Here is a 54,422-nt window from a genome sequence, read left to right on the forward strand (position 1 = left end):
CGAGCCACCAACGATGGGCGTCAGCCTTCATTGATGAGCCAGCGGACCTCACCCCTGCCACACGCCGTAGCCTGCCCGGCGCAACTGGATGCCGAGTTCCACTTCCATCTCGCGCGCGGCGGCGTAGGGCATGGGGTTGAAGCGTTCGTACAGGTCGGGCAGGAGGTGAAGGCCCCACTCCTGCACGTAGCGGTTGGACTGGATGCCGGCCTTGTGCTTGTCGAAGCGGACGTCGGGGTCCAGGCCGGTCATGCCGACATAGACGAAGGGTTTGCCCAGTTGGTAGTCGGGGTTGGCTTTGCGGAAGCGGGCCACGTTCCAGACACGGTCGTCGAGTTGGACGACGTAGACGTGGTAGTGGGGGCGGCGGGGCATCCTTGCCGGATTGTGGCGGTGCTTTCCTGGGCAGCGCGCCTGCGCGGCAGGCGGGATCCAGGGCTTCCGGCAGTCCGCTGAAGGCGGACGCACTGGATTCCCGCCTTCGCGGGAATGACGGAGGGAGGTGTGAGGGACCCCTGCCGCAGGCAACGAACAGCAATGAGCCCCTGCCGAAAAAGCCGCGAAAGCCTCAAGCCACCTGCGGCCACCGATGCCGCAGCGACCTCACCGCCACCGCCAGCGCCCGCTTCATGAACAGCGGATTGCCATGCACGTACCGGTTCCACAAGCGGCGCGGCTCGCGCCCCAGTCGGAACGCCCACTCCAGGCCACTGTTGCGCATCCACCGAGGCGCACGAGGCACCTTCCCGCCGAGGAAATCGACGATGGCCCCACCGCAAATGATCAGGCACGGCGACCCGAGCGCCGCACGCAATGCCATCGCGACCTCTTCCTGCTTGGGCATGCCCATGCCCAGCACGATCACGCGCGGGCGGTGCTGGGCCGCGATGTGGATGTAGTCCTCCAGTTGCAGGAAGCCGTTGGCGACCACGCAGGCGCTGTCGGGCGCGAGCTTCTCGCGCACCACCTGGCGCGCCTGCGAGAGCCAGGGCTCGCGCGTGCCGAACAGGGCCAGCGGCAGGCCGTTGGCCCGCGCCAGCACCTTGGGGATGAGGTCGGTGCCATTGAGGTTCTGCCCGGGCGTCTGGTTGCACAGCTGCATCAGCAGCGACACCCCGACGCCGTCGCGAACCACCACGTCGGCCGACATCAGCGCCTGGTAGAACGGATCGGACTCGGCCACCATGTTCATGGCGTGCGCGTTGACGAAAGCCAGCACGCGCGCCTCTCCCGGCCGCAGGAGCCAGTCCAGCAGCTGTTCCTCGCCGCGTGGGGTGTTGACCCGCGCCATCGCACGAACGAGCTGGTACCAGCGCATCTGCCAGTCCCGGGAGCGGGACGGCACGGAGAACGTCACACTGTTCCCGCCCCGTTGAGGACGGCCCCCACCACCGTGACCCCGAATTCCTTGAGGTCCTCGGACAGCTTGATCACGCGCGGCATCGAGCTGCGGTCGCGGCAGGTCACCATCAGCGCCGCGCCGGAGCGCGCCGCCACGGTGCTGGCGTCGGCCCAGGCGCTGGCCGGGGGCGTGTCCACCAGGATCACCTCGTACATGCCGCGCAGCGACTGGATCAGCCGCTGGAACTGCGGCCGCGACAGCAGCTCCTGCGGGTTGGGCGGCAACACGCCGGCCGGCAGCACGGTCAGGCCGGGCAGCTGCTTGATCTCGCACATCACCTCGGCGCCGGCGCGGCCGGCCAGCAGGGCCGACAGGCCGATCTTGCCGGGCAGGCCGAAGATGCGGTGCTGGCGCGGCTTGCGCAGGTCGGCGTCGATCACCAGCGTGCGCTTGCCCATCTGCGAGAACAGCACGGCCAGGTTGGCCGTGATGTAGCTGCGGCCTTCGCCGGCGCCGGGACTCACGATGGCCAGGGCCGACTGGTGGCCGGTGTCGTTCTCGAACCAGCGCAGCATCAGCTGCGCCCGCAGGCTGCGCAGGTGCTCCACGGCCGGGCTGTCCGGCTCGTAGGCGGCGACCAGGTCCTTGCCCAGGCCGGCATCGGGCGAGATGCTGGCGTGGCCGAACTGCAGGGCGAGCGCGTGGCGCACGTCCTCGTCGGTGAGCAGGCCCATGGAGATGCCGGCTTCGCCGAACGGCAGGCCGACCTTCTTCTGGTAGTCGTGGATGCGCTCGGCCTCTTCCTCGGTGAGGCGGCCGGCGTCGACCAGCAGGGCGCCGATGGGCAGCGCGGGTTCGCGCGAGACGGGACCGACGATGTCGAGATCGCGGTGCAGGGGCAGGATCTGGCTGTTCATGCGAGGCTCCCGCGGTAGGCCAGCGCCGGGCGCGACGGCGCATGCGCCAGCAGGGCCAGCGATTCGCGGCCGTTGTGCGCCGGCACGGTGGCCAGGATCGGCAGGTTGGTGGCCATCGACAGGTCGTCGACGGAACGGACGCGGCGGTTGAGCAGCTCCATCAGCAGCGCACCGGCCAGGGCCAGCAGCAGTCCGCAGAAGGCGGCCAAGCCCAGCGCCACCTTGGTGGTGGGACCCTTGGGCTCCAGCGGTTCGACCGCGGTGGCCAGGCGCTGGATGTTGGTCTGGGTGGTCAGGGCCTGCAGCTTGGACTGCGAGGCGCGCTCGCTGACCTGCTCGTAGGCCTTCTGCGCGGCGTCGAGGTCGCGCCGCAGCACGTTGAGCTCGTCGCGGTGGCGGTTGAACTGCATGACGCGGGCGCGCTGGCCGTTCACCGCGGCCTGCAGCTCGCGTTCGCGGGCGCGGCCGACCTGGTAGGCCGTGTCGATGGCGGTGCCGATGCTGGAGGTCTCGGAGCCCAGGCGCGACTTCATCGCGTTGAGCTCGTCCTGCATGCGGATCATCTGCGGGTGGCGCGAGCCCAGGTTGGCGCTGGCCTCCTGGATCTTGGCTTCCTGCGCCGCGATGCTGGACTTGAGCGTGTTGATCAGCGGGCTGTTCATCGCCTCCGAGATGCTGCCGGCGGACGCGGCGCGCTTGTTGGCGACGTCGGTCAGCTGGCCCTGCACCAGCGTCAGCTGCGAAGAAAGCTCGTTCAGGCGCTGGCTTTCCATGTCCACGCCGTCGGCGCTGATGACGCCGGTGCGCTGCTGGTACGCGGTGAGCGCGCCCTGGGCCTGTTCCAGCCGGGTGCGGGCGAACTTCAGCTGGTCGTCGAACCAGGTCGAGTACTTCTTGGCCGGGTCGGTCTTGATGTCCAGCGCGATGTCCAGGTAGGCCTGGGAGAACGCGTTGGCCACCTTGGCCGCATCGGCCGCGCTGCGCGACGTGTAGGAGATGTTGATGATGTTGCTCTCGCGCGCCGGCTTGACCTCCAGGCCGGACAGCAGGTCGCTGGACAGCCAGGCCTTGAGCGAGCCGCTGCCGCCGGACTTCTGCCAGGCCTCGGTGGACTGCGGGTCCTTCTCGAGCTCGAGCGTCTCGACCACGCGCTCGGCGACGCGGTTGCTGCGCACGATGTCCATCTGCGTGGCCATGTAGGCCTGCGGCACGATGCTCTGGTAGTTGGGCTGCGCCAGCGGGTCGTTGGCGCGCATGTCCACCAGGATCGGCGCGTGGGCGGTGTAGTACTTCGGCCTCAGCATCACCCAGGCCAGGGCCAGGGCGATCGTGGACAGGAAGACGATGAAGACCATCGTGCGTCGTGCACGCAGGACGGAGAGGAATTGGAAAAGATTCATGGCGGGGGCGCTCCGGTTTTTCTTAGAACAGGCTCTCGCGCACGAAGATGACGTCGTTGGGCAGCACCGGGTCACCCAGGCGGGCGTCGGTTTCCACCTGGCGGCCATCGGGGCCGGTGCGCGTCAGGCGCAACCGGTTCAGGCTGCCGCGCGGGGTGGGACCGCCGCCCTGGGCGACGGCCTGCTGCACGGTCATTCCGCGCTCGATGCGATAGGGACCGGGGCGCTGGGCCTCGCCGTAGATGTAGTAGACGGGAGCCTTGTTGACGAAGATGGTGTCTCCGCCGATGACCAGGATGTCCTCCTGGCCGCGCTGGTTGAGGAAGAGGCCCGGGATGTCGATGACCTTGCGGAACGGCTGGCCGCTGCGCGTGCCGGTGACGATCAGCGTGTCGTCGCCCATCGGCGTGACGCCGCCGGCCGCCGCGAGCAGGTCGCTCACTCGGGTGTTGGTGGTCTCCAGCGGGAAGCGGCCGGGCTTTTGCACCTGGCCGAGCACGGCGACCTGGTTGCCGCGCACCTGCAGCAGGACAATGTTGACCTGCGGCTGCTTGAGGAAGTTGCCGTTCTTCAGGGCCGAGGCGATCTTGTTCTCGGCCTGGCCGATGGTGTTGCCACCCAGGCCGATGCTGCCCACCAACGGGTAGTTGATGGTGCCCTGCTCGGACACGCGTGCTTCGATCGACAGGTCCGGGTTCTGGTAGACCTGAACCCGGATCTGGTCCCCGGGGCCTAGGCGGTAGTCGGCGCTGGGCGTGCTGGGCGCGCCCTGTTCCGTCGCCGCAGCCGCTGACGCGGGCCTCGGCGCCACCGTGCTCCGCTGGGCCGGCCCGGCTGCCTGGGCGGCCATGGCCAGACCCAGGAGCAGGGCTCCCATCGATCGAATCACGCGTTTCATGTTTTCTCTCCCTTCAAAAATGCCTGCGGTTGCCCGCGCGGCAACGTCAGATCGTCAACTTCGCAGTCAGGCCGATCACGTTGGCGCGGTAGTCGAAGGCGGGCAGCGTCGACGAGCGTCGCTCGTTGCGGTACTGCGCGCCCAAGGTAACGGTGCGTCGGACGGCCCACTCGACGCCGAGCGTGCCCACGTCGAACTTGTCGCGGCGGCCGGCGTCGGCGCTGCCCACGACGTCCTCGAACTTGCGGTTCTCGTGCTCGTAGCGCAGGCTGACCGAGATCAGGGCGGTCGGGCGCCACACGGGGCCGATGTAGAAGCGGTCGCTTTCCAGGTGGCCGCCGGTGCCGAACAGGTAGCTGCCCAAGTCGCGCGCGTAGCCGGCGGTCAGCGCGGTCTTCGCGGTGATCTCCCAGTTCACGCCGATCGCGCCGACCAGGCCGTCGAAGTCGCGCGAAGTGGCGGCGTCGTGGTCGCGCTTGAGCCAGCCGAGGCGGCCGTCGACCGTGGTCTTGGGCGACACGATCCAGCGGGCCGTGACGTCGATCTCGTCGTCGTCGAAGTCGGAGACCACCGGCGCGTTGTCGTACTCGCCACTGCCGCGGCGGTAGCGCAGGGCCACGGTGGAACCGGTGGCCGGCTCGAAGGCGGCGCCCACGCGCACGCTGGACTGCGACAGGTTGGAGTCCCAGGCCGACGGGTCGGTGCTGCGGGTGGTGTTGTGCAGCACGCCGGCCAGGGCGCGCCAGGAAGCGCCGAAGCGGTAGCCGCCCTCGACCACTTCATTGCGCTCGGTGCGGCGGTTCACGCCGGCCACCAGGCCGTTGGAGGTGACGTCGCGGAACTGGCGGCGGTCGGCACTGGCCACGCCGTCGATGCGCTCGCCGAAGCGGAAGCGCCAGGCGGCCGCGTAGTTCAGCGTGTTGTAGTCGGCATCCAGCTTGTCGTACGAATAGCGGTCGTACTCGGCGTCCAACACGATCTGCTGCTGGCTGAAGCGGCGCTGGAAGCGCAGGCCCAGGCCCAGGCCGGTGATGGTGTCGGTGATCTCGGCACCATTCGTGCGCAGCACGTTGTCGTCACGCTCGACGCCGGCACGGGCGCGGAACTGGAAGCCCTCGCGCTGGTCGGCGGCCGACGACACGGGGGCGTACGGCTGCGAGATGGACTGCGCTGGCGACATGTCGACCAGCATGGGCGCGACCATGGGGGTCGTTGCCGCGGTTGCCGCGGACTGCCCCGCGGGCTGGGCCGCGGATTCGCCCAGCGCGCCGCCGGGGGGCGACTGCAGGGTGGTCTGCGCATGGATGGCCGCGGGCAGCAGGCACGCCGCCGCCACGGTCGTCAGCACGGGCCGGATGGAAGGTTTCTTCATTGGTGTTCTCTCACGAGGAACGCCTGGCGCAAACACGTACCCACTCATCCTCGGGATGGTCACGCACAGGCCGACGGGCGGACAATGGCTCATTGGTGCTAGTGCTCAATAAGCCGCGCCATCCTTGAACACCAGGCGGATGGTCCTCCAGACAATGTAGAGGTCCAGCCGCAGTGACCAGTTTCGCAGATAGTCGAGGTCACAGCGAATTCGCGCTTCCATCTTTTGCAGTGAATCGGTCTCGCCGCGATAACCGTTCACCTGCGCCCAACCCGTGATTCCGGGTTTGACCTTATGGCGGATCATGTAGCTCTTGATCAGCGGTCTATAGAACTCGTTGTGCGCCACGGCGTGCGGCCGCGGCCCGACGATGCTCATTCGGCCCTGCAGGACATTGAGGAACTGCGGAAGCTCATCCATGGAGGTCTTGCGCAGGAAGCGCCCCAGGCGGGTGACGCGCTCGTCGTCCTTGCGCGCCTGGGTGACGACCGCGCCGTCCTCCGTCACCGTCATCGACCGGAACTTGTAGACGATGATCTCCTGCCCCCACAGCCCGTAGCGGCGCTGGCGAAAGATCACCGGCCCCGGCGACGTCATCTTGATGGCCGCCGCGATGCCCAGCATCAGCGGCGACAGCAGTAGCAGGATCGCAACAGACAGCACGATGTCGCTGGCCCGCTTGACCACGGCGTTGGGGCCGCGGAAGGGCGTCTCGCACACGGAGATGATCGGCATGCCGCAGATCGAGTCGGTGCGGCCCTGGATCAGGTCGGTCACGAACATGTCGGGCACGAAGTACACCGAGGCCGTCGTGTCCTTGAGCGCGTCCAGCAGCTGCTTGATGCGCGGCTGCGAAGCCATCGGCAGCGACAGGTAGACCAGCTGCACGTTGTGCTTCTTGACGTACTCGGCGATCTCCTGGATGCGGCCCAGCATCCGGTGGCGCGTGCGGCCGTGGATGCGGTCGGGCGTGCGGTCGTCGAAGAAGCCCAGGAGCTCCACGCCGGTGTAGTGCGCGAGCGTCAGCTTGTCGGCCAGCGAGCCGCCCTGCTCGTTCATGCCCACCACCACCGCGCGCAGCGGCGGTCCGGCCAGGCGGATCAGTTGCGGCGCGGCCTGCCGCAGCGCCCAGTGCGCCGCCAGCTGCGACGCGGGGGCCAGCCACAGCCAGTTCATCACCACTTCGCGCGAGAAGTCGTCCAGGGCGTCGATCGCATAGCCGGTGGCCAGCAGCAGACCGCAGGTCCAGGCCCAGGCCAGCACGGTGTCGGCGATCACGCGGGCCGCCGAGGCGCGCAGCTGCGGCCGCCCCGGGTAGACCAGGGCGAAGGCCACGATCGACAGGCCGACCCAGCGCGGGTTCAGCTCGCCTTCGACCAGCCAGACCAGCAGCCACAGCGACAGCACGGTGGCGATCGGCTCGACGAAGGTCTCGAACGAGCGCAGCAGCCGGCTGTGGCTGAAGACGGCCGGGCCCGGCAGGGCGGGCGGCGGGGGCGGCGCTGCCGTGGCAGAGCCGCCCGGTGCCACCGCGGCGGCTCCGAGGACGCGGTCCGCGTCAGGCATAGGCGGACATCCGGGTGAGTTTGGCCACGGCCTGGGCGCGGTTGGTCACGTCCAGCTTGCTGAAGATGCTCTTCATGTGGTTCTTCACCGTGAACTCGCTGATGTGCAGGATGCAGCCGATCTCGGGGTTGGTCTTGCCCATGGCGACCCACACCATGATCTGGCGCTCGCGCTCGGACAGCTGGCCCAGGCGCACCACCATCTGCTCGACCTGGGTGCGCTCGGCGCCCGGCTGGCGCATCGGCGCCGGCGGCATGCGGCGCAGGGCCGAGTCGATGAAGGGCACCAGCAGCTTGAGCGCCGAGGCGCCGCCGGCCGGGGCCAGGTCGCTGCTGAGGGCCGCGAAGATGCGCTCGCCGCCCATGCGGCCGTCGCCCACGCCGTGGACCAGCGCGGTCTGCATGCCGGGGGTGCCGGGCGCGGGCGCCCAGCCCTGCCCCGCTTCGCCGAGCAGCTGGCCGCAGCCGCTGATGTCCAGCTGGCAGGGCTGCGACAGGGCGGCCACCCAGCAGTCGCGGAAGTAGTTGACCAGGGGCGCGATGCGCGAGGCGGGGCACAGGTGCGTGCGCAGGCCGGGCAGGCTGGAGACGATGTCGTACTGCAGGTCGCCGGCGCGGAAATCGCCCCAGCCGACCAGCAGGATGTCGTGCGGCAGCCAGCGCTGCACGTCGCCCTGGAGCCAGCGCCAGAGGTCGGCATGCGAGCGCAACTGGGCGCCCTGGCCCGCGATCTGGAGGAACTGGACCGGATCCACATCCGGCGTGACGGACGACAAGGTGTTCATTGCGCTTCTCCCAACTTCAGCGACCGACGAGCGGCCGACATAGACCGAAACAGTTTTTTCGTGTGCCGCGGATGAAAGGCGGTATCACCGCACTGCTCCGCGAAACCACATGTGACCGGCGTTGCCGGGCCGCCACGAAAAGCTTGACAGCCCTCGTCCGACATGAATTGCGTGGCGTACATCTCTCTTTTCTCTGTGCGTTTCCTGGCGATGCGTGATGGTGTGAAAAAAGGACATGTGCCGGAGGTAGGTTCCGCACTGTGTTCGCTGTCGGTTCCGGCGCAACCCCGTGTACGCAGATTCCGACACGGCCGTCGTGTAACACCAGTGCGCAGTGCGCTACGAGGTGCGAAACGGATCAAGCAAGTGTTCGCGGCTGATGCTGAGGTGGGACAAGGACGACAAGCTGTGCAGGAAGGACGGACGCTGGCGCGGCCGTGGCGGCTCGCGGCGCCGTGGATGGGTGGCGGGCAAGAGCGTTGCGCGGGCTGCGCACGCGCTGCGAGCCGGGGACCGCGAAGGTCCTGAGAACGGGGGATGGGGTTCGCGTCCGGACCGTGGTCCGGCGCTCAGAAGCGGGGAAGGTCGCCCAGGCTGCGGCCGGGCGCGTCGTCGTCGAGCGCGAGGGTCTCGGTGCCTTCGGGCAGCACGTCGACCTTGATCTCGGGCCCGGGCTGCAGGCCGCCCTCGTCGTCGGGGAACATGCTGATGACGGTGTCGCCTTCGACCAGGCGGTCGACCACCTCGGTGACGCGCGTCGGCGAGGGGCGCAGGTCCCAGCGCGCGCGCCCCGCGTCGATCAGGCCCATCATGGCCTCGACGACCTGCGTTCCCGCGTAGCGAACCGCAGTGATGCCGTATGTGGCTTTCTCGACCATAGGCGCACATTGTGGAAAGCCGCGCCACGCCTCCGATCAGCCAATCGCGACAACAGGCGTGGGAGGGTGCCTACGGAAGTGCGTCGCGCGCACGCTGTGCAGGGGTGGGACAGGGACCACCTCGCCTAAACTGCGCCTCCCATGGCCGCCGAATCCGCCGTCCCCCTCCCCGCGCTCGGCCGTGCGCACGCCCGGCGGCTGCGCGAGGTCTACCGCTCGGCCGGCTGGCCCTGCCAGGACCCGGTGGAGATCGAGCTGCTGGCTGCCGGCCTGCTCGACCGCGTGCTCTCGCCCACCGGCCACGAGACGCTGCGCGTCACGCAGAGCGGGCTGCAAGTGCTGGCGCAGACGCTGGAGGGCAACCGCGCGCGCCTGTCGGCGCACGAGGCGCTGGTCGAACGCGTGGCTCGAGAAATGGGCCGCGCGGGCCGCGTCGCCTGGCGCGGGCTGTCGCTGCGCGCGCAGGTGCCCGGGGAAGGTGCGGCGCAGCCGCCCCAGTGGTGCATGGCCCGGCCCGACGTCTTCTCGATCCGCAACACCTCGGTGGCGCAGTACGTGGAGCCGGTGGTGCACGAAGTGAAGGTGCGCCGCTCGGACCTGCTGGCCGACCTGAGGCAGGAGGCCAAGCGGGCCGCCTACCTCGACCTGGGCGAGTGCTGGTACGTGCTGGGAAGCGATGCGCGGGGACGCTGCATCGCGTCGCCCGACGAGATCCCCGCCACCTGCGGCGTGCTGGTGGCGGAGCCGGCGCGGCTGGTGGTCGCGCGGGCGGCGCCACGTGCACGGCGCAGCGCCCTGCCCTTCGGCGTCTGGATGGCGCTGGCCAAGGCCACGCCGGTCGCCGGCCTGGACGAGGACTGCCAGGGGTTGCTGGCCGCCAACGACGGCTGACGCAGGGCGCGCGGCGTGGGCCTGCGCGCTACTGCTTCGGATGCTCCGAATGCCCCGCGTCCGGCTCGGGCTTGTGGTCCTTCTCCGGGTCCTTGGGCTGCTGGTGCGCCGGCTCGGGATTCACCGGCTTGGGCGGGTCCACCGGCGGCTGGCCGGGGATGGTGCCGCCCGGGGTGTTCATGGCGAGCGGCCGCGGCCTCATGGCTTGCGGGGCGAGATCTCGGTGTTGCGCTCGGCCTCCTCCAGGTCCTCGTTGGACGGCGTGGGGATGTCTTCCTCGGTGGACAGCTCCGGCTCTTCGCGGTCGAGGCGGGGGATGCCGGTGGGGTTTTCGGTGTTCATGGCGGTTCCTCGTGGTGTCAGGGCGTAGGCCGGTGCCCCGCCGGATCCTCCGGCTCGGAAGGCGGCTCCATCGGCCCGAACTCCGGCTCCACCGGGAGGCGAGACGGATTGGGCGGGCCCGGGTGGGTACCGGGCTCCATCGGCTCTTCGGGTTCGACCGGGTGCGTGGCCATGGCAGCCTTCCTTCGGTGTCTCAGAAATCGCTCTTGGCCCACAGCGACGGATCGACCGGCTCGGGCGGGTTCGATCCGGGCACCGGCGTTTTCAGCTCCATGTCGGCCGGCGGCGGCGAGAAGCCGTCGTCGAGCTGCGGCGGAGCGGGCTGCGCCGGGTGAAGGCTGGGGTCGACTTCGTAAGGGATCATGGGCGGCGTCCTCGCATGACGCATGGTCACCGCCTGTCGCGTGGGCGCCGCTCAGCGCAGACGCCGTATCCCTGTCGGCGCGTGCCGATGGGTGCGGGCCGGGAGCCCGGCTAGACGATTTCCTTTTCTTCCTGCTCGCGCTCGGTCTCGCGCCGCACGATCTGGCTGGGGTCGTGCGTGAAGGGCATGCGCGGCAGCCCGATGAGGGTCTGCAGGTGGGCGTGGGCGCGGTCCATGTCGGCGCCGACCATCGCCAGCGCCACCTCGTGGCCGGGCTCGTTCTTGGCAATCTCGACGTAGGCGGCGCGCAGCCGCTCGTAATCTTCTTCGGCCCGCGCCACTTCCTGCTGGGCGGCCAGCATCTTGGCGTAATCGGCACGGCTGTATCGCATGCACTGAATGTAGGCAGCCGCCAGCGCGGCTGTTGTAGGACAACGCAGCGTGCGCCCGCAGGCCAAGGCTGGGGTGCGGCGTGCGGCTCAGTCGGCGAAGGTGTTGGCGGCGACGCCGGGCTTGGTGCTGCCGTCGGGCTGCGGCACGGCGATGGGCGCCACTTCGACGGGCGCGAGGCCCTCCTCGCGGCTGAGCCCGATCTTCTCGGCCGTGGCCGGCGAGAGGTCGACGATGCGGCCGTCCACGTAGGGGCCGCGGTCCTGGATGGTGACCACGGCGCTCTTGCCCGTCTCCAGGTTGGTCACCTTGGCCTTGGTGCCCAGCGGCAGCGTCTTGCTGGCGGCGTTGTCGTCGCGCGGGTCCATCGGCGTGCCATCGGCCATCTTGCGGCCGTTGAACATGCGCGCGTAGTACGAGGCCTTGCCGACCTGGCGCTGGCCGGAGTGGTCGAGCTTGTGGCCCTTGGCGGCGGGATGGTTGGGCCGGGGCGGCGGATCCTTGGGGACCGGAGGCTGCGCGGCGGCCAGTGCGGTGGCGCCGATGGCGAGCGCCGCGACGAGGGTGCGGCATGCGGGGAGCAAGGGGCGTTTCGAAGGGGTCATGGAGGTCGGCCTATGGGAGGTCCGGCCTTTTTCGAACGACGGAGACCGGTACCGCTGGGCATCAGTCTGCGCAGGGCCGCGCAGCGGGCCCGTCGGGCAGGCGCGGCAATCGGCGTAGGAAACGGTGGCTCGGCCGCGGCGCGCCCGGCCGTCGCCGGGCTAGGCGCGGGAGGCCGGAAGCGAGAAGAAGAAACGCGCGCCGGCGCCGGGCTGGGCCTGGCACCAGACGTCGCCGCCGTGCAGCGCGACGATCCGCCGGACCGCGGCCAGGCCTACGCCCGTGCCGGGGAACTCGCTGCTCTTGTGCAGGCGGCTGAAGGGCTGGAAGAGATTGGCGGCCCGGTCGTTGTCGAAGCCCTCGCCGTTGTCCTCGACGGAGAACACGGCCTGCGCCCCGCTGTCCTGTTCGCGGCCGAAAGCGATGCGGGCGAGTGGCCGGCGCGAGCTGAACTTCCAGGCGTTGCCCAGGAGGTTCTCCAGCACCTGGCGCAGGAGCGCACCGTCGCCCTGGGCCGAGAGGCCGGGCTCGATGCGCACGTCGACGTCCCGGTCCGCGCCGGTCTCGCGCAGCCGGGCCACGACATCGTGCGCCAGCGCGGTCAGGTCCACCGGCCGCTGCTGCAGCGGCGCGCGCGACAGGCGGCCCAGCTCCAGCAGCCCGCGCGTGAGCTCGTCCATGTGCGCGGCGTTGGCCTTGATCCGCTTGAGGTAGTGCTGGTGCTTGTCGGTGCCCGCGTCCTCGACGAAGGGCTGCAGGGCTTCCGCGAACCCGGAGATGCCGGCCAGCGGCGCCCGCACGTCGTGCGCGACGGCATAGGAGAACGTCTCCAGGTCGCGGTAGGCCTGCTGCAGCTGCGAGGTGCGCTCCTGCACCTGCTGGTCCAGGCTGATGTTGAGCGCCTGCAGTTCGGCGCGCGCGTTGTTCAGGGCGTTGGCGCGTTCCACGCCCTCGGCATGCATGTGGGCCAGCAGCCAGTACGCGCCGCCCAGGCCCGCCGTCATCAGCGCGCACAGCAGCAGCATGCGCAGGCGCCGGTCGCGGTAGTCCGCCAGCGCATCGCCGGCGGCGCTGGCCACCACGATGTGCAGTTGCATCGACGGCACGGGGTGGGACGTCACGAGGTAGTCGCGCCCCTCGATCGACGCGGTGTCGCCGCGCGCGGCGATCAGCCCCGACAGCAGCTTCAGGCCGGTCGCGTCGGTCACGTGGCCGGTGCGCGAACGCCAGGCGGCGCGCGCCAGGCCATCGGCGCCCAGCAGCAGCACGGCGGTGTCGTCGTGCAGCTGGGCCGACTGCATCACGCCCAGCAGGGTCTCCACGCGGACCAGCGCCACCGCCACGCCGAGGAACTGGCCCGCCGGGTCCCGCAGCTGCAGGGTGACGGGCAGGCGGCGGGCACCGCCTTCGCCGGCCGGGGGCAGCACGCTGATCTCCGCGCCGGTACGGGTCAAGGGCAGCACCTGCGCGCAACTCCCCTCGTCCAGCAGCGAGCCGGCCGCGGGCGGCGGCAGCACCCGGCCATCGGCCAGGCACAGGCCCAGCTCCTCGATGGAGTCGTTGGCGCGGGCGCGGTCGGCCATCATGTGCACCAGCTCCTGCTCGCTGCGGCGCTGGACCACCATGCCCTCCAGCAGCCCGTGCACGGCTCGGGCGGTGCGCAGCACGCGCACCGAGTAGTGCTCGACGGCGGTCGCCAGGTTGGCGTCGCGGTCGGCCACCGCCTCGAGCGTCAGGCGGTGCCCGTGCACCGTCTCCTCGATGAAGGTGAGCCAGACCACGGCCGCCATGACCAGGAACACCGCGCGCACGATGTTGCGCCAGCGCTGCGCCAGCTTGCGCAGCTGCGCTTCCTGGAAGTCCAGGGAGCGCCGGGCCAGGTCCACGCTCCAGTTCTTGAGTGCCAAAACCTAGACTCCGCTGTGGCGTCGGAAAAGAAAAACGGCACCACGCTTTCGCATGGTGCCGCTTTGATTTGCTGGCGGAGTGGACGGGACTCGAACCCGCGACCCCCGGCGTGACAGGCCGGTATTCTAACCAACTGAACTACCACTCCGCGTTGGTGCGGCGTTCACTCTTGCGAGCCAAGTGCCTGCCACTTGTGCCTTGATCGCTTTCGCGAATCCTGGCGACCCTACGGGGATTCGAACCCCGGTACTCACCGTGAAAGGGTGATGTCCTAGGCCTCTAGACGATAGGGTCGAAACCTTGGAACAGCGCGCTACGCGCGCTACCTTCTCTCTACGACACCTTGCTTGGTGGAGGTAAGCGGGATCGAACCGCTGACCTCTTGCATGCCATGCAAGCGCTCTCCCAGCTGAGCTATACCCCCGTCCGGTGTCGAGCCTCGAATTCTACACCGAAACTTTCAGGCGCCCGCCAGACGCTGCACAACAATATCGCGCGGCATCAGCTCCAGCACCGCATCGAGCGACGGCGTCTGCGGCGTGCCCAGCACCAGCACGCGCACCGGCATGGCCAGCTGCGGCATCTTCAGGCCCGTCGCGCGCAGCACTTCCTTCAGGCTCTCGGCGATCGCGGCCTTCTCCCAGTTCACGCCCTCGAGCATCCGGCCCAGCATGCTCAGTGCGGGGCGCACGCCCTCGGTGATGTGCCGGGCCAGGTCGTCGGCGCTGGGCTGCACCGGCAGGTAGAAGCGCGCGGCCCAGTCGGCCAGCACCACGGTGGTGTCGCAGCGGTCCTTGAACAGGCCGCAGATGCGCGGCAGCCGCGCGTCGGGCGTGATGCCGCGCTGCACAAGCCGCTCCCCCGCCAGCGTGGCGAGCTGCTCGTCGGGCGTGGCCTTCATGTGCTGGGCGTTCACCCAGCGCAGCTTGGCCTCGTCGAACTGCGCCGCGCTCTTGCCCAGGTGGTCGAGGTCGAACCACTGCAGGAACTGCTCGCGGCTGAAGATCTCGTCGTCGCCGTGCGACCAGCCCAGGCGCGCCAGGTAGTTCACCACCGCGTCGGCGAGGAAGCCCTCTTCGCGGAACTGCGTGACGGGCTTGGCGCCGTTGCGCTTGCTCATCTTCTCGCCGCGCTCGTTGAGCACCGTGGGCAGGTGCGCGTACACCGGCGGCTCCTGGCCCAGCGCGCGGAAGATGTTGATCTGGCGCGGCGTGTTGTTGACGTGGTCGTCGCCGCGGATGACGTGGGTGATCGCCATGTCGATGTCGTCGACCACCACGCAGAAGTTGTAGGTGGGCGTGCCGTCGGGCCGCGCGATCACCAGGTCGTCCAGCTCCTCGTTGCTGATCTCGATGCGGCCCTTGACCTTGTCTTCCCAGGCCACCACGCCGGTCAGCGGGTTGCGAAAGCGAAGCACCGGCTGCACGCCCTCGGGCACCGGTGGCAGCTGCTTGCCGGGCTCGGGCCGCCAGGTGCCGTCATAGCGCGGCTTTTCCTTGCTGGTCATCTGCCGCTCGCGCAGCGCGTCGAGCTCGGCCACGCTCATGTAGCAGGGGTAGACCAGGTCCTGCTCGCGCATGCGCGCCAGCACTTCCTTGTAGCGGTCCATCCGCTGCATCTGGTAGTGCGGGCCTTCGTCGTGGTCCAGGCCCAGCCACTTCATGCCCTCGAGGATGACGTCCACCGCCGCCTGCGACGAGCGCTCCAGGTCGGTGTCCTCGATGCGCAGGATGAAGTCGCCGCCCTCCGAGCGCGCGAACGCCCACGGGTACAGGGCCGAGCGGATGTTGCCGAGGTGGATGAAGCCGGTCGGCGACGGCGCGAAACGGGTGCGGACTTTCACAGCTTGGAGAGGCCGCGCATGAGGTCGGCCTTGATGTCTTCTACGTGTTCCAGCCCGACGGCCAGGCGAACCAGGCCCTGGCCGATGCCGGCAGCCTGCCGCTGCTCCTCGGTCAGGCGGCCGTGCGACGTCGTGGCGGAATGGCTGATGATGGACTTGGTGTCGCCCAGGTTGGTCGCGATGCTCATCACCTGCGAGCTGTCGATCACCTGGAATGCATTGCGGCGCAGCGACTCGGGATCGCTGCCCTTGACGTCGAAGGCCACGACCGGGCCGCCGAGGCCCGCCTGCTGCCGCATCGCCAGCTCATGCTGCGGATGCGTTTCCAGCCCCGGGTAGTACACCCGCGTCACGGCCGGATGCGATTGCAGGAAGCGGGCGATGGCCATCGCGTTGGCGCAGTGGGCCTGCATCCGCAGCGACAGCGTCTCCAGTCCCTTGAGCACGACCCAGGCGTTGAACGGCGCCAGCGTCATGCCGGCCGTGCGGACCAGGGGCGCGAAGACGTCGTTGACCAGCCGGGCCGGTCCGCAGATGGCACCGGCCATCACGCGGCCCTGCCCGTCCAGGTACTTGGTGCCGGAGTGGATGACCAGGTCCGCCCCCAGCTCGGTGGGACGCTGCAGCGCCGGCGAGCAGAAGCAGTTGTCCACCGTCAGCAGCGCGCCGGCGCCGTGGGCCACGTCGGCCAGCGCGCGGATGTCGCACACGTCCGTCAGCGGGTTGGTGGGCGTCTCGGCGAAAAGCAGCCGGGTGTTGGGGCGCATGGCCGCCTGCCACTCCTTCAGGTCGGTCTGCGAGACGAAGGAGGATTCCACGCCGAACTTGCCGAACTCCTTGGCGAACAGGTTCAGCGTGGAGCCGAACACCGAGCGCGAGCAGACGACGTGGTCGCCGGCCTTGAGCACGCCCATGCCGAGCAGCAGGATCGCCGCCATGCCCGTCGAAGTCCCGATCGCCGCCTCCGTGCCCTCCATGGCCGCCAGGCGCTGCTCGAAGCAGGTCACCGTGGGATTGGAGGTGCGGCCGTAGGTGTAGCCCTCCTGCGGGTTGGCGAAGAGGCGCGCCGACGTCGCGGCGTCGGGCTGCAGGAAGCCGCTGGTGAGGTACAGCGCCTCGGAGTTCTCGCCGTACTGGCTGGGCTCGATCCCGGCGCGGATGGCCAGCGTGTCCCGGTGCAGACCCGCGGGAAGTTGCCTGCCCTTCATGTCACGCCTCCTGCGCGTTGGGCAGGGCCAGCCGCGAGGTGGATTCCTCCAGCGGGTCTTCCTGGCCGATGCGCGCCTCGTTGATGCGGGCGATGTCGTCGGCGTTGATGTCGCCGGTGACGTACACGCCGTCGAAGCAGGAGGCATCGAAGCCGTCGAGCTTCATCGAGCCCGGCGAGCAGGCCGCGGACACGGCGCGCTTCATTCCTTCCACGTCCTGGTAGATCAGGGCGTCGCAGCCGATGATCTCGCGCACCTCCTCGATGGTGCGGCCGTGGGCCACCAGCTCGCTGGGCGTGGGCATGTCGATGCCGTACACGTTGGGAAAGCGCACCGGCGGCGCGGCGCTGGCCAGGTAGACCTTCTTCGCGCCGGCGTCGCGCGCCATCTGAACGATCTCGCGGCTGGTGGTGCCGCGCACGATGGAGTCGTCCACCAGCAGCACGTTGCGGCCGCGGAACTCGCTGCCGATCACGTTGAGCTTCTGGCGCACCGACTTCTTGCGAACCCCCTGTCCCGGCATGATGAAGGTGCGGCCCACGTAGCGGTTCTTCACGAAGCCTTCGCGGTACGGCACGCCCAGCAGGTGGGCCAGCTGCGTGGCGCTGGGCCGGCTCGATTCCGGGATCGGGATGATCACGTCGATCTCGTTGGGCGGCACCGTGGACACCACGCGCTTGGCCAGCGTCTCGCCCAGGTTCAGCCGGGCCTGGTAGACCGAGATGCCGTCCAGCACCGAGTCGGGCCGCGCCAGGTACACGAATTCGAAGATGCAGGGAAAGAGCTGCGGCTTGTCGGCGCACTGCTGCGAGTGAACGCGGCCTTCCAGGTCGATGAACACCGCCTCGCCCGGCGCCACCTGGCGCTCGAAGACATGGCCGGTGCCTTCGAGCGAGACCGACTCGCTGGCCACCATCACCGTGCCGTCCTTGCTGCGCCCCATGGACAGCGGCCGGATGCCGAACGGGTCGCGGAAGGCCAGCACGCCGTGGCCCGCGATGAGGGCGATCACCGCGTAGGAGCCGCGCACGCGCCGGTGCACGTTGGCCACCGCGCGGAACACGTCGTCGGGCTGCAGCGGCACGCCGCGCGTGGCCTTCTCCAGTTCATGGGCGAAGACGTTGAGCAGCACCTCCGAGTCGCTCTCGGTGTTGATGTGGCGGTGGTCGCTGGAGAACAACTCGGCCTTGAGCGCCTGCGCGTTCGTCAGGTTGCCGTTGTGCACCAGCACGATGCCGAACGGCGCGTTGACGTAGAACGGCTGCGCCTCTTCCTCGCTGTAGGCATTGCCGGCGGTCGGGTAGCGCACCTGGCCCAGGCCCGCGTTGCCCGGCAGGGCGCGCATGTTGCGGGTGCGGAAGACGTCGCGCACCATGCCCTTGGCCTTGTGCATGAAGAACTTGCGCTCCTGCTGCGTCACGATGCCGGCCGCATCCTGGCCGCGGTGCTGCAGGAGCAGCAGCGCGTCGTAGATCAGCTGGTTGACGGGTGCGCCGCTGACGACGCCGACGATTCCACACATTGCCAATTACCCCGGTAGGTACTGCGCGAATTCCTCCGGCAGCACCGGCTTCAATCCCCTGAGCGCCGCCGTCGAGACGCCGGCGCCCACCGATTCGGTCCACCACTGCGCGGTGCGCAGCGGCGTCATGTTCACCACCACCGCCACGGCCAGCAGCAGCACCGCGCCGCGCACCAGCCCGAAGCCGGCGCCCAGCGCCCGGTCCGCCGGTCGCAGGCCCACGGCCTCGACCAGCTTGCGGCTGGCCCAGGCCACCAGGCCGCCCGCGAACACCACCGCCACGAACACGATGGCGAAGCCGGCGGCGTAGCGCAGCGGTTCGGCCGCGCGCTCCATCGGCAGCCAGGCGCCCACCGGGGGCGCGAACCACTGGGCCAGCACGAAGGCCGCGATCCAGCTCAGCACGGACATCACTTCGAAGACCAGGCCCCGCAGCACGCCCAGCAGCAGCGAGAACCCCAGCACACCCAGAAAGACCCAGTCGAGCACCGCCATCCGGCTCGCCTGCTCACAAGGTGAGGATGGCCGCGGGCAAATCCAGGTCCTTGAGCCGGCCGGCCGCCTTGTCGGCCTCGGCACGCGTGGCGAAAGGCCCGACGCGCACGCGGATGCGGCGGCCGTCCTTGGTCTCGGCCACGTGGGTGTAGGTCTTCAGGCCGGCCTTCTCGACCTTCTGCCGCGCCTCGCGCGCCTTGCCGACGTCGGAGAAGGCGCCCACCTGCACGACGTAGCGGCCGTCGGCCGCCTTCTCGGCCGCGGCGGCCTGCACCGGCCTGGCCTCGGGCGCGGGGGCCGGCGCCTTGGCTTCGGCCTTCGGCTTGGCCTCGGCCCTGGTTTCCGGCTTCGGCTCGGGCCGTGCTTCGGCCACCGCCGGCGCGACCGGCGTGGCCGGCGTGACGGCGCCGGACGAGACCACTCCCGCCGCCACGGGCGCCGGCGCGGGCTTGCCTGCGACGACCGGCGCCGCGGGCTCGCTGGCCTGCGCCGCCTTGGGCGATGCCACGGGCACCGGCAGCGGCTTGGCCTTGTTGCGGTCCGGGATCTCGATGGGGATGTCCACCGCGATCGGCCGCGGCTGGGTGTCGAACAGGAGGGGGAAGCCGACCACGCCAAGCAGCACCAGCACGGCCGCGCCGATCAGGCGGTGGCGCGCGCGGCGCCGAAGCACTTCGACGCTCTCGGCTTGCGGCGGGGCCGCTTGCGTCTCGTCGCCACCCTTGCGGAACTTGAAGAAGGCCATGAAGCGTGTCGCCGAGGGTTCAGGAGCCCAGGTGTCGGGCCTGGAGGCGGGGGAGGCCGTCCTTCAGAACGCCTCCCACCGTGTAGAACGATCCGAAGACCAGGATTCTATCAGTGGGGTCCGCCTCGCCCATCGCGCTGCGCAGTGCTTCGAGAGGGCCCGCGTGGGTGCTGGAGACCGCGTCCTTGCGCGTCGTCCGGGCCTGCCACAGCGCCTGCAGCGAGGCCGCGCCCGCCGCGCGCGGCGTGTCCAGGTCGCTGAAATACCACGCGTCCACCAGCGGGTCCATCTTGCGCAGCATCGCGTTGAGGTCCTTGTCGCCCATGGCGCCGAACACCGCCCGCGTGGTCGGATAGAAACCCATGGCATCCAGGTTGGCCGCCAGCGCGGCCACCGAATGCGGGTTGTGCGCCACGTCCAGCACCAGCGTCGGCTGGCCGGGCACGATCTGGAAACGGCCCGGCAGGTCGACCAGGGCCAGCCCGGTGCGCACCGCCTGCGCCGTGACCGGCAGCCGGTCGCGCAGCGCCGTGAGCGCGGCCAGCACGCCCGAGGCGTTCACCAGCTGGTTGGCGCCGCGAAGGGCCGGGTAGCCCAGGCCGGCGTAGCGGCGCCCGCGCCCGGCCCACGCCCACTGCTGCTTGTCGCCGGAGAAGTTGTAGTCGCGGCCCAGCAGCCAGAGGTCGGCGCCCAGCGACTCGGCCGCCTGCACCACGCTTTTCGGCGGCACCGGATCGCTCACGATGGCCGGCCGGCCCGCGCGCAGGATGCCGGCCTTCTCGCGCCCGATGGACTCGCGGTCCGGGCCCAGGAACTCCTGGTGGTCCAGGTCGATGCTGGTGATCACCGCGCAGTCGGCGTCGACCACGTTGACCGCGTCCAGCCGGCCGCCCAGGCCCACCTCCAGGATGGCGACGTCCAGTTCGCTGGCGGCCATCAGGCCGAGGATCGCCAGCGTGGTGAACTCGAAGTAGGTCAGCTGCGTGTCCTGGCGCGCCTGCTCCACCCGCTCGAAGTGCGGCACCAGCGCCTCGGCCGAGACGGGCTGGCCGAGCAGGCGGCAGCGCTCCTCGAAGTGCACCAGGTGCGGCGAGGTGTAGACGCCGGTGCGCCAGCCGGCCTGGTGGGCGATCGATTCCAGCATCGCGCAGGTCGAGCCCTTGCCGTTGGTGCCGGCCACGGTGACCACGACGCACGAAAACGACACGCCCATGCGCTCCCACACGCCGCGCACGCGGTCCAGGCCCAGTTCGATGGCCTTGGGGTGCAGGCGCTCGCAGTGCGCCAGCCAGTCTTGCAAGGTCTGCATGCCGCGATTGTCCTTGGGATTAGCATCGCCGCATGAGCGTCACCCTCTACGGCATCGCCAACTGCGACACGGTCAGGAAGGCGCGCGCCTGGCTCGACGGCCAGGGCGTGGCCTACCAGTTCCACGACTTCAAGAAGGCCGGCGTGCCGCAGGAGCGGCTGGCCGGCTGGAGCCGCGCCGTCGGCTGGGAGAGGCTGGTCAACCGCCAGGGCACGACCTGGCGCAAGCTCGATCCTGCGCAGCAGCACGGCGTGCAGGACGAAGCCTCGGCCCGCCAACTGATGCTGGCCCAGCCCAGCGTGATCAGGCGGCCGGTGGTCGAGTGGCCCGGCGGCGCCACCACGGTCGGCTTCGATGCGCAGGCCTGGCAGGCGCTGGCGCAGCAGCGCTGAAGCTCGACTTTTACGTGCCGTTTACCGCCCCGCGCCAGCGCGCGGGCGGCCGCGTGCCTAGAATTTGGGCATCGCCTTCCTGCCCCATGAGGCTGCCATGAAAAAGCTCGTCTTCCTGTCGATCGCCGCTGCCGCCGCGGGCGCCGTGCACGCCCAGGAAGTCGGCCGCGTCCTCTCCAGCACCCCGGTCATCCAGCAGGTGCAGGTGCCGCGCCAGGTCTGCTCGCAGCAGCAGGTGCCGGTGCAGCAGTCCACCACCGGCGCGGGCGGCGTGATGGGCGCCATCGCCGGGGGCGCCATCGGCAGCCAGATCGGCTCGGGCGGCGGCCGCGGCGCGGCCACCGTCTTGGGCGTGCTGGGCGGCGCGCTGTTGGGCGACCGCGTCGAGGGCGGGGGCGCCACGCAGTACCAGAACGTGCAGCACTGCACCACGCAGATGTTCTACGAGAACCGCGCGGTCAGCTACAACGTGATCTACGAATACGCCGGCCGGCAGTACTCGGTGACCCTGCCGCACGACCCGGGCCCGACGGTGCAGCTGCAGGTGACGCCGGTGGTGTCGCCGCCGGCCTTCCAGCAGGCGCCGCAAGCTCCCCAGGCGCCGGCTTACGCTCCCGCCCCGCCGCAGGTTTCGGCCCCCGAGCCCATGGTGCTGGCCGCCGCGCCCACCGTCATCGTGCCGGCCACCAGCGTCTACCCGGCCTACTACCCTTCGCCGTACTACTGGCGGCCGCCGGTCAGCCTGCACCTGGGTTTCGTGCACGGCTTCGGCCATGGGCACCGCCACCACCACCGTCATCGCTGACGGGCGTCATCACACCGGGGTCTGCAGCAGCGGCCCCTTGAACAGCACGGGCCCCGTCGGCCCGCTGCCGACCGGCGCACCGCCCCGCGGCTCCAGGCTGATCGCCAGCGCCGGCACTTCGCGCACCTGGTTCTCGGCGGCCGTGAGCCGCACCACCGGCTCCTCGCCCAGCACACCCAGCGAACGCGGCGCGCCCCCGGGCGGCAGCGCCCACAGCTGAAGCGAGCGGTCCGCGCCCACGTGGACGCTGCCCACGTGCTTGAGGGTCAGCCGGTTGTGCCGCGGATCGAAGGTGACCAGCACCTGCGCCGTCGACTTGTCGTCGGCCAGCACCGCCACGTACTGGATCTGCGGCTGGGCCTGAAGCTGCGCGGCCAGCTGGGTGTTCTCGCGGGCCAGCTGCTGGCCCTGCTGCGTGGCCTGGGCCAGTTCGGCGTCGCGCTCCTGCACCCGGCGGCCGAGGTTCACGCTCACCACGGCGACCGCAGCCGCCGTCGCCAGCCCCGCCAGCGCCGTGCCGCGCCACCAGCCCAGCCGCCGGCGCAGGCGCTCGAGCACCGGGTGCTCCTTCGAGCCCGCGAAGCCGGACAGGGTCGGCAGCAGGTTCTCGATGCGCTTCCACACGTTGGGGCTGGGCGCCTCGTTCGGCTGCAGCTCGGTGAGGGCGGCGAAGCGTTCCTGCCAGGCCAGCGCCGCCACTCGGATGGACGGGTGCTGGCGGGCCAGCGCCTCGAAACGGCGGCGGGCGCCGCCGCGCAGCGTGCCGAGCGCGTAGGCGGCGGCCAGGCGGTCGACCAGGTCGGGGTGGCGCAGCAGGTCCATCGCAACCTCCTCAGGCGAACCGCGCCATGCAGCCGCGCAGCTGCTCCAGGCCGCGGCGGATCCAGGTCTTGACGGTGCCCAGCGGCAGCTTGAGCTGCTGGGCCAGCTCGCTGTGGCTCAGGTCGCGCAGGTAGGCCAGGCTCACCACCTCGCGCTGGCGCGCCTCCAGCTTGCGCAGGCACTCGTGCAGCGCCCAGGCCTGCTCGCTGGCCTGGCTGGTGTCCATGGGGTCGGCCGAGTCGCCGGCCACCGTGTCGGCGATGTAGTCGTCCAGCTCGACGGCCGTGTCGATCCGCTCCGTGTTGCGCCGGCGCAGGAAGTCCAGCGCCCGGCTGCGCACGATCACGCCCATCCAGGCCATCGGCGGGCTGAGCGAGGCGCGGTAGTCCACCGCGATGCGCCAGATGTTGAGGTAGGCGTCCTGCAGCACGTCCTCGGCCCATTCGCGGTTGCCCACCACCCGCAGCGCCACGCCGTAGAGCTTGGACGAGGTGAGGTCGTAGAGCGAGCGCAGGGCGGCCTCGGCGTCGCCGGGGCGGGCGCGGGTCGCGATGCGGTCGAGGAGCTGCACCAGTTCGGTGTCGGCGAGGTCGTGGGCCATGAAGCGGGGATTGTCCTGCCAGGGGTTACGCATGCGCCAGCGGATCGGATTCAGCGGATGAGCGGGCGGGGGTCTTGCGCCTAGAATCCCGGGTTTCCCCGCACCCCCATTCCCCCATGAGCACCGAGACCCTTGCCGGCGTCAGCGTGACCACGCGCGCCAACGTGTATTTCGACGGCCGCTGCGTGAGCCACGGCGTCACGCTGGCCGACGGCACGAAGAAGTCGGTGGGCGTGATCCTGCCCGCCACCCTGACCTTCAACACCGCCGCCGCGGAGATCATGGAATGCGTGGGCGGCGCCTGCGAGTACAAGCTCGCGGGCAGCAACGAATGGGTGCGCTCCTCGGCCGGCCAGAAGTTCGCCGTGCCGGCCAACTCGTCGTTCGAGATCCGGGTGGTGGAGGCTTATCACTACATCTGTCACTTCGGATGAGGGACTAGGGGCTGGGGGCTAGGGGCTAGGGAAACCGGCCCCGCCCCCGCCCCTCGGAATCCCCTAGTCCCTAGCCCCCAGCCCCTAGCCCCTTCCCCCATGACCACCATCCTCGAGCACCTGCCCGCCGGCCAGAAGGTCGGCATCGCGTTTTCCGGCGGCCTGGACACCAGCGCCGCGCTGCACTGGATGCGCCAGAAGGGCGCCGTCCCCTACGCCTACACCGCCAACCTCGGCCAGCCGGACGAACCGGACTACGACGAGATCCCGCGCAAGGCGATGCTGTACGGCGCCGAGAAGGCGCGCCTGATCGACTGCCGCAAGCAGCTCGCGCAGGAAGGCATCGCCGCCCTGCAGGCCGGCGCCTTCCACATCTCCACCGCGGGCGTGACCTACTTCAACACCACGCCGCTGGGCCGCGCCGTCACCGGCACGATGCTGGTTTCGGCGATGAAGGAGGACGACGTCAACATCTGGGGCGACGGCAGCACCTTCAAGGGCAACGACATCGAGCGCTTCTACCGCTACGGCCTGCTCACCAACCCCTCGCTGAAGGTCTACAAGCCCTGGCTGGACCAGGCCTTCATCGACGAACTGGGTGGCCGCGCGGAGATGAGCGCCTTCATGCAGAAGGCCGGCTTCGCCTACAAGATGTCGGCCGAGAAGGCGTACAGCACCGACAGCAACATGCTGGGCGCGACGCACGAGGCCAAGGACCTGGAGCACCTGAACTCCGGCATCCGCATCGTCAACCCGATCATGGGCGTGGCCTTCTGGAAGGACGAAGTGCCGGTCAAGGCCGAGGAAGTGCGCGTGCGCTTCGACGAAGGCCAGCCGGTCGCCCTGAACGGCAAGACCTATGACGACCCGGTCGAGCTGATCCTGGAAGCCAACCGCATCGGCGGCCGCCATGGCCTGGGCATGAGCGACCAGATCGAGAACCGGATCATCGAGGCCAAGAGCCGCGGCATCTACGAGGCCCCGGGCCTGGCGCTGCTGTTCATCGCCTACGAGCGGCTGGTCACCGGCATCCACAACGAAGACACCATCGAGCAGTACCGCGACAACGGCCGCCGCCTGGGCCGCCTGCTGTACCAGGGCCGCTGGTTCGATCCGCAGTCCATCATGCTGCGCGAGACCGCGCAGCGCTGGGTGGCGCGCGCGATCACCGGCGAGGTGGCGCTGGAGCTGCGCCGCGGCAACGACTACTCGCTGCTGAACACCGAGTCGCCGAACCTGACCTACCAGCCGGAGCGGCTGACGATGGAAAAGGGCGAGTCGATGTTCTCGCCGCGGGACCGGATCGGGCAGCTGACGATGCGAAATCTCGACATCGTGGATACGCGGGACAAGCTTGCTGTCTACAGCAAGGCGGGGTTGTTGTCCGTGGGTGGGTCGGCTGCGTTGCCGCAGGTGGGCGGGAAGAAGTAAGGCGCTCGTTGCTGGCGTTGCTGGCGTTGCTGGCGTTGCTGGTGGCTGCTTTGGCGTCAGGGGCGGCGGCAGCGGTGGTTCGCTGGCAGGGCCCACACCGTCACTTCGCTTCTCTCTTCGCCCCGCCGTTCCCGCTCGCCCTGCTTCGTCATTCCCGCGAAGGCGGGAATCCAGAGCGTCCGCCTTCAGCGGACTTCAAGGAAGCACTGGATCCCCGCCTCCGCGGGGATGACGGTGGCGAAGAAAAGCGAATGGCAGTGACGAGGCGAGCAGCGGGGCGTTGAGGGTTTTTGCCCGCCCCCGCACCCTGCTCNGAAGGCGGGAATCCAGAGCGTCCGCCTTCAGCGGACTTCAAGGAAGCACTGGATCCCCGCCTCCGCGGGGATGACGGTGGCGAAGAAAAGCGAATGGCAGTGACGAGGCGAGCAGCGGGGCGTTGAGGGTTTTTGCCCGCCCCCGCACCCTGCTCCCACGCGGCAGGCAGCGCCTGGCCCGGGCGATTTGTGGGACGAGCCGGGCTTTCCGCGGCCCGGCCGTTGCGAGCCGTCAGGCGAGCTTGATGTCAACCTCTGACTCGCGGCCGCTGTCTGAACGGAGCGCTGCGCAGCAGCGCGCAGTGAGTTCGGCCGCGCAGGCCGGGCCGCGGAATGCCCTGCGAGTTNCAACCTCTGACTCGCGGCCGCTGTCTGAACGGAGCGCTGCGCAGCAGCGCGCAGTGAGTTCGGCCGCGCAGGCCGGGCCGCGGAATGCCCTGCGAGTTTGCGAGTGCAGCGAGCAAACCGTCCCACCATGAGCCCGGGCCAGGCACCGCCTGCCGCGCGGGCGCGCTGCCCAACAACGAGGGCGAGAACAGCACCCCTATCTCGATGCCGAGACTCGCCAACGCATTGATTCATAGCGCTGCATCGCCTCGCCGTCCGCACTCCAATCCCCTGCTCCTTCGTCGAGAAACCAATCGACGCCGAGCGCGCAGCCCCGTGACTCTCTGCCTTGTAGGGCCGTGACCTTGGACGGAATATGCGCCGGCTTTCAACGACCCAACAAGCCAAGGAGTCACCATGGGATTTCGTGTCAGTTCGCGCGTACGGCTCTCGGGAGTCGCTTTTCTTATGGCGATGGCCACCGGATGCGGTGGCGGTGGTGCCGGAAGCGAGCCTGCGGCACCACCGATAGCACCTGCGCCGCCTCCTGCATCTCAACTGCTCGATTGGGACGTCCACCCGGCCGCTTCCGCCGTGCTCGGTCAGACGGGGTTCGACAACGTCGGCCAAGGGAATTTGAGATTCGTCGAAGGAAACGTGGCTGCGAGCGCCGACGGTCGGCTATTCGTGGCCGCCAATGGCGACGTGAAGGCATTTGCCAGCTATGCCGAAGGCGCTGCGACATCCCAGTTCGCGATTCCAATCATCGAATCGCGAAATGTTTCTCTGCGCGGGAACAAAATGGTGATTGTGGCAAGGGATCAGGTTCTCATCTACAACACTGCACCGACCAGTCTTGATGGGTTCGACCTGGACCCCGACTTCATATCCAGTGGCATCAGCGGCTGTGCCGCCGATGCGATGAACATGCCGCACGAGGCCCTCCTAACTCCCTTCGGGCACCTGATCGTTGCGGATGGGGGAAACAACAGGGTTCTGATCTGGAATCCTGAACAGCTCTCCAACGGACAGATTTCCGAGGCGAGCATCGTGGTCGGCCAGCCGGACAAGGAGAGTTGTCTGCCGAACAATGGCGGTGGGACCGAAAGCCTAAGCGAGTTCACCTTGAGTCGCCCGCGTGGCGTGTGGTCGGATGGCAGTCGATTGATAGTGGCGGATGAGGGGAACAACCGGGTCCTGATCTGGAACCAGATTCCAACTGAGGATTTCCAGCCGGCGAATCATGTGGTCGGCCAGATCGATTTCGGCTCCAGCGCGCCCAATCGTGACGGATCGCCTTCCGCCCTAACGTTGTCGGCACCCAAGTCTGTGGACGTGAGCGAAGGTGGGCAAATGGCAGTAGCGGACTCAGACAATCACCGGATACTGGTGTGGGATGCCGTTCCCTCTTCGAACGTTCCGGCGAACCACGTGTTGGGGCAAAGGGATTTCATTCGCAATGTCGAGAACGATTCCGATCAGGCGGGCGGCCCGGACGTACCAAGTGCTCGTACCCTCAACGGCCCCACCGGCGCCCGATTCCACGGTAGAAATCTGATCGTGGTCGACAGCAACAACAATCGCGTCCTGGTGTTTCCTGCCTCCAACTAGAAACACCGTGGCGACTGAAAGCGGCCGGCGCTCCCGGCCGCTTTTCATTTCAGAAGGCAGCGTCGAATGCCACTCTCGCGCCTCAGAATCCGACCAGCCCGAACGCCTCCGCCAGCAACTCATACGACCTTCGCTGCGCCGCCGGATCCCAGGTCCACGTCACGACAACGATCTCGTCCAGCGACAGCTCCTCCGCCAGCGCCAACAACCGCCCGCGCACCGTAGAAGCACTCCCAACGATGGCGCGACGCCGAAGCTGCTCCGCCTCGGCCCGCTCGGGCGCCGTGTACTCGCGAGAAGCCTGCTCCGGCGGCAGCAGCGGACCGAACCGTCCGGTGCGCCGGTCCACCCGTGCCCGCTCTCGGCTCTTGAACTGGTGCCAGGCCTCCTCGTCGGTCTCCGCCACCAGGGCGGCCAGGCAGACCGTCGCCTGCGGGCGGTCGATCAGCCCCGGGCGGAAGGCGGACCGGTACAGGTCGAGCGCCGAATCGCAGCCCTCGCCGTCGGTGATGAAGTGCGCGAAGGCGTACGGCATGCCCAGGTGCGCCGCGAGCTGCGCGCCATAGCCCGAGCTGCCCAGCATCCACAGCTGCGGCGCCGTGTCGTGCATGGGCAGCGCCGAGATGCCGTGGCCGGGATGGCCCGGGGGCAGTTCCTCGCCGCGCACCCAGGCCTGGAGCTCCATCACCTGCTGCGGGAAGTTGGCGGACGACTGCAGGTCGGGATTGAGCAGCGCCGCCGTGCGCTGGTCGCTGCCCGGCGCGCGGCCCACGCCCAGGTCGATGCGGCCCGGCGCCAGCGCGTCCAGCACGCGGAACTGCTCCGCCACCTTGAACGGCGAGTAGTGCGGCAGCATCACGCCCGCGCTGCCGATGCGGATGCGCTGCGTGCGCGCCGCCACGGCCGCCATCAGCACCTCGGGCGCGGTGCCCACCAGCGTGGGCAGCGCATGGTGCTCGCTCAGCCAGAAGCGGTGGTAGCCGAGCGACTCGCACAGTTCGGCCAGGGCCACGGTGTGGCGGATCGATTCGTCGTGCGGGCGGCCGGCCCGGGCCACCGACTGGTCGAGCACGGAAAGGCGCAACTTCGAAGTCATGGGGAAAGCTTCGCACACCCGTCGCGGACGTGCCCCGGCCCCGGATAATTCCCGCATGGCTCCTCCGTCCGCTCCTTCCGCGCGACCGCGCGTCGTCATCATCGGCTGCGGCTTCGGCGGCCTGGAGGCGGCCAGGGCCCTCCACGCCGCGCCGGTGGACATCACGCTGGTGGACCGCACCAACCACCACCTGTTCCAGCCCCTGCTCTACCAGGTGGCGACCGCCGGGCTGGCCGCGCCCGCCATTGCCGCGCCGGTGCGGCACCTGTTCCGCAAGCAGGCCAACGTGACGACGCTGCTGGGCGAGGTGGTGCGCATCGACGCCGCCGAACGCATCGTCCGCTTCAAGGACGAGACCGCCCTGCCCTACGACCACCTGATCGTCGCGGCCGGCGCCACCCACAGCTACTTCGGCAACAACCAGTGGTCCGCGCACGCCCCCGGCCTCAAGACCCTGGACGACGCCTTCGAGATCCGCCGCAGGGTGCTGCTCGCCTTCGAGAGCGCCGAGAAGGAGACCGATCCGGCGCGCCGCGACGGCTGGATGAACTTCGTCGTCATCGGCGGCGGGCCCACCGGCGTGGAGATGGCCGGGACGCTGGCCGAGATCGCGCGGCACACCCTGCCCGGGGAGTTCCGCCGCATCGACCCGGCCAGCGCCAAGGTGATCCTGGTGGAAGGCAGCCCGCGCGTGCTGCAGGCCATGCCCGACGACCTGAGCCAGCGCGCCGCCGAGCAGTTGCAGCGCCTGGGCGTGGAAGTGCGCACCGACTCCCGCGTGACCGCCATCGACTCGCACGGCCTGCAGGTCCATCCGGCGCAGGGCGAGCCCTACCGCATCGACAGCCGCTGCATCATCTGGGCCGCCGGCGTGGCGGCCTCGCCGCTGGGGCGCGAGGTGGCCCAGGCCACCGGCGTCGCCCTGGACCGCGCCGGGCGCGTGGTGGTCGAGCCCGACCTGGGCGTGCCCGGCCACCCGGAGATCAGCGTGGTGGGCGACCTCGCGGCGGCCCGCAGCCATGTGCCGGGCCGCGAGCCGCAGCCGGTGCCCGGCGTGTCACCCGCGGCCAAGCAGATGGGCCGCACCGCCGCCGCCAACCTGCTCGCCCGGCTCGAAGGGCGCACGACGCAGGCCTTCCGCTACCGCGACTACGGCAACCTCGCCACCATCGGCCGCAATGCCGGCGTGGTGGACCTCACCACGCCCCTGGGCCGGCTCAAGTTCAGCGGCTACCCGGCCTGGCTGTTCTGGCTGTTCGCCCACATCTATTTCCTGATCGGCTTTCGCAACCGGATCGTGGTGCTGTTCGACTGGGCCTCGGCCTACTGGAGCCACCAGCGGTACGCGCGGGTGGTGACGGACATCGAACCGGCGGCGGTGGACGGTTAGGCGTCGGGGGAAGCCCTCACCCCAGCCCTCTCCCAGAGGGAGAGGGAGCAAGAAGGCTCACGGTTCGCGATAGCTCTCCACCGACACCTCCAGCACCAGCCCCCGCGGATCCTCGTGGAAGAACACCCCGGCCTTGCGGCTGGACCTTGCCGGCACGTGGTCGAACTCCACCTCGGCCTCTTCCACCACGCTGTCCCCACGCCGCAGCCGCGCCTTCACGCGCAGCGCGGCCGCGCCCGCGGCGCCCACGTTCTCCACCTGCAGCGTGACGTGGTGCCGCTCGCCCTGGCGCTCGATCGCGCCCACGTGCACCACCGGATGCACCGTGCCTCCGCGCTCGTCGATCGCCAGCCAGGCCAGGCAGGCCAGCGTGGCCAGCACCACGACCAGGCCGATCGCCGCGGCGATCCACTCGGACAGCGGCGTGGCGTTCTCGCCCTCGCCCTCGTCCTCGCGCCGCTCGTCCTGCGCGCGGGATCTGCCGGTGGCGGGTGCACCCATGTCGGTCCTCAGAGGATCAGGCGGGCGGCCGCCGCCCCGACCGCCGCCGGGAACGCGAGCACCGCCACCGTGGAAAGCGCCACCGGCACCGACGATCCGTCGAGCCGCCCGAAGGTCCAGAGCAGGAAGGCCGAGAGCGCCAGCGCGATGGCGTAGCCCACCACGGTGAAGCGCAGGAAGACGCTCCAGGCCGGCGCCTTGTGGTGGTCCGGGGGCTGGCCGCGGAAGTCCGCGCTGTACACGAAGGCGTGCATCACCACCAGCGTCGCGACCGCGAGCAGCAGCACCTGCGCGCCGCCCAGCCGCAGCGCGATGATCAGGATCTCCTCGGTCGGCGCGACGTTGAAGGCCAGGAACAGCGCGCCCACGGCCATGATGAACAGCTCGCTGAAATAGCCTTCGCGGCCGCCGCGCACCTGCGCCTGCGCCTCGGACTGGCCGAGCTGGCTTTGCGACAGCAGCGCGCCGATGCTGGCGGGCACCGCCTGCAGCGACACCTTGCCGAGGATCTCGCGCAGGCCCTCGCCCGGGCCCAGCGCGCCGAGCAGCAGCAGCACCAGCAGCGACGCGACGAAGCCCACCAGGTACGCCACCAGTGCATCGAGCATGTCGTCCACCAGGCTGAACGTGGGCTCGAAGCCCACGTGCCAGGACAGCGCCACCAGGAAGGGGAAGAACAGCGCGATCAGCAGCGCCAGCCGCACGGCGCTCATGTGGAAGGCCAGCCACCACATTTCCATCGTCATGAGCAGCGGGACGCCGAAGATGACGGCGCCCGCGAACGCGCGCGTCAGGCCCTGGGCGAAGGCCAGGTTGGCTCGGCGGTCGGCGACGATGCGGGACTCCACGGTCGAGCCATGATGCCGCCGCGCGCGTGCGGCCATCGAGGACAAACGCCCGAGTTGGTGTCGGAAAGACGCTGCGGTTTGCGCGCCGTGCGTGCCCTCACCCCAACCCTCTCCCAGAGGGAGAGGGAGCAAAGACCGTCAGGAAACGGGCTTGCTGAAGCGTTCGATGGCCTGGGCCGTCGGCGTGGTGCCCGCGCCCGGCACCTGCGGCAGGCGGAAGTGGCCGTCGACGACCTCGGCCGGATCGGTGAAACAGTCCTTGATCCAGGGGATGTACTCCAGCACGCCAACCGCCGGGTGGGCATAGCTCAGGTGCACGTGGACCTGGCTCATGTCGCCCGCATGCGGCGCCACCGGCAGGCGGTGCGAATGGGCGGTCTCGCACACGCGCAGCACTTCGGTGAGTCCGCCCATGCGCGTGACGTCGGGCTGCACCCAGTGGATCGCGCCCTGGTGGAAGAACTCGCTGAAGGCGTCCTGCGTGTAGAGCTGCTCGCCCAGGGCCACCGGGATGCGGGTGGCGCGCGCCAGTTCGGCGTGGCCGCGCACGTCGTCGTGCCAGAGCGGCTCCTCGAACCAGAAGACGTCGAAGGGCTCGGCGCCGCGGCAAAAGCGCAGGCAGGTGGCCAGGTCCCACTTGCCGTTGCCGTCCACCGCCAGCGTCACGTCCGGTCCGATGGCCTGGCGCACGGCCTCCAGGCGGCGCAGGTCGCGCTCGACGGTGGAGCCCACCTTGATCTTGATGCCGGTGAAGCCCTCCTGCACCGCGCGGCGGGCGCCGGCCACCAGCTTGTCGTCGGCGATGCTCAGCCAGCCGATGTCGGTGTTGTACGCGCGGACCTTGTCGCGCACCTGGCCGCCCAGCAGCTTCCACAGCGGCACCTTGGCCGCCTTGGCCTTGAGGTCCCAGATCGCGACGTCGATGGCCGCCTGCGCCAGCGTGGTGATGCCGGCGCGGCCGATCCACTGCAGCGCCGGATTGCGCGCGAGCTTGAGCCACAGGCGCTGCACGTCGTTCGCGTCCTCGCCCTGCAGCAGCGGTGCATGGCAGGTGGCGATGCAGCGGGCGACCAGCTGGTCGCTGGGCAAGTGGGCGTGGGTGCCGGTGAAGCCGTAGCCCGAGAGCCCGTCGTCGGTGTCGATGCGCGCACCCACCACGCCCCAGTGGGTGATGGTGTGGGTGCTGTCGGCGATCTGCGAGCCGGTGACGGGGACGTGGAGGATGAAGGGCTGGACGGATTCGATCTTCATGGGGGTCTGGTCTCCTGGGTTTGTTCTTCGTGCATCCGTCATTCCCGCGAAGGCGGGAACTTCCCGAAGTCCGCTGAAGGCGGACGCTCTGGATTCCCGCCTCCGCGGGAATGACGGGACAGGGGGCGGGAACGACGAAACTAGAGCGAATTGTGGATCGCCGTCGCCGCGATGGCCGCGTGCCCGTAGGCCACGCTGATCTGGTTCAGCCCCGCGGCCACGTCGCCGGCGGCGTACAGGCCCGGCACCGTGGTCTGCAAGCGCTCGTCCACCCGCAGCTGCCCGTCCTCCTCGGCCTCCGCCCCCAAAGCCAGCGCCAGCTCCGACGCATGCGCCAGCCCGAGCGCGGGATAGAGCACGTCGAACGTGAGCCGGCACCCGTCGGCCATCTCCACCACCACGCCCTGCCCCGGCTCGCAGTGGATGTGCAGAGGCATCTGGTCGGCGATCAGCACGCCGCGCTCGCGCAGGCGCGCGAGTTCTCGGGGCGGCACGTCCTGCTGAGACCCCATGGCCAGCCACGTGACCTGGTTGTCGAAGCCCGCGACGAACAGCGACTCGCGCAGCCCATGCACTTCCTTGCCGAGCACGGCGACGCGCTGGCGCTGCGTCTCGAAGCCGTCGCACACCGGGCAGTAACGCACGTTGCCCGCCGCCAGTCCCGGCTCCAGGCCGGGCAGCTCGGGTTCCACGTCGCGCGCGCCGGTCGCCAGCAGCAGCTTGCGGGCGCGCAGCACGCGGCCCTCCAGCTGGACCTCGAAAGCACCGTCGCGCCCGCCCAATCCTTGCACGCAGCCCTGCACCACCGGCACCTCGTAGCGCGCCGCGTGCGCGCGCAGGCGCTGCAGCAGCTCGGGGCCCTCGATGCCCTCGGGGAACCCGGGCACGTTGCGCGAACGCGGGATCCAGTTCAGGCGGCTGCGGCCCGCGTCCACCACCACCAGCCGGCGCCGGTAGCGCGCCAGGTACACCGCGGCGGTCAGGCCGGCCGCACCGCCGCCCACGATGAGGCAATCGACCCGCTCGGCCGTCATCGGCTCAGTCCGCCCCGGGCAGCCGCTTGGCCACCATCAGCCAGAAGATCACCAGGAAGGCGAGGAAGGCGACCACCCCCAGCCCCGCCCACGCGCCGAACAGCCGCCAGTACGCGATCGACAGCGGCCGGCCCGCGGCCGCGCAGCGCCGCGCCTCGTCGCGCATCAGGTACTGCAGCCACAGCACCGGCAGCCAGCAGACGATGGCCAGGGCGTACAGGCCCACCGACCAGGCCAGCCACGGCAGGTTCCACGCCAGGCCGGCGCTGCGCACCAGCAGCCAGCCGGTGAGCGGCTGCAGCACGGCGGTGGTCGCGGTGAACAGCCAGTCGGCGACCACCACGAAGCCGCTGACGGCGGCGACGGTGCGCGCATCGCGGGCCAGCGTCGCCACCAGCAGGTAGAACGCCGATCCGATGCCCGTGCCGAAAAGCAGGGTGGACGAGAGGATGTGCAGCCATTTGAGGGTGACGTAGTCCATCGCTTCAACGCCGCCGCGGCTCCAGCGCCCACAGCAGCACGATGACCCCCATGATGGGCAGGTTCTTGCTGATCGGCCCGTAGGGATGGAGCCAGAACTCGGGCAGGAAAACCGTCACCAGCAGCGTGTAGCCCGCCACCACCGCCAGCTGCACCGGCCACACCCACCAGCGCCAGCGCGGCGGCGCCCACAGCGTCAGCATGCCCAGCGCCAGGTCCAGCAGGCCGGCCCCATACAGCGCCAGGGTGGCCCAGGCGCCGTGCAGGCCGACGTCCGCCAGCAGCTCGCGGCTCTCCTCCACCGGGTAGAGGCCGAACGAGACCAGCGCCGACCACAGCCACAGGAAAGCCAGCGACAGCCTCAGCAGCGGCAAGGTCCAGCCCAGGGCGGCGCCGGCGCGCAGGGCGGGCGCTAGCCGGGGCGGCACGAAGGCCGAGGGATCGCGCGGCCGGCGCGAGAGCAGCCGGGTGAAGTCTTCGGCCGGCGCCGCGTTGCCCGCCAGCAGCATGGCCGCGGTGTCGGCGTCCAGCGGGCTGCCCGGCACCTGCCCCGCGACCCGGGCCCCGGCGCGAAAGAGGGCCTGCGGCATCGGCAGCATCCACTGCTCGCGACCCAGTCCGAGCTGCTGGCGCAGGCCCGCCAGGTAGACCCGCAGCGTGATCGGCTGCGGGCCGACGAAGGCCAGCGTGGTCACGGTGGGCGGCGGGTCGTCCAGCAGCGCGACCACGCCGTCGACCACGTCCTCCAGGTGGACCGGCTGCACCGGCATCGCGCCGCCGTCCGGCAGCATCAGCAGCGGCGCCGTCGCCATGCCGAGGAACAGCGCGCTGCTGGCCCCCTCGGGCGAGAACACCAGCGAAGGCTGCACGACCGCGCCGCGCAGCGGCAGCGCGCGCAGCACTTCGTCGGCCGCGCGCTTGCTCACGTGGTAGGCCGTGCTGGCGCGGGCGTCGGCGCCCAGTGCCGAGATCTGGACCACGCAGCGCACGCCTTCGGTGGCGCAGGCCAGGAAGAGCTCGGCGGGCGCCCGGTGGTGCAACGCGTCGAACGACTGGCCGGGCGATTCGCGCAGGATGCCCACGGCATTCACCACCGCGTCGATGCCCTCCAGGTGCGGCCGCCACCAGTCGGCGTCGGGCATGGCCGAGAGGTCGGCCTGCAGCGCGCGCGCCTGCGGGCCGAGCTGCAGCCGGGACGGATCGCGCACCGCGCAGACCACCTCGTGGCCCCGCTGGAGCAGCGCGTGGGCGATGGCACCGCCGATCAGGCCGGTGGCGCCGGTGAGGAGGATTCGCATCGCCCGGGATGATGGGGCAACGCGGCACGGCTGTGGGGCGCAAGCGGTTGCATGGGCGCGGTGTGCTGCCTGCGGTCGCGCTGGCGCCGGTCAGTGGGCGCCGGCCGGGCTGTCGTGCCGCGACGACCGCTGGCTGCCGAGCCAGGCCAGCAGGAGCGCCAGCGCGCCGCCCATCAGCGACAACGCCAGCGCCGGGCCGGGCACCCGCGCCTCGGGCTCGCGCAGCAGCCAGCTGGCGGCGAACAGCAGCAGCACCAGCGCATGGCCCAGCCCCAGGCGCGCGGCCAGGCGACGCGCTCGCGTGCCGGGGCGCACGTGGCGCCACGCCAGCCACCCGAGCGGCGCGACCAGCAGCCCCCCGGCCAGGCCGGCGGCGAGCATCCAGTAGGCCGCGACATTGAAGGCGCCCGTGCCGGTGGCCAGGTCGACCAGGTCGAGAAGGGCCGAAGTGCCCAGCAGTCCCAGGGGAAGGAAGGCCGGATGGGGGGCCGCGCTCATGGGCTTGCTCCGTGTGGTGGCCTGCGCGAGGCGGCAAGCCGCATGCCCACGTACCGCCACTTTCCTGCGCTCCTCGACGGGTGTTGCCTACAAAAGAGGCACGGCGCCGGCGCTACGTTGGAAGCCTCCAGAAACTCGGGAGACCGAAATGGCTGACGACAAGAGCAAGTCCAGCGGACAGGACCGCGAGCGCATCAACGTGAACCAGGACTACGAGCTGCGCGACTGGGCCAAGAGCATGAACACCACGCCCGAGCGCGTGAAGGAAGCCGTGCAGGCCGTGGGCGACCGTGCGGAGAAGGTGCGCGAGTACCTGAAGAACAAGTAGCGGCGCCCGCGCCGCTAGCCGCGCCCCTCCGCCTCCTGCAGCGTGCGCCACATCACCTTGCCGCTGCCGCTGCGGGGCAGCGCGTCGGCGAACTGCACGATGCGCGGCACCTTGTAGACGGCCATGTTGGCGCGGCACCAGTCGATGATGTCCTGCTCGCTGACCTGTCCTTTGTGCGAGGCGCGCAGCACGACCACGGCCTTGACCGTCTCGCCGCGGTACTCGTCGCGCGCCGAGATCACGCAGGCCTCCTGGATGGCCGGGTGGCGGAACATCAGCGCCTCCACCTCGGCCGGCCACACCTTGAAGCCGCTGGCGTTGATCATCCGCTTGAGCCGGTCGGTGAGGAAGAAGTAGCCCTCCTCGTCCATGCGCCCCAGGTCGCCGGAGCGGAAGAACCGCTTGCCGTCGATCTCGATGAAGGCCGCGGCCGTGGCGTCGGGCCGCTTCCAGTAGCCGTTGAACACCATGGGCCCATGGATGACGATCTCGCCCTGCTCCCCGGGCGGCAGCTCGCGCAGCGTCTCCGGATCGATCACGCGCGAATCGCAGCTCATGAACGGAATGCCCAGGCACTGCTGCTTGGGCGCGTCGTGCGGGTTGGTGTGCGAAGGCGCCGCCGTCTCGGTGAGGCCGTAGCCCTCGACGTACTGCAGGTTGAACAGCTCCAGCAGCCGCTGCGCCACCGCCTGCGGCATCGCCGCGCCGCCGCCGCCGATGTAGACCAGGCTGGACAGGTCGTACTGCTCGAAATTCGGGCTGCCCAGCAGGTCGATCACCATGGTGGGGATGTTGGTCCAGGTGGTGACCTTCCAGCCGGAGATCAGGCGTCCGGCCAGCTCGCGGTCCCAGCGCGGCATCACGACGAGCGTGGCGCCGACATAGATGGACGAATGCATCACGCTCACCATGCCGGTGATGTGGAACATCGGCACCACCAGCAGCGTGACGTTCTCGGCCGTGGCATTGGCCCAGGCCGCGCTGGCTGCCGCGTTGTGCATCAGGCTGCGGTGCGGGTGCATGCAGCCCTTGGGCAGGCCGGTGGTGCCGCTGGTGTAGGGCAGCACGGCCAGGTCGTCCGGGCCCACCTCCATCGGCGGCAGCGGCAGCGCGTTGTCCAGCGCCTCGTGCCAGTCCATCACGCTGCCGCCGGCCAGCTGCGGCAGCGGGTGGCGCGCGAGCAGCCAGTCGCGCCAGGCGGCCTGCGGCGCGTTGGCGGCATCGAAGGCATCGGTGTACTGGGTGACGACCAGGTGCCGCAGGCGCTGCCCGGGCGGCAGCTGCGCGTCGGCCTGCGCCATGTCGGCGGCGACGTCGCCGGCCACGATCGCCACCTTCGCGTCGGGATCGACGATGTAGTGCCGCAGCTCCTCGGCCCGGTTCATCGGGTTGACCGGCACCACCACCGCGTTGGCGCGCAGGATGGCGAAGTGGGCCACGATCAGCTGCGGGCAGTTCTGCATGTCCAGCACCACGCGGTCGCCCTTGCGCACGCCCATCGCGTGCAGCCGCGCCGCCAGTCGCTCGGCCATCGCCACCAGCTCGGGATAACGCAGGACGCGGTCGAAGAACACCACGGCCGGCTTGGCCGGATAGCGGCGGGCGCTGATGGCCAGGTTGTCCCAGAGCGAGGTCTGCGGCGGCGTGAGCGAATACGGCAGTCGGCGCGGCCACACCTTGTGGTGCGGGCGCTGCGTTTGGTGCGAAGCGGGCATGGCGGACAGACTACGTCGCGCGCCACGCCCGGGCATCGGGGCAAGCCCCGAGCGCGTCGCCTGCGGGACGGCGGCTGCGCGGTCCTATGATCGGCCGCACCTCCTCCTTGGGATCCCCACGATGCGCAAGCCCTTCCGCCTCGCCGCCCTGCTGCTGGCCGCCGCCGCCAGCTTCACCGCGCACGCCGCCTTCCCCGAGAAGCCGATCCGCGTGGTGATCGGCTTCCCCGCCGGCGGTCCGCTCGACCAGCATGCGCGGCTGCTGAGCGAGCGCCTGCAGGCGGTGCTGGGCCAGCCCGTGATCATCGACTACAAGGCCGGGGCCGGCGGCACGGTGGGCGCGCAGGAGCTGATGAAGGCGCCCGCCGACGGCTACACGCTGATGCTGGCCAACACCGGCGTGATGGTGATCAACCCCGCGCTTTACACGAAGCTGCCCTACCAGACCACGCGCGACTTCACGCCGATCGCGCGCACGGCCATGCAGCCGCTCGCGCTGCTGGTCAATCCCAAGCTCCCGGTCAACTCGCTCAAGGAGTTCATGGACTACACGCGGGCCCGGCCCGGCCAGGTGAACTACGGCTCGGCCGGCAACGGCGGCATCAGCCACCTGGTGCCCGAGATGTTCAAGAGCGCCACCGGCCTCTTCATGGTCCACATCCCCTACCGCGGCAGCGCGCCGGCCTTCACCGACCTGATGGCCGGCCAGGTGCAGTTCATGGCCGAGTCCATCCCGCAGGCGGCGGCGTACCACAAGCAGGGCAAGGTGAAGGCGCTGGCCGTCACCAGCCGCGAACGCAATCCCGCCCTGCCCGAGATCCCGACCGTCATGGAGTCCGGGCTGAAGGACTTCGAGGTGGTGGGCTTCTACGGCTTCCTGGCGCCGGCCGGACTGCCCGCCGACGTGAAGGCCAAGCTGAGCGACGCCTTCCGGCAGGTGATGGCCAATCCGGAGATCCGCAACCGCATGGTGGCGCAGGGCGCGGACCCGGCTTTCCTGGGCGCGGACGACTTCGCGAAGTACCTGGCCGCGGAGATGCCGCGCTGGGCCGAGGCGGTGAAGAAGTCCGGTGCCCGGATGGACTGAGGACCGCCCCATGCGAATCCGACACCTGCTGGGGGCCCTGCTCGCCGTCGCCTACGTCCTGCCCTTCGCCGCCCTCGCCTTCGACCTGCAGGGCCATCGCGGCGCGCGCGGCCTGCTCCCGGAGAACACGCTGCCGGCCTTCGAGCGCGCCCTGCGCATCGGCGTGACCACGCTGGAGATGGACGCCGCGATCACCGCCGACGGCGTGGTGGTGGTCTCGCACGACCCGGTGCTCAACCCCGACCTGGTGCGCGGCCCCGACGGCCAGTGGGTCACGCAGCCGCTGGTGATCCGCCAGCTGACCCACGCGCAGCTGCAGGCCTACGACGTCGGCCGCATCCGCCCGGGCAGCAACTACGCGCGCACCTTCGCGCAGCAGCAACCGCTCGACGGCACGCGCATGCCGACGCTGGCCTCGGTGTTCGAACTGGTGAAGAAGCTGGGCGCCGACAAGGTGCAGTTCGACATCGAGACCAAGATGGACCTGCGCAACCCGGACAACACGCTGCCGCCGCAGCCCTTCGTGGAAGCGCTGCTGAAGGTGATCCGCGAGGCCGGCGTGGAGGACCGCGTGATGGTCCAGAGCTTCGACTGGCGCACGCTGCAGGTTCTGCGCACGGCGGCCCCCAAGATGCGGACGGTCTACCTGACGACACAGACCCAGCGGGGCAGCAACCTCGATTCGCCGGTCGCCACCGCCGGCTTCACGCTGGCCGAGCACGGCAGCGTGCCCGGCATGGTCAAGGCCGCCGGCGGCCACGTGTGGTCGCCCAACTTCCCGGCGCTCACGGCCGAAGGCGTGAAGCTGGGGCAGTCGCTGGGCCTGAAGGTGATCCCCTGGACGGTGAACGAGGAAGCCGACATCGAGCGCATGCTCGCGCTGGGCGTGGACGGCATCATCTCCGACTACCCCGACCGCGTGCGCGCCGTGATGCAGCGGCGCGGGATGCCGTTGCCGCCGCCACTGGACGTCAAGTGAGGTGCTTGCGGAACCAGTCCGGAAGGGGCACCGACTTCTGCGCCGGAAAGTCCACCCAGACGGTGGTGGCGCCGCCCGACGCGTAGACCACGCCGCGGTCGTCGGTGCGCTCGATGGTGGCCCAGGTCTCGAAGGAACTGCGGCCCGGGTCGCTGGCGTACATCTTCAGGTGGATGTCGCCGGGAAATTCCAGCTGCTTGTGGAAGTTGCAGAAGGCGTTGACCACCAGCGGCCCGGTGCCGCGCGGGTCGGGCACGCAGTCGAGCGAGCGGAACCAGTCGATGCGCAGCGTCTCCAGGTAGCGGAAGTAGACCGTGTTGTTGACGTGGCCCATCGCGTCCATGTCGCCCCAGCGCAGGGGCATGTCCATCTCGTAGACGAGCTTCTTGTCCTTGGGCAGTTCCAGTTTCATCGGTGCGCCTTGATCGAGGCCAGGATGCCCAGCGTGAACAGCACGCAGGCAGTGAGCTGGGCGGGGCTCGGCCACTGCCCGTCCCAGGCGAAAGAATAGAGCAGCGCGAACAGCGTCTCGCTCACGATGAGCTGGCCGCACAGGCTGGCCGACAGGCGCCGGCTGGCGATGTTCCAGAGGATGGTGGCCAGCCAGGCCGAGCCGAAGCCCGTGGCCACGGCCAGCGCGAGGAACATGCCGCGGTCGGGCTGCGCCAGCAGGGTTGGCGCGGGCGATCCGGCCACCGCCCACAGCGCCAGCGCGCCCAGGCCGGTCGCCACGCCCAGCCAGTTGGCCCATTCGGTGGCCTGCACCTGCGGATGCTTCTTGAGCCAGGCCGAGTTGACCAGCGCGAAGGCGGTCCAGCAGACCAGCGACGCCACGGCGTAGACGACGCCGCGGGCGAAGTCGCTCGACGCGCCGGCGGCGCCCGCGCCATGGGGCGTGCCCACCATCAGGGCCAGGCCCGCCGCAGTGAGCGCCAGCCCGGGCAGCAGCGCGCCCCACTTCAGGTGGCCGGGCTTGCCCAGCAGCATCACCCAGATCGGGATGGTGCCGATCACCAGCGTGGGCACTTCGGTGCCGGCGTCGCGGATCGCCAGCACCAGCAGCAGGTAGTAGCCGGTGAAGCCCAGCAGGCTCATGCCCGCCGCGGCCAGGGCCTGCGGGACGGTGGGGAGCGCGCGGCGGCGCAGGCTCCAGAGCATGAGCAGGGCCGCCACCGCGCCGTAGGCCAGGAAGCGGCCGGCCGTGAGGTCCACCGCCGAGTAGCCGTGCACCATGCGCGGCGCGACGAACACCAGGCCCCAGAGCGCACCCGCGCCCAGGCCGGCGGCGACGCCGGCCAGCGTGCGCCCGCCGCTCAAATGCCGAAGCCGTCGTCGGCGGCGATCACCGCGCCATTGATGAAGTGGCTCTGGCTGCTGGCCAGCAGGACGACCAGCGCGTCCAGGTCCTCGGGGCTGCCCACGCGCTTGCGCGGCAGCATGTTGATCAGCTTCTGGCCCTGCTCGGTGGACCAGTGGTGGTGGTTGATCTCGGTGTCGATGTAGCCCGGGCAGACGGCATTGACGTTGATTTCGAAGCGGCCCCACTCCAGGGCCAGCGCCTTGGTCATCTGGATCACCGCGGCCTTGCTCATGGCGTAGACGCCGATCTGCGGCAGCACGCGCAGCCCCGCCATCGACGCGATGTTGATGATGCGCCCGCCGGTGAAGGTTCCCGGTGCCGCGCCCTTGGCGCGCGCCAGCATGCGCTTGCCCACCTCCTGCGCCACGAAGAAGGAGCCCTTGACGTTGGTGTCGAAGATGAAGTCGAACTCCTCCTCGCCCACCTCCTGGATGCGCTGGGTGGTGCTCACGCCCGAGTTGTTGACCAGGATGTCGATGGAGCCCACCTCGGTCTCGGCATGCGCGACCGCGGCCTTGATGCTGGAAAGGTCGGTGACGTCCAGCGCGACCACGTGGGCATCGCCGCCCTCGCCCTCGATCTGCGCGCGCAGGTCCTTGAGCTTCTCGATGCGGCGCGCGGCCAGCACCACGGCCGCGCCAGCGCGCGACAGCGTGCGTGCGAACTGGGCGCCCAGGCCGCTGGAAGCACCGGTCACGAAGGCGACGCGGCCGGAAAGGTCGATGCTGTAGCTCACGAGGAATCTCCTGCAGGCAAACATGGAAGGCCGGACGCGACGGCCCCGCTGCCGCAGAGGCGCGCAATAGAATTGCTGTCCCGCCGAACGCCGGCCGAAGGCCGCGCGCACGCCCGAAGTTTATCGAGCACTGACCATGACAAGAGAAGAAATCCTGGCCCAGCACGGCCCTCGCGAAGCGATGGAATACGACGTGGTCGTCGTCGGGGCCGGTCCGGCGGGGCTGGCGACCGCCATCCGCCTGAAGCAGCTCGCGGCCGACCACGACCGCGAGGTCTCGGTGGTGGTGCTGGAGAAGGGCTCGGAGCCCGGCGCGCACATCCTCTCGGGCGCCATCATCGATCCGCGTGCGCTCAACGAGCTCATCCCCGACTGGAAGGCCAAGGGCGCGCCGCTCAACGTGCCGGTCACCGAGGACATCTTCCTGTTCCTGTCCGAGCGCGGCGCAACGCGCACGCCCAACTTCCTCCTGCCGGACAACTTCGGCAACCACGGCAACTACATCGCCAGCCTCGCCAACGTCACGCGCTGGCTCGCGCAGCAGGCCGAAGGCCTGGGCGTGGAGATCTTCCCCGGCTTCCCGGCGGCCGAAGTGCTCTACAACGAGGACGGCTCGGTCAAGGGCGTGGCCACCGCCGACATGGGCATCGGCAAGGACGGCCAGCCGACCGAGAACTTCCAGCTCGGCATGGAGCTGCACGCCAAGTACACCGTGTTCGCCGAGGGCTCGCGCGGCCACCTGGGCCGCCAGCTGATCAGCCGCTTCAAGCTGGACGACGGGCGCGATCCGCAGAGCTACAGCATCGGCATCAAGGAGGTGTGGGAGATCGATCCCGCGCGCCATACGCCCGGCCTGGCCTTGCACAGCGCGGGCTGGCCGCTCGACGAGATGACGTACGGGGGCTCCTTCCTGTACCACATGGAGAATCACCAGGTCGCCATCGGTTTCGTGGTCGGCCTGGACTACACCAACCCGTACCTGTCGCCGTACGAGGAGTTCCAGCGCTTCAAGACGCACCCCAACATCCGCTGGTACTTCGAGGGGAAGGGGGCCAAGCGCCTGGCCTATGGCGCGCGCGCGCTCACCGTGGGCGGGCTGCTGTCGCTGCCCAAGACGGTGTTCCCCGGCGGCGCGCTGGTGGGCTGCGACGCGGGCTACCTCAATGCCTCGCGCATCAAGGGCAGCCATGCGGCGATCAAGTCCGGCATGCTGGCCGCCGAAGCGGCCTTCCTGGCCCTGGGCGAAGGCCGGCAGCACGACGAGCTCACCGCCTATCCGAAGGCCTTCGAGAAGTCCTGGCTGCACGCCGAGCTGAACAAGGCGCGCAACTTCAAGCAGTGGTTCAAGAAGGGCCGCACGGTCGCCACCGTGATGACGGGCGTCGAGCAGTTCCTGCTGCGCGGCCGCATGCCCTGGACGCTGCACCGCAAGAAGCCCGACCACCTGTCGCTCAGGCCGGCCAGCGAGTGCAAGCCGATCGCCTATCCCAAGCCGGACGGCAGGCTCACCTTCGACCGGCTCTCCTCGGTGTTCATCTCCAACACCAACCACGAAGAGAACCAGCCGCCGCACCTGACGCTCAAGGACGCGTCGGTGCCGGTGAACGTCAACCTGCACAAGTTCGCCGGCCCCGAGAGCCGCTACTGCCCCGCAGGCGTGTACGAGTTCGTGCAGGACGAGGCCGGCGGCGGCGAGCGCCTGCAGATCAATGCGCAGAACTGCGTGCACTGCAAGACCTGCGACATCAAGGACCCGACCCAGAACATCGTGTGGGTCGTGCCCGAGGGCGGCGGCGGGCCCAACTACACCAACATGTGAGGCGCGCCGCGAGGGGCGTACGTAGAACTCCCGTGGCGAAGAGGGCTGTCGATGGGCATGCTCGCCGCTTTCGTGTGCATTTGGCAGGAGACTTCGTGAAACTAAGCAGATTGTTTGCAGCCCTGGCCGCCGGCCTGGTGATCGGTGGCGCCGCGATGGCGCAGACCACGATGAAGATCAGCATCTCGACGGCGCAGAACTCGCACCAGGGCGTGGCGATCGACGCCTTCGCCCGCGAGGTCGAGAAGCGCACCAGCGGCCGCTACAAGGTCCAGACCTTCTACAACGGTGCGCTGGGCGGCGAGCGCGAGTCGATCGAGGCCGTGCAGCTGGGCACCCAGGAGCTGGCCTTCTCGTCCACCGGCCCGGTGCCCAACTTCGTGCCCGAGACCAAGATCCTCGACGTGCCCTTCCTGTTCCGCGACAAGGCGCATGCGCGCGCGGTGCTGGACGGCCCGATCGGCCAGGAACTGCTGACCAAGTTCGACGCCAAGGGCTTCAAGGCGCTGTCCTGGGCGGAGAACGGCTTTCGCCACATGACGAACTCCAAGCGAGCCGTCAACGCGCCGGAAGACCTCAAGGGCCTGAAGATGCGCACCATGGAGAACCCGGTGCACATCGCCGCCTACAAGGGCTTCGGCATCGTCACCACGCCCATGGCCTTCCCCGAGGTGTTCACCGCCCTGCAGCAGGGCACGGTGGACGGCCAGGAGAACCCGCTGTCGGTGATCATCTCCGCCAAGTTCGACCAGGTGCAAAAGCACCTGTCCCTGACCGGCCACGTCTACTCGCCCTGCATCTTCGTGATGAACAAGGCCGCGTTCGACAAGCTGTCGGCCGCCGACAAGCAGGCGTTCGTGGACGCCGCCAAGGAAGCCACCAAGGCCAACCGCGCCCGCGTGGACGAGGACGACGCCAAGGGCGTGGCCGACCTGCGCGCCAAGGGCATGAACGTGGTGGAGACACTGGACAAGACCAAGTTCGTGCAGGCGCTCGCCCCGGTCAACGCCGAGTTCGAGAAGCAGTTCGGCAAGGCCAACATCGACAGGATCCGCAACTTCAAGTGACATGCCTTCGCCGCGCCGCAGGCGCGGCACGGCGTGTCATCCCCCGCGGAGACGGGGATCCAGGGGCCCGCGACAGCGGGCCTCTTCGCATCACCAAGAGGGCCACGTGAAAGAAACCTTCCTGCGCATAGAGCGCTTCACCAGCGGCCTGGCCATGGCCGGCGCCTGCGCCATGCTCGTGGCCGCCAGCGCGCTGGGCATGTACCAGATCGTCACGCGGTTCGTGCTGGAGCAGCCGGCGGAATGGACCGAGATCCTGATCCGCCTGTCGCTGATCTGGATGGTGTTCCTGGGCATCCCGGTGGCCTTCCGCCAGGGCGCCATGGTCAGCGTGGACGTGCTGTACCGCTGGAGCCCACCGCGGATGCGGCGCGCGCTCGACTGGCTGGTGTGCCTAGCCTCGCTGTCCCTGATCGCCGTCATCCTCTGGTGGGGCTGGGACTACGCCGTGCGCGGCCAGGTCCAGGCCATGGCCGGGCTGGAGTCGATCTCCATGTTCTGGGGCTACCTGGCGCTGCCGGTGGGCGCCCTCTTCTGCATCCTCGGCATCGTGGGCAACCTGCTCGACCCGCAGCGCCATGAACTGGAGACCGCCCAATGACGAGCGTCATGATCGGCACCATGGTGCTGTGCTTCGCCCTCAGCGTCTCCGTGGCCGTCTCCATCGGCCTGGCCGCCATCCTGGGCATCCAGGCCAGCAACGCCCACATGCTCATCTCCGTCAAGGAGATGTTCAACTCGATCAACAAGTTTCCGCTGGCCGCCATCCCGTTCTTCATCCTGGCCGGCAACCTGATGGAGACCGGTGGCATCTCGCGCCGGCTGGTGGAATTCGCCAAGAGCATCGTCGGCGGCGTGCAGGGCGGCCTGCCCATGACCTGCGTGCTGACCTGCATGATCTTCGCGGCGGTCTCCGGCTCCTCGGTGGCCACCACCTTCGCCATCGGGGCCATCCTGATCCCGGCGCTGATCAAGCACGGCTACCCCACCACCTGGGCCGCGGCCCTGCAGGCCACCAGCGCCGAACTGGGCGTGATCATCCCGCCCTCGATCCCGATGATCCTGTACGGCGTCAGTGCCGAGGTCTCCATCGGCGAGCTGTTCATCGCCGGCTTCGGGCCCGGGCTGCTGATCGGTGGGGCGCTGATGCTGTTCGTCTGGGTCTACTGCAAGTGGAAGGGCTGGGGCAAGGACGACGGCGAAGGCCGGCTCTCGTTCGGCCGCGCGACCTGGCAGGCCGGCTGGGCACTGCTGATGCCGGTGATCATCCTGGGCGGCATCTACGGCGGCATCTTCACGCCCACCGAAGCCTCGGCCGTGGCCGTGTTCTACGCCCTGGTGGTCGGCATGCTGGTCTACCGCGAGATCGGCGTGAAGGACCTGTACGCCATCGTGCGCAAGTCGGTGATCTCCTCGGCGGTCATCATGTTCATCATCGCCAACGCCGGCCTGTTCGCCTTCCTGATCACGCGCGCGGGCGTGCCCGACGCCATCGGCCTGTGGCTCAAGGAAGTGCTGCAGGGGCCGGCGGTGTTCCTGCTGGGCGTGAACGCGGCGCTCTTCGTCATCGGCATGTTCATCGAGACCAGCGCGGCCATCATCGTGCTGGCCCCGATCCTGGCACCGGTGGCCCAGCACTTCGGCATCGACCCGGTGCACTTCGGGCTGATCATGGTGGTCAACCTCGCGCTGGGCATGATCACCCCGCCGTTCGGGGTGAACCTGTTCGCCGCCTGCACGGTGGCGCGCATCTCGCTGGACCGCATCATCACGCAGCTGATCCCCTTCGTGCTGGTGGTGCTGGCCTGCCTGATGATCATCACCTACGTGCCGGCGCTGTCGCTGTCGCTTCGCGACCTGGCCTACGCCCGGTAAGGCGCCCAAGCTCGACGGCGACTCGCGGATAGAATCCGCGGGTCGTCAGGAGAGCGCTTCCCCGTGAAGCCGCCGAAGGCGCAGGCGAACAGCCGAACGCTCAGGCACCCAGGACTGATGGCCGCCCCGGCAACGGGGCGTTGCCTTGCTGGAGAGAGGCGTCGGCCCCCGGGCCACGCCCACCGAAGGAGCAAACCCCGCGCGCGGGGTGAATCTCTCAGGTAAAGCGGACAGCAGGGGCGCCCATGGTTTCCGGACCATGGATTCGAACGCCCCTGTTCCTCACTCGGAGAGCCGCTTGTCCTCACCCGCCACGCCCGTCCTTCGCACCACCCCGCTGAACGCGCTGCACCTGGAGCTGGGCGCCCGCATGGTGCCCTTCGCCGGCTACTCGATGCCGGTGCAGTACACGCCGGGGCTGATGGCCGAACACCACCACACCCGCCAGGCCGCCGGCCTGTTCGACGTCTCGCACATGGGCCAGCTGCGGCTGGAAGGCCCCGACGCGGCCGCGGCCTTCGAGACGCTGATGCCGGTGGACGTGGCCGGCCTGGCGCCGGGCAAGCAGCGCTACGGCCTGCTGCTCACCGAGGAAGGCACCGTGATCGACGACCTGATGTTCGTCAACCGCGGGAAAGACCTTTTCGTGATCGTCAACGGCGCCTGCAAGGAAGGCGACATCCAGCACATCCAGCAGCGCATCGGCTCGCGCTGCGACGTCATCCCGATGCCCGAGCGCGCCCTGCTGGCGCTGCAGGGCCCGCGGGCGGTGGACGCGCTGCAGCGGCTGGTGCCGGGCGTGGAGAAGCTGGTGTTCATGACCGGCGGTGCGTTCGACTGGGACGGCGCCGACCTCTTCATCACGCGCAGCGGCTACACCGGCGAGGACGGCTTCGAGATCTCCATCGACGGTGCGCGCGCCGAAGCCTTCGCCCGCGCCCTGCTCGCCCAGCCCGAGGTCAAGCCCATCGGCCTGGGCGCGCGCAACTCGCTGCGCCTTGAGGCAGGCCTGTGCCTCTACGGCAACGACATCGACACCACCACCACGCCGGTGGAAGCGGGCCTCAACTGGGCGATGCAGAAGGTCCGCCGCACGGGCGGTGCGCGCGCCGGGGGCTTTCCGGGCGCCGACAAGGTGCTGGGCCAGCTGGACGGCAGCGTGCCGCTGGCGCGCAAGCGCGTGGGCCTCATCGCGCTGGAGCGCGTGCCGGTGCGGGAGCACACCGAGTTGCAGGACGCTTCCGGCCGCAAGGTCGGCGAGGTCACCAGCGGCCTGCTCGGCCCCACCATCGACAAGCCGGTCGCCATGGCCTACGTCGCGGCCGACCAGGCCGCCCCCGGCACCCGGCTGAACGCCATCGTGCGCGGCAAGCCGGTGCCCATGGAAGTCAGCCCCATGCCGTTCGTCCCGCAGCGCTACCACCGCGGCTGACGAGCCCCCACAGATTCCACGAAGAAGGAGAAGCACATGACCGTGAAGTACACGCAGGAACATGAATGGGTCCGCCTGGAGGCGGGCGATGCGGCCGTCGTCGGCATCACGGTGCACGCGCAGGACGCGCTGGGCGACGTGGTGTTCGTCGACCTGCCCGAGGTCGGCCGCCGCTACGCCAAGGGCGAAGTGGCCGGCGTCGTCGAGTCGGTCAAGGCCGCCGCCGACGTGTACATGCCGGTGACCGGCGAGGTGACCGAGGTGAACGAGTCCCTGCGCGCCGATCCTTCGCTGGCCAACACCGACCCCCTGGGCCAGGGCTGGTTCTTCAAGGTCAAGCTGGCCGACGTGTCGGAGACCAGCGGGCTGATGGACGAGACGGCCTACAACGACTTTTCGAAGAACGCTTGAAATTTTCGGGCCCCGTCATTCCCGCGGAGGCGGGAATCCAGTGCTTCCGCTTTCGCTGCGCATTCCTGGATCCCCGCCTTCGCGGGGATGACGGCACCTCGTGACGGAGAAACTGATGCTGATGCAATCCGCGCGCCCGCTGGGCGAGCTCGAGAACCCCGCCGAATTCATCCCGCGCCACATCGGCGTCGACGATGCGGACGAGAAGCTCATGCTGTCGGTGATCGGCGAGGCCTCGCGCCGCGCCCTCATCGAGAGCATCGTGCCGCGCTCGATCGCGCGCGCCTCGGCGATGAAGCTGCCGGCGCCGCTGTCCGAGGCGCAGGCGCTGCTGGAGCTGCGCGGCATCGCCAACCGCAACAAGGTCTTCAAGAGCTTCATCGGCCAGGGCTACTACGGCACGTACACGCCCGGCGTGATCCTGCGCAACATCCTGGAGAACCCCGCCTGGTACACGGCCTACACGCCCTACCAGGCCGAGATCTCGCAGGGCCGCATGGAAGCGCTGGTGAACTTCCAGACCATGGTGTGCGACCTGACCGCCATGCCCATCGCCAACGCGTCCATGCTGGACGAGGCCACCGCGGCGGCCGAGGCGATGACGCTGGCCAAGCGCAGCGTCAAGAGCAAGTCCAACACCTTCGTGGTCGCGGGCGACTGCCATCCCCAGACCATCGAAGTCGTGCGCACCCGCGCCCAGCCGCTGGGCATCGAGGTGGTGCTGGCCAACTCCGCCGAGGAATGGGACAAGGCGCTGGACGGCGAATTCTTCGCCGCCCTGATCCAGTACCCCGCCAGCAGCGGCTGGGTGCACGACTGGGCGCCCGACGTGAAGCGCATCCACGGCAAGCAGGCCGCCGCCATCGTGGCCGCCGACCTGCTGGCGCTGACCTTGCTGGTGCCCCCCGGCGAATGGGGCGCCGACATCGTGGTGGGCACCACGCAGCGCTTCGGCATGCCCATGGGCGCCGGCGGCCCGCACGCGGCCTACCTGGCCTGCCGCGACGAGTTCAAGCGCTCCATGCCCGGCCGGCTGGTCGGTGTGAGCGTGGATTCGCACGGCAACCCCGCCTACCGCCTGGCGCTGCAGACGCGCGAGCAGCACATCCGGCGCGAGAAGGCCACCTCCAACATCTGCACGGCGCAGGTGCTGCCGGCGGTGATCGCCAGCATGTACGCGGTCTACCACGGGCCGCAGGGCCTGAAGCGCATCGCCCAGCGCGTGGCCAGCTACACGGCCATCCTGGCGGCCGGCCTGGAAAAGCTCGGCTGGTCGCGCTCGCAGATGCACCACCAGACCGCCTTCGACACCCTGTCCTTCCACACCAAGGACAGGACAAGCGAACTGCAGGCCCGCGCCGTGGCCCTGGGTGCCAACCTGCGCCAGGCCTGGGGCGAGTACACCTGCATCTCGCTGGACGAGACCACCACGCGCGCCGAGATCGAGCTGCTCTGGAAGGTCTTCGCGCAGGACGGCCAGGCGCTGCCTTCGGTGGCCGATTACGAGAAGGGCATCGAGCCGCTGATCCCGCAGGAGCTGCGCCGCACCAGCGACTTCCTGTCGCACCCGGTGTTCAACACGCATCACAGCGAAACCGGCATGCTGCGCTACATCCGCAACCTGTCGGACAAGGACCTGGCGCTGGACCGCAGCATGATCCCGCTGGGCAGCTGCACCATGAAGCTGAACGCCACCAGCGAGATGATCCCCATCACCTGGCCGGAGTTCGCGCACGTGCATCCGTTCGCGCCGCGCGACCAGCTGAAAGGCTACGAGGAACTCGATCGCCAGCTGCGCGACTGGCTGTGCCAGGCCACCGGCTACGCCGGCATCAGCCTGCAGCCCAATGCCGGCTCGCAGGGCGAATACGCCGGCCTGCTGGCGATCAAGGCCTGGCACGAGAGCCGCGGCCAGGGCCACCGCAACGTGTGCCTGATCCCCTCGTCCGCGCACGGCACCAACCCGGCCAGCGCGCAGATGGTGGGCATGCAGGTGGTGGTGACGGCCTGCGACGCCAACGGCAACGTCGACCTCGCGGACCTGAAGCGCAAGTGCGAGCAGCACAGCGCCGACCTGTCCTGCATCATGATCACCTACCCGAGCACGCACGGCGTGTTCGAGACCCAGGTCAAGGAGCTGTGCGACATGGTCCATGCGCACGGCGGCCGGGTTTACGTGGACGGCGCCAACATGAACGCCCTGGTGGGCGTGGCGGCCCCGGGCGAGTTCGGCGGCGACGTGAGCCACCTGAACCTGCACAAGACCTTCTGCATCCCGCACGGCGGCGGCGGGCCCGGCGTCGGCCCGGTGTGCGTGGTCGAGGACCTGGTGCCCTTCCTGCCCGGGCACGAGTCCGGTGGGCTGAAGACCGGCCCGGTCGGGGCCGTTTCTGCGGCGCCGCTGGGCAACGCGGCCGTGCTGCCGATCAGCTGGATGTACTGCCGGATGATGGGCCCCGAGGGCCTGCGCCAGGCCACCGAGGTGGCGATCCTGTCGGCCAACTACATCAGCGTGCGGCTCAAGGACCACTACCCGACGCTCTACGCCAGCCCCAACGGGCACGTGGCGCACGAGTGCATCCTGGACCTGCGCCCGCTCAAGGAGACCAGCGGCGTCACCGCCGAGGACGTGGCCAAGCGGCTGATCGACTACGGCTTCCACGCGCCCACGCTGAGCTTCCCGGTGGCCGGCACGCTCATGGTCGAGCCGACCGAGAGCGAGACGCTGGATGAGATCGACCGCTTCATCGACGCCATGGTCGCCATCCGAGAGGAGATCCGGCGCATCGAGCGGGGCGAGTGGCCGCAGGACGACAACCCGCTGAAGAACGCGCCGCACACCGCTGCTTCGCTGCTCAAGGGCGAGTGGAAGCATGCCTACCCGCGCGGGGCCGGCGCCGCGGTGCTGGACGAGCGTCGCCACGCCAAGTACTGGCCGCCGGTCGGACGGGTGGACAACGTGTACGGGGACCGGAACCTGTTCTGCGCCTGCGTGCCGATGTCGGCTTACGAGTAGCGCCTGCCTTCCTCCCTCCCCTCCGGGGGAGGGTCGGGGTGGGGGCACGCCGGACGCCCATCCGGCAACAGTGGCCCATTGCGCCCCCACCCCTGCCCTCCCCCGATGGGGGAGGGAGTTTTCGGACCTCTTGAAATTCTTGCGGCCCGCTCCTAATTCAGGTTCGCGCGGCACCGCCGCGCGCCCACCTGACGAGACACCAAGGAGAGCAGCGATGTTGCACGCATCATTCCGACCTGCCGCGGACGTCTTCGGGGAGCTCAACCGATTGCAGAGCGTCCTCGACCAGGTCTTCCGTCCGCTCGAGCGATCCAGCATCCGGGCCCTGGCCGGCTCGGGTTTCCCGGTCATCAACGTCGGCGCCACGCCGGACGCCATCGAGATCATGGCCCTGGCGCCGGGCCTGGACCCCGGCACCCTGCAGGTCACCGCCGACCGGGGCCTGCTGATCGTGGCCGGCGAGCGCAAGGGCGCCCTGCCCGAGCGCCGCGAAGGCGTGAGCGTCTATGCGCAGGAGCGCTTCGCCGGCAGCTTCCGCCGGGTGGTGAGCCTGCCCGAGGATGCCGACCCGGGCCGCATCGACGCCCGCTACCGCGACGGCATCCTTCGCATCACCGTGGCCAAGCGCGAGTCCTCCAAGCCTCGCCGCATCGACGTCCAGTGAACCCAGGGAGAACGCCATGAGCAACCAGGTGCAGAACAGCGGCGCCCGCGCGGCCACCACCACCGGCCGCCCGGCCGCGGATCAGGCGACCCCGGCGCCCCACGTGGTGCCGCCGGTCGACGTGTTCGAGGACGAGTCCGGCATCACCCTGCTGGCCGACCTGCCCGGCGTGAGCCGCGAGCGGCTGGGCGTGCGGGTGGACGGCGACAACCTGCTGATCGAGGGCACGGCCGAAGTGGCCGGCCCCGGCGACATGGACATCGTCTACGGCGAGGCGCAGGTGCCCGCCTTCCGGCGCGAGTTCACCCTCAGCCGCGAACTGGACGCCTCGCGCATCGAGGCCCAGCTCAAGGACGGGGTGCTGCGCCTGTCCATCCCGAAGGCCGAGGCGGCCAAGCCCCGCCGCATCGAAGTGCGAGTCGGCTGACAGCGACTGGGGGCGGACCGGAGGCCGGCCGCCGGCCGGCCGTGCCATCATTTCGGCTGCGCGAGCATGCGCACCGGAGACGCGGCTTGCCCCTTCACGCTTTCATCGTCGAAGACAACCCTGCCCTGCGCCGCTGCATCGCCGCGGCGCAGGCGGCGCTGGCCGCGGGCCGACGACAAGCTGATCGGACACGTCGATGAAGGATCCCGCCATCCTGGTGGTCGACGACAACCCCGACCACCTCGAACTCACCGTCATGGCGCTCGCCGAATGCTGCGACCCGGGGCAGATCGCCACCGCCGCGGACGGCGTGGAAGCACTGGACTTCCTGCTCGGCCGGGGCCGCCACGCGGGCCGCGACACCTCGCGCCAGCCCCGCCTGGTGATCCTGGACATGAAGCTGGTGCGCATGCACGGCCTGGAGGTGCTGCGCGCCATCCGCGCCGACCGCCGCACGGCCGTCCTGCCCGTGGTGATGCACTCCTCCTCGACCGAGAAGGGCGACATCGCCGCGTGCTACGCCAGCGGGGCCAACGCGTACGTCGGCAAGGCCACCGACTACGACGAATTGCGCCGCCGCATGCGCCAGGCCCACGGCTTCTGGGTCACGGTCAACGAGCGCGGCGAGCCCGCGACCTGAGGCCCGGGGCCCCGCACCTCAGGTGCCGCCCACGCTGCCCGTCACCGGCAGCACGATCCCCGTGATGTAGCTCGCGCAGGCGGGCGAGGCCAGGAACACATAGGCCGGCGACAGTTCCTCGGGCTGGGCGGGCCGCTTCATGTCGCTGGACTTGCCGAACTCGGCCACCTTCTCGGCCGTCTGGTCGGCCGGGTTGAGCGGCGTCCACACCGGCCCCGGCGCCACGCAGTTCACCCGGATGCCCTTGGGCAGCAGGCTGGAGGCCAGCGACATGGTGAAGGCGTGGATCGCGCCCTTGGTGGCCGAATAGTCCAGCAGGTTGGCGCTGCCGCGCAGGGCCACCACCGAGCCGCTGTTGATGATGGAAGCGCCGGGCTTGAGGTGCTGCAGCGCCGCGCGCGCCATGTAGAAGTAGCCGAAGATGTTGGTCTTCATGGTCTCTTCCAGCCGCTCGTCGGTGATGTCGGCCAGCGAATCCGCATGCTCCTGGAAGGCCGCGTTGTTCACCAGGATGTCGAGCCGGTCGAACTCGGCCACGGTCTTGTCCACGGCTTCGCGGCAGAACGCCGAGTCCTTCACGTCGCCGGGGATCAGCAGGCACTGGCGCCCTTCCTTCTCGACCCAGCTCTTCGTCTCCTGCGCGTCCTCGTGCGAGCTCAGGTACACGATGGCCACGTCGGCGCCTTCGCGCGCGTACAGCACCGCCACCGCGCGGCCGATGCCGGAGTCGCCGCCGGTGATCAGCGCCACCATGCCCTTGAGCTTGCCGCTGCCGCGGTAGTCGGGCGCGTAGAAGCGGGGCTTGAGGTCCATGTCGGCCTCCAGCCCCGGTTTCTCCAGGTGCTGGGCCGGCAGCTCGTCGGGCTGCGGCCGCAGTCCCGTCGGCGGCGTCTTCGGTGGCGGCTTGACTTCCAGGCCCTGCTCCTTGGCGCGGGCCTTGGCTTCGTCCTTGCGGT

Annotated in this window: 56 protein-coding genes, 3 tRNA genes and 2 riboswitches (1 of these 61 running past the window's edge); of the genes, 20 read left to right on the forward strand and 39 right to left on the reverse strand. The window is 69.8% G+C overall.

The features are described from left to right. Nucleotides 1-48: 48 nt before the first annotated feature. The 9 genes from ASG30_RS03365 to ASG30_RS03405 form a co-directional block, all read right to left on the reverse strand. A complete protein-coding gene (locus tag ASG30_RS03365; RefSeq protein ID WP_055892640.1) occupies nt 49-375 on the reverse strand; it encodes a hypothetical protein in 327 nt (108 codons plus the stop codon). A gap of 193 nt (nt 376-568) precedes the next feature. After that, complete coding sequence (locus ASG30_RS03370; protein WP_235579728.1) at nt 569-1,345, reverse strand: WecB/TagA/CpsF family glycosyltransferase; 777 nt, start codon at nt 1,343-1,345, stop codon at nt 569-571. Nucleotides 1,346-1,353: 8 nt separating this feature from the next. Beyond that, nucleotides 1,354-2,259 carry a chain length determinant protein tyrosine kinase EpsG gene (gene epsG / locus ASG30_RS03375; protein WP_082521864.1) on the reverse strand — a complete coding sequence of 302 codons (906 nt, stop codon included), beginning with the start codon at nt 2,257-2,259 and terminating at the stop codon, nt 1,354-1,356. Next, nucleotides 2,256-3,659 (reverse strand): chain length determinant protein EpsF, encoded by a 1,404-nt coding sequence (gene epsF / locus ASG30_RS03380; RefSeq protein WP_082521865.1) that lies wholly within the window; start codon nt 3,657-3,659, stop codon nt 2,256-2,258. Before epsF ends, epsG begins: the two co-directional genes overlap by 4 nt. 22 nt (nt 3,660-3,681) lie before the next feature. Further along, on the reverse strand, nt 3,682-4,557 hold the full coding sequence (epsE, locus tag ASG30_RS03385) for a polysaccharide export protein EpsE (protein ID WP_055892646.1): 876 nt from the start codon (nt 4,555-4,557) through the stop codon (nt 3,682-3,684). Nucleotides 4,558-4,603: 46 nt separating this feature from the next. Further along, nucleotides 4,604-5,929 carry an outer membrane beta-barrel protein gene (locus tag ASG30_RS03390; RefSeq protein ID WP_055892648.1) on the reverse strand — a complete coding sequence of 442 codons (1,326 nt, stop codon included), beginning with the start codon at nt 5,927-5,929 and terminating at the stop codon, nt 4,604-4,606. A 105-nt stretch (nt 5,930-6,034) separates the two neighbouring features. Then, nucleotides 6,035-7,495 carry an undecaprenyl-phosphate glucose phosphotransferase gene (locus ASG30_RS03395; RefSeq protein ID WP_082521867.1) on the reverse strand — a complete coding sequence of 487 codons (1,461 nt, stop codon included), beginning with the start codon at nt 7,493-7,495 and terminating at the stop codon, nt 6,035-6,037. Beyond that, on the reverse strand, nt 7,488-8,279 hold the full coding sequence (gene epsA / locus ASG30_RS03400) for an XrtB/PEP-CTERM-associated transcriptional regulator EpsA (protein WP_055892654.1): 792 nt from the start codon (nt 8,277-8,279) through the stop codon (nt 7,488-7,490). Before epsA ends, ASG30_RS03395 begins: the two co-directional genes overlap by 8 nt. 569 nt (nt 8,280-8,848) lie before the next feature. Continuing rightward, a complete protein-coding gene (locus tag ASG30_RS03405; protein WP_055892656.1) occupies nt 8,849-9,157 on the reverse strand; it encodes a hypothetical protein in 309 nt (102 codons plus the stop codon). Nucleotides 9,158-9,298: 141 nt separating this feature from the next. Here ASG30_RS03405 and ASG30_RS03410 point away from each other — a divergent pair, with 141 nt between their 5' ends. Continuing rightward, on the forward strand, nt 9,299-10,048 hold the full coding sequence (locus ASG30_RS03410) for a hypothetical protein (RefSeq protein WP_055892660.1): 750 nt from the start codon (nt 9,299-9,301) through the stop codon (nt 10,046-10,048). Between the two features lie 28 nt (nt 10,049-10,076). Here the strand turns inward: ASG30_RS03410 and ASG30_RS22370 are convergent, their stop codons facing one another. From ASG30_RS22370 to folC, 15 genes are all read right to left on the reverse strand, one after another. Beyond that, nucleotides 10,077-10,229, reverse strand: a complete 153-nt coding sequence (locus ASG30_RS22370; protein ID WP_156385403.1) for a hypothetical protein — start codon at nt 10,227-10,229, stop codon at nt 10,077-10,079. A gap of 17 nt (nt 10,230-10,246) precedes the next feature. Further along, on the reverse strand, nt 10,247-10,390 hold the full coding sequence (locus ASG30_RS22375) for a hypothetical protein (protein WP_156385404.1): 144 nt from the start codon (nt 10,388-10,390) through the stop codon (nt 10,247-10,249). Nucleotides 10,391-10,583: 193 nt separating this feature from the next. Beyond that, entirely contained in the window at nt 10,584-10,754 is a 171-nt protein-coding gene (locus tag ASG30_RS22380) for a hypothetical protein (RefSeq protein ID WP_156385405.1), read from the reverse strand. A 110-nt stretch (nt 10,755-10,864) separates the two neighbouring features. After that, nucleotides 10,865-11,146 (reverse strand): hypothetical protein, encoded by a 282-nt coding sequence (locus ASG30_RS03415; RefSeq protein WP_055892663.1) that lies wholly within the window; start codon nt 11,144-11,146, stop codon nt 10,865-10,867. A gap of 87 nt (nt 11,147-11,233) precedes the next feature. Beyond that, on the reverse strand, nt 11,234-11,728 hold the full coding sequence (locus tag ASG30_RS03420) for a septal ring lytic transglycosylase RlpA family protein (RefSeq protein ID WP_235579729.1): 495 nt from the start codon (nt 11,726-11,728) through the stop codon (nt 11,234-11,236). 180 nt (nt 11,729-11,908) lie between these two features. Beyond that, nucleotides 11,909-13,654, reverse strand: a complete 1,746-nt coding sequence (locus ASG30_RS03425; RefSeq protein ID WP_156385406.1) for a sensor histidine kinase — start codon at nt 13,652-13,654, stop codon at nt 11,909-11,911. Between the two features lie 72 nt (nt 13,655-13,726). After that, a tRNA-Asp gene (locus ASG30_RS03430) sits at nt 13,727-13,803 on the reverse strand. A gap of 70 nt (nt 13,804-13,873) precedes the next feature. Beyond that, nucleotides 13,874-13,949 (reverse strand) — tRNA-Glu (locus ASG30_RS03435). A gap of 54 nt (nt 13,950-14,003) precedes the next feature. Next, a tRNA-Ala gene (locus ASG30_RS03440) sits at nt 14,004-14,079 on the reverse strand. A gap of 36 nt (nt 14,080-14,115) precedes the next feature. Continuing rightward, on the reverse strand, nt 14,116-15,498 hold the full coding sequence (gltX, locus tag ASG30_RS03445) for a glutamate--tRNA ligase (RefSeq protein WP_055892669.1): 1,383 nt from the start codon (nt 15,496-15,498) through the stop codon (nt 14,116-14,118). Then, complete coding sequence (locus tag ASG30_RS03450; protein WP_055892671.1) at nt 15,495-16,706, reverse strand: O-succinylhomoserine sulfhydrylase; 1,212 nt, start codon at nt 16,704-16,706, stop codon at nt 15,495-15,497. The genes gltX and ASG30_RS03450 overlap by 4 nt, the downstream gene beginning before the upstream one ends. 1 nt (nt 16,707) lies before the next feature. Continuing rightward, nucleotides 16,708-18,228 (reverse strand): amidophosphoribosyltransferase, encoded by a 1,521-nt coding sequence (gene purF, locus ASG30_RS03455; RefSeq protein ID WP_055892673.1) that lies wholly within the window; start codon nt 18,226-18,228, stop codon nt 16,708-16,710. Nucleotides 18,229-18,234: 6 nt separating this feature from the next. Next, the gene (locus tag ASG30_RS03460; protein ID WP_055892676.1) at nt 18,235-18,723 is read right to left on the reverse strand and encodes a CvpA family protein; all 489 of its coding nucleotides are present in this window, start codon (nt 18,721-18,723) and stop codon (nt 18,235-18,237) included. Nucleotides 18,724-18,736: 13 nt separating this feature from the next. After that, on the reverse strand, nt 18,737-19,468 hold the full coding sequence (locus tag ASG30_RS03465; protein ID WP_055892679.1) for an SPOR domain-containing protein: 732 nt from the start codon (nt 19,466-19,468) through the stop codon (nt 18,737-18,739). A 19-nt stretch (nt 19,469-19,487) separates the two neighbouring features. Further along, nucleotides 19,488-20,777, reverse strand: a complete 1,290-nt coding sequence (gene folC / locus ASG30_RS03470) for a bifunctional tetrahydrofolate synthase/dihydrofolate synthase (protein WP_055892682.1) — start codon at nt 20,775-20,777, stop codon at nt 19,488-19,490. A 32-nt stretch (nt 20,778-20,809) separates the two neighbouring features. Between folC and ASG30_RS03475 the strand changes: the two genes are divergently transcribed. Further along, nucleotides 20,810-21,169, forward strand: a complete 360-nt coding sequence (locus ASG30_RS03475) for an ArsC family reductase (protein WP_055892685.1) — start codon at nt 20,810-20,812, stop codon at nt 21,167-21,169. 97 nt (nt 21,170-21,266) lie between these two features. Next, entirely contained in the window at nt 21,267-21,974 is a 708-nt protein-coding gene (locus ASG30_RS03480) for a glycine zipper 2TM domain-containing protein (protein ID WP_055892688.1), read from the forward strand. A gap of 9 nt (nt 21,975-21,983) precedes the next feature. On the opposite strand, the gene ASG30_RS03485 is transcribed toward ASG30_RS03480, so the two are convergent. After that, nucleotides 21,984-22,796 carry an anti-sigma factor gene (locus tag ASG30_RS03485; RefSeq protein ID WP_055892691.1) on the reverse strand — a complete coding sequence of 271 codons (813 nt, stop codon included), beginning with the start codon at nt 22,794-22,796 and terminating at the stop codon, nt 21,984-21,986. Nucleotides 22,797-22,806: 10 nt separating this feature from the next. After that, nucleotides 22,807-23,397, reverse strand: coding sequence for an RNA polymerase sigma factor (locus tag ASG30_RS03490; protein ID WP_055892694.1), 591 nt, complete (start codon nt 23,395-23,397; stop codon nt 22,807-22,809). Between the two features lie 116 nt (nt 23,398-23,513). Here ASG30_RS03490 and ppnP point away from each other — a divergent pair, with 116 nt between their 5' ends. From ppnP to ASG30_RS22385, 3 genes are all read left to right on the forward strand, one after another. Further along, complete coding sequence (gene ppnP, locus ASG30_RS03495) at nt 23,514-23,831, forward strand: pyrimidine/purine nucleoside phosphorylase (RefSeq protein ID WP_055892696.1); 318 nt, start codon at nt 23,514-23,516, stop codon at nt 23,829-23,831. Nucleotides 23,832-23,930: 99 nt separating this feature from the next. Next, nucleotides 23,931-25,262: an argininosuccinate synthase gene (gene argG, locus ASG30_RS03500; RefSeq protein ID WP_055892699.1), complete on the forward strand. Its 1,332-nt coding sequence runs from the start codon at nt 23,931-23,933 to the stop codon at nt 25,260-25,262. 1,058 nt (nt 25,263-26,320) lie between these two features. Beyond that, nucleotides 26,321-27,514, forward strand: a complete 1,194-nt coding sequence (locus ASG30_RS22385; protein ID WP_156385407.1) for a hypothetical protein — start codon at nt 26,321-26,323, stop codon at nt 27,512-27,514. An 82-nt stretch (nt 27,515-27,596) separates the two neighbouring features. On the opposite strand, the gene ASG30_RS03505 is transcribed toward ASG30_RS22385, so the two are convergent. Further along, entirely contained in the window at nt 27,597-28,610 is a 1,014-nt protein-coding gene (locus ASG30_RS03505; RefSeq protein ID WP_235579730.1) for an LLM class flavin-dependent oxidoreductase, read from the reverse strand. Nucleotides 28,611-28,665: 55 nt separating this feature from the next. Between ASG30_RS03505 and ASG30_RS03510 the strand changes: the two genes are divergently transcribed. After that, complete coding sequence (locus ASG30_RS03510) at nt 28,666-30,000, forward strand: NAD(P)/FAD-dependent oxidoreductase (RefSeq protein ID WP_055892702.1); 1,335 nt, start codon at nt 28,666-28,668, stop codon at nt 29,998-30,000. A 57-nt stretch (nt 30,001-30,057) separates the two neighbouring features. On the opposite strand, the gene ASG30_RS03515 is transcribed toward ASG30_RS03510, so the two are convergent. From ASG30_RS03515 to ASG30_RS03545, 7 genes are all read right to left on the reverse strand, one after another. After that, entirely contained in the window at nt 30,058-30,501 is a 444-nt protein-coding gene (locus tag ASG30_RS03515) for a hypothetical protein (RefSeq protein ID WP_055892706.1), read from the reverse strand. An 8-nt stretch (nt 30,502-30,509) separates the two neighbouring features. Beyond that, complete coding sequence (locus ASG30_RS03520) at nt 30,510-31,349, reverse strand: TIGR02587 family membrane protein (protein WP_055892709.1); 840 nt, start codon at nt 31,347-31,349, stop codon at nt 30,510-30,512. 138 nt (nt 31,350-31,487) lie between these two features. Then, the gene (locus ASG30_RS03525) at nt 31,488-32,600 is read right to left on the reverse strand and encodes a mandelate racemase/muconate lactonizing enzyme family protein (RefSeq protein WP_055892712.1); all 1,113 of its coding nucleotides are present in this window, start codon (nt 32,598-32,600) and stop codon (nt 31,488-31,490) included. Nucleotides 32,601-32,740: 140 nt separating this feature from the next. Next, nucleotides 32,741-33,634, reverse strand: coding sequence for an NAD(P)/FAD-dependent oxidoreductase (locus ASG30_RS03530; RefSeq protein ID WP_055892715.1), 894 nt, complete (start codon nt 33,632-33,634; stop codon nt 32,741-32,743). A 4-nt stretch (nt 33,635-33,638) separates the two neighbouring features. Beyond that, entirely contained in the window at nt 33,639-34,115 is a 477-nt protein-coding gene (locus tag ASG30_RS03535; RefSeq protein ID WP_055892718.1) for a DUF2269 family protein, read from the reverse strand. A 4-nt stretch (nt 34,116-34,119) separates the two neighbouring features. Continuing rightward, the gene (locus tag ASG30_RS03540; RefSeq protein WP_055892721.1) at nt 34,120-35,412 is read right to left on the reverse strand and encodes an SDR family oxidoreductase; all 1,293 of its coding nucleotides are present in this window, start codon (nt 35,410-35,412) and stop codon (nt 34,120-34,122) included. A gap of 90 nt (nt 35,413-35,502) precedes the next feature. Then, the gene (locus tag ASG30_RS03545; protein ID WP_055892724.1) at nt 35,503-35,910 is read right to left on the reverse strand and encodes a DUF2231 domain-containing protein; all 408 of its coding nucleotides are present in this window, start codon (nt 35,908-35,910) and stop codon (nt 35,503-35,505) included. A 148-nt stretch (nt 35,911-36,058) separates the two neighbouring features. Here ASG30_RS03545 and ASG30_RS03550 point away from each other — a divergent pair, with 148 nt between their 5' ends. Beyond that, entirely contained in the window at nt 36,059-36,238 is a 180-nt protein-coding gene (locus tag ASG30_RS03550; protein ID WP_055892727.1) for a DUF3606 domain-containing protein, read from the forward strand. A gap of 14 nt (nt 36,239-36,252) precedes the next feature. Here ASG30_RS03550 and ASG30_RS03555 read toward each other — a convergent pair whose 3' ends face one another. After that, a complete protein-coding gene (locus tag ASG30_RS03555) occupies nt 36,253-37,953 on the reverse strand; it encodes a long-chain fatty acid--CoA ligase (protein WP_055892730.1) in 1,701 nt (566 codons plus the stop codon). A gap of 121 nt (nt 37,954-38,074) precedes the next feature. Between ASG30_RS03555 and ASG30_RS03560 the strand changes: the two genes are divergently transcribed. Continuing rightward, nucleotides 38,075-39,040 (forward strand): Bug family tripartite tricarboxylate transporter substrate binding protein, encoded by a 966-nt coding sequence (locus tag ASG30_RS03560; protein ID WP_055892733.1) that lies wholly within the window; start codon nt 38,075-38,077, stop codon nt 39,038-39,040. 10 nt (nt 39,041-39,050) lie between these two features. Then, nucleotides 39,051-40,019 (forward strand): glycerophosphodiester phosphodiesterase, encoded by a 969-nt coding sequence (locus tag ASG30_RS03565; RefSeq protein ID WP_055892736.1) that lies wholly within the window; start codon nt 39,051-39,053, stop codon nt 40,017-40,019. On the opposite strand, the gene ASG30_RS03570 is transcribed toward ASG30_RS03565, so the two are convergent. Genes ASG30_RS03570 through ASG30_RS03580 form a run of 3 tightly spaced genes read right to left on the reverse strand, consistent with a single transcriptional unit; the run spans nt 40,012 to nt 42,115 of the window. Next, nucleotides 40,012-40,431, reverse strand: a complete 420-nt coding sequence (locus ASG30_RS03570; protein ID WP_055892738.1) for an acyl-CoA thioesterase — start codon at nt 40,429-40,431, stop codon at nt 40,012-40,014. The two genes, ASG30_RS03565 and ASG30_RS03570, sit on opposite strands and share 8 nt — an antisense overlap. Beyond that, on the reverse strand, nt 40,428-41,336 hold the full coding sequence (locus ASG30_RS03575) for a DMT family transporter (RefSeq protein ID WP_055892741.1): 909 nt from the start codon (nt 41,334-41,336) through the stop codon (nt 40,428-40,430). The genes ASG30_RS03570 and ASG30_RS03575 overlap by 4 nt, the downstream gene beginning before the upstream one ends. Further along, the gene (locus ASG30_RS03580) at nt 41,333-42,115 is read right to left on the reverse strand and encodes an SDR family oxidoreductase (protein ID WP_055892743.1); all 783 of its coding nucleotides are present in this window, start codon (nt 42,113-42,115) and stop codon (nt 41,333-41,335) included. The genes ASG30_RS03575 and ASG30_RS03580 overlap by 4 nt, the downstream gene beginning before the upstream one ends. Before the next feature lie 136 nt (nt 42,116-42,251). Between ASG30_RS03580 and ASG30_RS03585 the strand changes: the two genes are divergently transcribed. The 10 genes from ASG30_RS03585 to ASG30_RS03630 all read left to right on the forward strand — a co-directional run bounded on the left by ASG30_RS03585 (nt 42,252) and on the right by ASG30_RS03630 (nt 53,466). Continuing rightward, nucleotides 42,252-43,934 carry an electron transfer flavoprotein-ubiquinone oxidoreductase gene (locus ASG30_RS03585; RefSeq protein ID WP_055892746.1) on the forward strand — a complete coding sequence of 561 codons (1,683 nt, stop codon included), beginning with the start codon at nt 42,252-42,254 and terminating at the stop codon, nt 43,932-43,934. A gap of 155 nt (nt 43,935-44,089) precedes the next feature. Then, on the forward strand, nt 44,090-45,001 hold the full coding sequence (locus ASG30_RS03590; RefSeq protein WP_442965661.1) for a TRAP transporter substrate-binding protein: 912 nt from the start codon (nt 44,090-44,092) through the stop codon (nt 44,999-45,001). A gap of 106 nt (nt 45,002-45,107) precedes the next feature. Continuing rightward, a complete protein-coding gene (locus ASG30_RS03595) occupies nt 45,108-45,602 on the forward strand; it encodes a TRAP transporter small permease (RefSeq protein ID WP_055892751.1) in 495 nt (164 codons plus the stop codon). Continuing rightward, nucleotides 45,599-46,876, forward strand: a complete 1,278-nt coding sequence (locus tag ASG30_RS03600; RefSeq protein ID WP_055892753.1) for a TRAP transporter large permease — start codon at nt 45,599-45,601, stop codon at nt 46,874-46,876. Before ASG30_RS03595 ends, ASG30_RS03600 begins: the two co-directional genes overlap by 4 nt. Nucleotides 46,877-46,912: 36 nt before the next feature. Beyond that, a riboswitch (glycine riboswitch) is annotated at nt 46,913-47,003 on the forward strand. An 11-nt stretch (nt 47,004-47,014) separates the two neighbouring features. Next, a riboswitch (glycine riboswitch) is annotated at nt 47,015-47,120 on the forward strand. 15 nt (nt 47,121-47,135) lie between these two features. Beyond that, entirely contained in the window at nt 47,136-48,308 is a 1,173-nt protein-coding gene (gene gcvT, locus ASG30_RS03605) for a glycine cleavage system aminomethyltransferase GcvT (protein WP_082521869.1), read from the forward strand. 36 nt (nt 48,309-48,344) lie between these two features. Then, the gene (gene gcvH, locus ASG30_RS03610; RefSeq protein ID WP_055892758.1) at nt 48,345-48,719 is read left to right on the forward strand and encodes a glycine cleavage system protein GcvH; all 375 of its coding nucleotides are present in this window, start codon (nt 48,345-48,347) and stop codon (nt 48,717-48,719) included. Between the two features lie 115 nt (nt 48,720-48,834). Then, nucleotides 48,835-51,735, forward strand: a complete 2,901-nt coding sequence (gene gcvP, locus ASG30_RS03615; RefSeq protein WP_055892762.1) for an aminomethyl-transferring glycine dehydrogenase — start codon at nt 48,835-48,837, stop codon at nt 51,733-51,735. A gap of 214 nt (nt 51,736-51,949) precedes the next feature. Beyond that, nucleotides 51,950-52,399, forward strand: a complete 450-nt coding sequence (locus tag ASG30_RS03620; RefSeq protein ID WP_055892765.1) for an Hsp20/alpha crystallin family protein — start codon at nt 51,950-51,952, stop codon at nt 52,397-52,399. A 16-nt stretch (nt 52,400-52,415) separates the two neighbouring features. Next, complete coding sequence (locus ASG30_RS03625) at nt 52,416-52,826, forward strand: Hsp20/alpha crystallin family protein (RefSeq protein WP_082521870.1); 411 nt, start codon at nt 52,416-52,418, stop codon at nt 52,824-52,826. A 196-nt stretch (nt 52,827-53,022) separates the two neighbouring features. Then, nucleotides 53,023-53,466 carry a response regulator gene (locus ASG30_RS03630; RefSeq protein ID WP_055892768.1) on the forward strand — a complete coding sequence of 148 codons (444 nt, stop codon included), beginning with the start codon at nt 53,023-53,025 and terminating at the stop codon, nt 53,464-53,466. Nucleotides 53,467-53,484: 18 nt separating this feature from the next. Here ASG30_RS03630 and ASG30_RS03635 read toward each other — a convergent pair whose 3' ends face one another. Further along, a protein-coding gene (locus ASG30_RS03635; RefSeq protein WP_055892769.1) for an SDR family oxidoreductase crosses the window boundary here: on the reverse strand, nt 53,485-54,422 show its 3' portion. It continues 91 nt past the right edge of the window; 938 of the gene's 1,029 nt are visible here — the last part of the coding sequence; its start codon lies beyond the right edge, outside the window — the gene reads right to left on this strand; its stop codon occupies nt 53,485-53,487.

This window comes from Ramlibacter sp. Leaf400, from assembly GCF_001424545.1.
Taxonomy (GTDB): Bacteria; Pseudomonadota; Gammaproteobacteria; order Burkholderiales; family Burkholderiaceae_C; genus Ramlibacter.

Excerpts from the sequence above, each read along its gene's own strand:
- ASG30_RS03460 (WP_055892676.1), bottom strand. The coding sequence starts at position 18,723 with ATGGCGGTGCTCGACTGGGTCTTTCTGGGTGTGCTGGGGTTCTCGCTG.
- ASG30_RS03565 (WP_055892736.1), top strand. The coding sequence starts at position 39,051 with ATGCGAATCCGACACCTGCTGGGGGCCCTGCTCGCCGTCGCCTACGTC.
- ASG30_RS03510 (WP_055892702.1), top strand. The coding sequence starts at position 28,666 with ATGGCTCCTCCGTCCGCTCCTTCCGCGCGACCGCGCGTCGTCATCATC.
- ASG30_RS03625 (WP_082521870.1), top strand. The coding sequence starts at position 52,416 with ATGAGCAACCAGGTGCAGAACAGCGGCGCCCGCGCGGCCACCACCACC.
- ASG30_RS03585 (WP_055892746.1), top strand. The coding sequence starts at position 42,252 with ATGACAAGAGAAGAAATCCTGGCCCAGCACGGCCCTCGCGAAGCGATG.
- ASG30_RS22375 (WP_156385404.1), bottom strand. The coding sequence starts at position 10,390 with ATGAACACCGAAAACCCCACCGGCATCCCCCGCCTCGACCGCGAAGAG.
- ASG30_RS03515 (WP_055892706.1), bottom strand. The coding sequence starts at position 30,501 with ATGGGTGCACCCGCCACCGGCAGATCCCGCGCGCAGGACGAGCGGCGC.
- ASG30_RS03480 (WP_055892688.1), top strand. The coding sequence starts at position 21,267 with ATGAAAAAGCTCGTCTTCCTGTCGATCGCCGCTGCCGCCGCGGGCGCC.
- ASG30_RS03600 (WP_055892753.1), top strand. The coding sequence starts at position 45,599 with ATGACGAGCGTCATGATCGGCACCATGGTGCTGTGCTTCGCCCTCAGC.
- purF (WP_055892673.1), bottom strand. The coding sequence starts at position 18,228 with ATGTGTGGAATCGTCGGCGTCGTCAGCGGCGCACCCGTCAACCAGCTG.
- ASG30_RS03535 (WP_055892718.1), bottom strand. The coding sequence starts at position 34,115 with ATGGACTACGTCACCCTCAAATGGCTGCACATCCTCTCGTCCACCCTG.
- ASG30_RS03415 (WP_055892663.1), bottom strand. The coding sequence starts at position 11,146 with ATGCGATACAGCCGTGCCGATTACGCCAAGATGCTGGCCGCCCAGCAG.
- epsA (WP_055892654.1), bottom strand. The coding sequence starts at position 8,279 with ATGAACACCTTGTCGTCCGTCACGCCGGATGTGGATCCGGTCCAGTTC.
- ASG30_RS22385 (WP_156385407.1), top strand. The coding sequence starts at position 26,321 with ATGGGATTTCGTGTCAGTTCGCGCGTACGGCTCTCGGGAGTCGCTTTT.
- ASG30_RS03525 (WP_055892712.1), bottom strand. The coding sequence starts at position 32,600 with ATGAAGATCGAATCCGTCCAGCCCTTCATCCTCCACGTCCCCGTCACC.
- ASG30_RS03405 (WP_055892656.1), bottom strand. The coding sequence starts at position 9,157 with ATGGTCGAGAAAGCCACATACGGCATCACTGCGGTTCGCTACGCGGGA.
- ASG30_RS22370 (WP_156385403.1), bottom strand. The coding sequence starts at position 10,229 with ATGAACACCCCGGGCGGCACCATCCCCGGCCAGCCGCCGGTGGACCCG.
- ASG30_RS03365 (WP_055892640.1), bottom strand. The coding sequence starts at position 375 with ATGCCCCGCCGCCCCCACTACCACGTCTACGTCGTCCAACTCGACGAC.
- ASG30_RS03490 (WP_055892694.1), bottom strand. The coding sequence starts at position 23,397 with ATGGCCCACGACCTCGCCGACACCGAACTGGTGCAGCTCCTCGACCGC.
- ASG30_RS03390 (WP_055892648.1), bottom strand. The coding sequence starts at position 5,929 with ATGAAGAAACCTTCCATCCGGCCCGTGCTGACGACCGTGGCGGCGGCG.
- ASG30_RS03485 (WP_055892691.1), bottom strand. The coding sequence starts at position 22,796 with ATGGACCTGCTGCGCCACCCCGACCTGGTCGACCGCCTGGCCGCCGCC.
- ASG30_RS22380 (WP_156385405.1), bottom strand. The coding sequence starts at position 10,754 with ATGATCCCTTACGAAGTCGACCCCAGCCTTCACCCGGCGCAGCCCGCT.
- ASG30_RS03540 (WP_055892721.1), bottom strand. The coding sequence starts at position 35,412 with ATGCGAATCCTCCTCACCGGCGCCACCGGCCTGATCGGCGGTGCCATC.
- ppnP (WP_055892696.1), top strand. The coding sequence starts at position 23,514 with ATGAGCACCGAGACCCTTGCCGGCGTCAGCGTGACCACGCGCGCCAAC.
- gcvT (WP_082521869.1), top strand. The coding sequence starts at position 47,136 with ATGGATTCGAACGCCCCTGTTCCTCACTCGGAGAGCCGCTTGTCCTCA.
- ASG30_RS03505 (WP_235579730.1), bottom strand. The coding sequence starts at position 28,610 with ATGACTTCGAAGTTGCGCCTTTCCGTGCTCGACCAGTCGGTGGCCCGG.
- folC (WP_055892682.1), bottom strand. The coding sequence starts at position 20,777 with ATGCAGACCTTGCAAGACTGGCTGGCGCACTGCGAGCGCCTGCACCCC.
- ASG30_RS03590 (WP_442965661.1), top strand. The coding sequence starts at position 44,090 with ATGGCGCAGACCACGATGAAGATCAGCATCTCGACGGCGCAGAACTCG.
- epsE (WP_055892646.1), bottom strand. The coding sequence starts at position 4,557 with ATGAAACGCGTGATTCGATCGATGGGAGCCCTGCTCCTGGGTCTGGCC.
- ASG30_RS03410 (WP_055892660.1), top strand. The coding sequence starts at position 9,299 with ATGGCCGCCGAATCCGCCGTCCCCCTCCCCGCGCTCGGCCGTGCGCAC.
- ASG30_RS03555 (WP_055892730.1), bottom strand. The coding sequence starts at position 37,953 with ATGCCCGCTTCGCACCAAACGCAGCGCCCGCACCACAAGGTGTGGCCG.
- ASG30_RS03550 (WP_055892727.1), top strand. The coding sequence starts at position 36,059 with ATGGCTGACGACAAGAGCAAGTCCAGCGGACAGGACCGCGAGCGCATC.
- ASG30_RS03450 (WP_055892671.1), bottom strand. The coding sequence starts at position 16,706 with ATGAAGGGCAGGCAACTTCCCGCGGGTCTGCACCGGGACACGCTGGCC.
- gcvH (WP_055892758.1), top strand. The coding sequence starts at position 48,345 with ATGACCGTGAAGTACACGCAGGAACATGAATGGGTCCGCCTGGAGGCG.
- ASG30_RS03545 (WP_055892724.1), bottom strand. The coding sequence starts at position 35,910 with ATGAGCGCGGCCCCCCATCCGGCCTTCCTTCCCCTGGGACTGCTGGGC.
- epsG (WP_082521864.1), bottom strand. The coding sequence starts at position 2,259 with ATGAACAGCCAGATCCTGCCCCTGCACCGCGATCTCGACATCGTCGGT.
- ASG30_RS03395 (WP_082521867.1), bottom strand. The coding sequence starts at position 7,495 with ATGCCTGACGCGGACCGCGTCCTCGGAGCCGCCGCGGTGGCACCGGGC.
- ASG30_RS03465 (WP_055892679.1), bottom strand. The coding sequence starts at position 19,468 with ATGGCCTTCTTCAAGTTCCGCAAGGGTGGCGACGAGACGCAAGCGGCC.
- ASG30_RS03560 (WP_055892733.1), top strand. The coding sequence starts at position 38,075 with ATGCGCAAGCCCTTCCGCCTCGCCGCCCTGCTGCTGGCCGCCGCCGCC.
- ASG30_RS03475 (WP_055892685.1), top strand. The coding sequence starts at position 20,810 with ATGAGCGTCACCCTCTACGGCATCGCCAACTGCGACACGGTCAGGAAG.
- ASG30_RS03630 (WP_055892768.1), top strand. The coding sequence starts at position 53,023 with ATGAAGGATCCCGCCATCCTGGTGGTCGACGACAACCCCGACCACCTC.
- argG (WP_055892699.1), top strand. The coding sequence starts at position 23,931 with ATGACCACCATCCTCGAGCACCTGCCCGCCGGCCAGAAGGTCGGCATC.
- epsF (WP_082521865.1), bottom strand. The coding sequence starts at position 3,659 with ATGAATCTTTTCCAATTCCTCTCCGTCCTGCGTGCACGACGCACGATG.
- ASG30_RS03530 (WP_055892715.1), bottom strand. The coding sequence starts at position 33,634 with ATGACGGCCGAGCGGGTCGATTGCCTCATCGTGGGCGGCGGTGCGGCC.
- ASG30_RS03620 (WP_055892765.1), top strand. The coding sequence starts at position 51,950 with ATGTTGCACGCATCATTCCGACCTGCCGCGGACGTCTTCGGGGAGCTC.
- ASG30_RS03570 (WP_055892738.1), bottom strand. The coding sequence starts at position 40,431 with ATGAAACTGGAACTGCCCAAGGACAAGAAGCTCGTCTACGAGATGGAC.
- gcvP (WP_055892762.1), top strand. The coding sequence starts at position 48,835 with ATGCTGATGCAATCCGCGCGCCCGCTGGGCGAGCTCGAGAACCCCGCC.